This is a genomic window from Streptomyces sp. NPDC006529 (genome assembly GCF_040611795.1).
In the GTDB taxonomy this organism is placed as follows: domain Bacteria; phylum Actinomycetota; class Actinomycetes; order Streptomycetales; family Streptomycetaceae; genus Streptomyces.
In genome coordinates this window covers 115,344-173,014 of sequence record NZ_JBEXPB010000006.1, presented here as the reverse complement: position 1 = coordinate 173,014, position 57,671 = coordinate 115,344, and the positions used below count along the sequence as shown (strand labels likewise).

At 74.8% G+C, this 57,671-nt stretch carries 46 protein-coding genes and 3 pseudogenes (1 of these 49 only partly in view); 40 read left to right on the top strand and 9 right to left on the bottom strand.

The genetic code is table 11. The features are described from left to right. The first annotated feature begins 18 nt into the window (after nucleotides 1–18). The 3 genes and pseudogenes from ABZY31_RS07720 to ABZY31_RS07710 all read left to right on the top strand — a co-directional run bounded on the left by ABZY31_RS07720 (nucleotide 19) and on the right by ABZY31_RS07710 (nucleotide 1,725). Entirely contained in the window at nucleotides 19–486 is a 468-nt protein-coding gene (locus ABZY31_RS07720; RefSeq protein ID WP_356405893.1) for a DUF6098 family protein, read from the top strand. Further along, nucleotides 483–934: pseudogene (locus ABZY31_RS07715) on the top strand (nitrate reductase); the annotation flags it as partial. The gene ABZY31_RS07720 and the pseudogene ABZY31_RS07715, both read left to right, overlap by 4 nt. Nucleotides 935–1,047: 113 nt before the next feature. After that, the gene (locus ABZY31_RS07710) at nucleotides 1,048–1,725 is read left to right on the top strand and encodes a GAF and ANTAR domain-containing protein (RefSeq protein WP_356405891.1); all 678 of its coding nucleotides are present in this window, start codon (nucleotides 1,048–1,050) and stop codon (nucleotides 1,723–1,725) included. A 4-nt stretch (nucleotides 1,726–1,729) separates the two neighbouring features. On the opposite strand, the gene ABZY31_RS07705 is transcribed toward ABZY31_RS07710, so the two are convergent. Both ABZY31_RS07705 and ABZY31_RS07700 read right to left on the bottom strand, forming a co-directional pair. Beyond that, entirely contained in the window at nucleotides 1,730–3,076 is a 1,347-nt protein-coding gene (locus ABZY31_RS07705; protein ID WP_356405889.1) for an MFS transporter, read from the bottom strand. Between the two features lie 286 nt (nucleotides 3,077–3,362). Continuing rightward, entirely contained in the window at nucleotides 3,363–3,566 is a 204-nt protein-coding gene (locus ABZY31_RS07700; protein ID WP_356405887.1) for a cold-shock protein, read from the bottom strand. Nucleotides 3,567–3,855: 289 nt separating this feature from the next. Between ABZY31_RS07700 and ABZY31_RS07695 the strand changes: the two genes are divergently transcribed. The 32 genes from ABZY31_RS07695 to ABZY31_RS07540 all read left to right on the top strand — a co-directional run bounded on the left by ABZY31_RS07695 (nucleotide 3,856) and on the right by ABZY31_RS07540 (nucleotide 44,139). After that, nucleotides 3,856–4,599, top strand: a complete 744-nt coding sequence (locus ABZY31_RS07695; protein ID WP_356405885.1) for an SDR family NAD(P)-dependent oxidoreductase — start codon at nucleotides 3,856–3,858, stop codon at nucleotides 4,597–4,599. A gap of 190 nt (nucleotides 4,600–4,789) precedes the next feature. Then, a complete protein-coding gene (locus tag ABZY31_RS07690; RefSeq protein WP_356405884.1) occupies nucleotides 4,790–5,752 on the top strand; it encodes an NAD-dependent epimerase/dehydratase family protein in 963 nt (320 codons plus the stop codon). 90 nt (nucleotides 5,753–5,842) lie between these two features. Next, nucleotides 5,843–7,498 carry a carbamoyltransferase C-terminal domain-containing protein gene (locus tag ABZY31_RS07685; RefSeq protein ID WP_356405882.1) on the top strand — a complete coding sequence of 552 codons (1,656 nt, stop codon included), beginning with the start codon at nucleotides 5,843–5,845 and terminating at the stop codon, nucleotides 7,496–7,498. Beyond that, a complete protein-coding gene (locus ABZY31_RS07680; RefSeq protein ID WP_356405880.1) occupies nucleotides 7,495–8,595 on the top strand; it encodes a glycosyltransferase in 1,101 nt (366 codons plus the stop codon). The genes ABZY31_RS07685 and ABZY31_RS07680 overlap by 4 nt, the downstream gene beginning before the upstream one ends. Before the next feature lie 83 nt (nucleotides 8,596–8,678). Then, the gene (locus ABZY31_RS07675) at nucleotides 8,679–9,284 is read left to right on the top strand and encodes an HAD-IIIA family hydrolase (protein WP_356405995.1); all 606 of its coding nucleotides are present in this window, start codon (nucleotides 8,679–8,681) and stop codon (nucleotides 9,282–9,284) included. Continuing rightward, nucleotides 9,281–10,384 (top strand): glycosyltransferase family 9 protein, encoded by a 1,104-nt coding sequence (locus ABZY31_RS07670; RefSeq protein ID WP_356405878.1) that lies wholly within the window; start codon nucleotides 9,281–9,283, stop codon nucleotides 10,382–10,384. Before ABZY31_RS07675 ends, ABZY31_RS07670 begins: the two co-directional genes overlap by 4 nt. Beyond that, complete coding sequence (locus ABZY31_RS07665) at nucleotides 10,381–11,343, top strand: glycosyltransferase (protein ID WP_356405876.1); 963 nt, start codon at nucleotides 10,381–10,383, stop codon at nucleotides 11,341–11,343. The genes ABZY31_RS07670 and ABZY31_RS07665 overlap by 4 nt, the downstream gene beginning before the upstream one ends. Next, nucleotides 11,340–12,605, top strand: coding sequence for a glycosyltransferase (locus ABZY31_RS07660; protein ID WP_356405874.1), 1,266 nt, complete (start codon nucleotides 11,340–11,342; stop codon nucleotides 12,603–12,605). The genes ABZY31_RS07665 and ABZY31_RS07660 overlap by 4 nt, the downstream gene beginning before the upstream one ends. A 118-nt stretch (nucleotides 12,606–12,723) precedes the next feature. After that, nucleotides 12,724–13,377: an SIS domain-containing protein gene (locus ABZY31_RS07655; RefSeq protein ID WP_356405873.1), complete on the top strand. Its 654-nt coding sequence runs from the start codon at nucleotides 12,724–12,726 to the stop codon at nucleotides 13,375–13,377. Further along, complete coding sequence (locus ABZY31_RS07650) at nucleotides 13,374–14,822, top strand: PfkB family carbohydrate kinase (protein ID WP_356405871.1); 1,449 nt, start codon at nucleotides 13,374–13,376, stop codon at nucleotides 14,820–14,822. Before ABZY31_RS07655 ends, ABZY31_RS07650 begins: the two co-directional genes overlap by 4 nt. Next, the gene (locus ABZY31_RS07645) at nucleotides 14,822–15,850 is read left to right on the top strand and encodes a glycosyltransferase family 9 protein (protein ID WP_356405869.1); all 1,029 of its coding nucleotides are present in this window, start codon (nucleotides 14,822–14,824) and stop codon (nucleotides 15,848–15,850) included. Before ABZY31_RS07650 ends, ABZY31_RS07645 begins: the two co-directional genes overlap by 1 nt. 793 nt (nucleotides 15,851–16,643) lie before the next feature. Next, nucleotides 16,644–18,071: a sugar transferase gene (locus ABZY31_RS07640; RefSeq protein WP_356405867.1), complete on the top strand. Its 1,428-nt coding sequence runs from the start codon at nucleotides 16,644–16,646 to the stop codon at nucleotides 18,069–18,071. 73 nt (nucleotides 18,072–18,144) lie between these two features. Continuing rightward, a complete protein-coding gene (locus ABZY31_RS07635; protein ID WP_356405865.1) occupies nucleotides 18,145–19,461 on the top strand; it encodes a nucleotide sugar dehydrogenase in 1,317 nt (438 codons plus the stop codon). Next, nucleotides 19,451–20,731 carry a glycosyltransferase family 4 protein gene (locus ABZY31_RS07630; protein WP_356405863.1) on the top strand — a complete coding sequence of 427 codons (1,281 nt, stop codon included), beginning with the start codon at nucleotides 19,451–19,453 and terminating at the stop codon, nucleotides 20,729–20,731. The genes ABZY31_RS07635 and ABZY31_RS07630 overlap by 11 nt, the downstream gene beginning before the upstream one ends. Further along, nucleotides 20,728–22,098 carry a polysaccharide biosynthesis protein gene (locus tag ABZY31_RS07625; protein WP_356405861.1) on the top strand — a complete coding sequence of 457 codons (1,371 nt, stop codon included), beginning with the start codon at nucleotides 20,728–20,730 and terminating at the stop codon, nucleotides 22,096–22,098. Before ABZY31_RS07630 ends, ABZY31_RS07625 begins: the two co-directional genes overlap by 4 nt. Beyond that, entirely contained in the window at nucleotides 22,095–23,621 is a 1,527-nt protein-coding gene (locus ABZY31_RS07620; protein WP_356405859.1) for a Wzz/FepE/Etk N-terminal domain-containing protein, read from the top strand. The genes ABZY31_RS07625 and ABZY31_RS07620 overlap by 4 nt, the downstream gene beginning before the upstream one ends. A 3-nt stretch (nucleotides 23,622–23,624) precedes the next feature. Beyond that, on the top strand, nucleotides 23,625–25,559 hold the full coding sequence (asnB, locus tag ABZY31_RS07615; RefSeq protein ID WP_356405857.1) for an asparagine synthase (glutamine-hydrolyzing): 1,935 nt from the start codon (nucleotides 23,625–23,627) through the stop codon (nucleotides 25,557–25,559). A 16-nt stretch (nucleotides 25,560–25,575) separates the two neighbouring features. Next, a complete protein-coding gene (locus ABZY31_RS07610) occupies nucleotides 25,576–27,780 on the top strand; it encodes a bi-domain-containing oxidoreductase (protein WP_356405855.1) in 2,205 nt (734 codons plus the stop codon). Continuing rightward, nucleotides 27,777–29,762 carry an alginate lyase family protein gene (locus ABZY31_RS07605; RefSeq protein WP_356405853.1) on the top strand — a complete coding sequence of 662 codons (1,986 nt, stop codon included), beginning with the start codon at nucleotides 27,777–27,779 and terminating at the stop codon, nucleotides 29,760–29,762. Before ABZY31_RS07610 ends, ABZY31_RS07605 begins: the two co-directional genes overlap by 4 nt. Nucleotides 29,763–29,774: 12 nt before the next feature. Then, nucleotides 29,775–31,292 carry a right-handed parallel beta-helix repeat-containing protein gene (locus ABZY31_RS07600; RefSeq protein ID WP_356405994.1) on the top strand — a complete coding sequence of 506 codons (1,518 nt, stop codon included), beginning with the start codon at nucleotides 29,775–29,777 and terminating at the stop codon, nucleotides 31,290–31,292. 1 nt (nucleotide 31,293) lies between these two features. After that, entirely contained in the window at nucleotides 31,294–32,514 is a 1,221-nt protein-coding gene (locus tag ABZY31_RS07595; protein ID WP_356405851.1) for an O-antigen ligase domain-containing protein, read from the top strand. A gap of 2 nt (nucleotides 32,515–32,516) precedes the next feature. Then, on the top strand, nucleotides 32,517–33,788 hold the full coding sequence (locus tag ABZY31_RS07590; RefSeq protein ID WP_356405849.1) for a glycosyltransferase: 1,272 nt from the start codon (nucleotides 32,517–32,519) through the stop codon (nucleotides 33,786–33,788). Then, nucleotides 33,789–35,024: a class I SAM-dependent methyltransferase gene (locus tag ABZY31_RS07585; RefSeq protein ID WP_356405847.1), complete on the top strand. Its 1,236-nt coding sequence runs from the start codon at nucleotides 33,789–33,791 to the stop codon at nucleotides 35,022–35,024. It abuts the gene before it with no gap. Beyond that, a complete protein-coding gene (locus tag ABZY31_RS07580) occupies nucleotides 35,021–35,839 on the top strand; it encodes a glucose-1-phosphate cytidylyltransferase (protein WP_356405845.1) in 819 nt (272 codons plus the stop codon). The genes ABZY31_RS07585 and ABZY31_RS07580 overlap by 4 nt, the downstream gene beginning before the upstream one ends. Then, nucleotides 35,836–36,483 carry a PIG-L deacetylase family protein gene (locus ABZY31_RS07575; protein WP_356405844.1) on the top strand — a complete coding sequence of 216 codons (648 nt, stop codon included), beginning with the start codon at nucleotides 35,836–35,838 and terminating at the stop codon, nucleotides 36,481–36,483. Before ABZY31_RS07580 ends, ABZY31_RS07575 begins: the two co-directional genes overlap by 4 nt. 2 nt (nucleotides 36,484–36,485) lie before the next feature. Further along, the gene (locus ABZY31_RS07570) at nucleotides 36,486–37,511 is read left to right on the top strand and encodes an SDR family oxidoreductase (RefSeq protein ID WP_356405992.1); all 1,026 of its coding nucleotides are present in this window, start codon (nucleotides 36,486–36,488) and stop codon (nucleotides 37,509–37,511) included. Then, on the top strand, nucleotides 37,499–38,782 hold the full coding sequence (locus ABZY31_RS07565; protein WP_356405842.1) for a DUF4910 domain-containing protein: 1,284 nt from the start codon (nucleotides 37,499–37,501) through the stop codon (nucleotides 38,780–38,782). The genes ABZY31_RS07570 and ABZY31_RS07565 overlap by 13 nt, the downstream gene beginning before the upstream one ends. Continuing rightward, nucleotides 38,779–40,077: a hypothetical protein gene (locus ABZY31_RS07560; RefSeq protein ID WP_356405840.1), complete on the top strand. Its 1,299-nt coding sequence runs from the start codon at nucleotides 38,779–38,781 to the stop codon at nucleotides 40,075–40,077. The genes ABZY31_RS07565 and ABZY31_RS07560 overlap by 4 nt, the downstream gene beginning before the upstream one ends. Further along, nucleotides 40,074–41,021 (top strand): glycosyltransferase family 2 protein, encoded by a 948-nt coding sequence (locus tag ABZY31_RS07555; protein ID WP_356405839.1) that lies wholly within the window; start codon nucleotides 40,074–40,076, stop codon nucleotides 41,019–41,021. Before ABZY31_RS07560 ends, ABZY31_RS07555 begins: the two co-directional genes overlap by 4 nt. Continuing rightward, entirely contained in the window at nucleotides 41,018–42,262 is a 1,245-nt protein-coding gene (locus ABZY31_RS07550; RefSeq protein ID WP_356405837.1) for a polysaccharide pyruvyl transferase family protein, read from the top strand. The genes ABZY31_RS07555 and ABZY31_RS07550 overlap by 4 nt, the downstream gene beginning before the upstream one ends. Continuing rightward, complete coding sequence (rfbC, locus tag ABZY31_RS07545) at nucleotides 42,259–42,810, top strand: dTDP-4-dehydrorhamnose 3,5-epimerase (RefSeq protein WP_356405835.1); 552 nt, start codon at nucleotides 42,259–42,261, stop codon at nucleotides 42,808–42,810. The genes ABZY31_RS07550 and rfbC overlap by 4 nt, the downstream gene beginning before the upstream one ends. A gap of 6 nt (nucleotides 42,811–42,816) precedes the next feature. Next, a complete protein-coding gene (locus tag ABZY31_RS07540; RefSeq protein WP_356405833.1) occupies nucleotides 42,817–44,139 on the top strand; it encodes a glutamate-1-semialdehyde 2,1-aminomutase in 1,323 nt (440 codons plus the stop codon). Between the two features lie 12 nt (nucleotides 44,140–44,151). Here the strand turns inward: ABZY31_RS07540 and ABZY31_RS07535 are convergent, their stop codons facing one another. The 3 genes from ABZY31_RS07535 to ABZY31_RS07525 are packed head-to-tail and all read right to left on the bottom strand — an operon-like array spanning nucleotide 44,152 to nucleotide 47,752. Further along, nucleotides 44,152–44,799, bottom strand: coding sequence for a phosphatase PAP2 family protein (locus ABZY31_RS07535; protein WP_356405831.1), 648 nt, complete (start codon nucleotides 44,797–44,799; stop codon nucleotides 44,152–44,154). 39 nt (nucleotides 44,800–44,838) lie between these two features. Beyond that, on the bottom strand, nucleotides 44,839–45,636 hold the full coding sequence (locus ABZY31_RS07530) for an N-formylglutamate amidohydrolase (protein ID WP_356405829.1): 798 nt from the start codon (nucleotides 45,634–45,636) through the stop codon (nucleotides 44,839–44,841). A 49-nt stretch (nucleotides 45,637–45,685) separates the two neighbouring features. After that, entirely contained in the window at nucleotides 45,686–47,752 is a 2,067-nt protein-coding gene (locus tag ABZY31_RS07525) for a SpoIIE family protein phosphatase (RefSeq protein ID WP_356405827.1), read from the bottom strand. A gap of 211 nt (nucleotides 47,753–47,963) precedes the next feature. Between ABZY31_RS07525 and ABZY31_RS07520 the strand changes: the two genes are divergently transcribed. Next, nucleotides 47,964–48,902, top strand: coding sequence for a nucleoside hydrolase (locus tag ABZY31_RS07520; RefSeq protein ID WP_356405825.1), 939 nt, complete (start codon nucleotides 47,964–47,966; stop codon nucleotides 48,900–48,902). 60 nt (nucleotides 48,903–48,962) lie between these two features. Here ABZY31_RS07520 and recQ read toward each other — a convergent pair whose 3' ends face one another. Continuing rightward, nucleotides 48,963–51,008 carry a DNA helicase RecQ gene (recQ, locus tag ABZY31_RS07515; protein ID WP_356405823.1) on the bottom strand — a complete coding sequence of 682 codons (2,046 nt, stop codon included), beginning with the start codon at nucleotides 51,006–51,008 and terminating at the stop codon, nucleotides 48,963–48,965. Nucleotides 51,009–51,254: 246 nt separating this feature from the next. Between recQ and ABZY31_RS07510 the strand changes: the two genes are divergently transcribed. Both ABZY31_RS07510 and lysA read left to right on the top strand, forming a co-directional pair. After that, on the top strand, nucleotides 51,255–51,671 hold the full coding sequence (locus tag ABZY31_RS07510) for an SAV_915 family protein (RefSeq protein WP_356405821.1): 417 nt from the start codon (nucleotides 51,255–51,257) through the stop codon (nucleotides 51,669–51,671). Then, nucleotides 51,668–53,020, top strand: a complete 1,353-nt coding sequence (gene lysA / locus ABZY31_RS07505; protein ID WP_356405819.1) for a diaminopimelate decarboxylase — start codon at nucleotides 51,668–51,670, stop codon at nucleotides 53,018–53,020. The genes ABZY31_RS07510 and lysA overlap by 4 nt, the downstream gene beginning before the upstream one ends. Before the next feature lie 21 nt (nucleotides 53,021–53,041). Here lysA and ABZY31_RS07500 read toward each other — a convergent pair whose 3' ends face one another. The 3 genes from ABZY31_RS07500 to ABZY31_RS07490 form a co-directional block, all read right to left on the bottom strand. Further along, entirely contained in the window at nucleotides 53,042–53,647 is a 606-nt protein-coding gene (locus ABZY31_RS07500) for a 4'-phosphopantetheinyl transferase superfamily protein (protein ID WP_356405990.1), read from the bottom strand. Between the two features lie 121 nt (nucleotides 53,648–53,768). Next, nucleotides 53,769–54,026, bottom strand: a complete 258-nt coding sequence (locus ABZY31_RS07495) for an acyl carrier protein (protein WP_356405817.1) — start codon at nucleotides 54,024–54,026, stop codon at nucleotides 53,769–53,771. Nucleotides 54,027–54,094: 68 nt separating this feature from the next. Next, nucleotides 54,095–54,952: an aminoacyl--tRNA ligase-related protein gene (locus ABZY31_RS07490; RefSeq protein WP_356405815.1), complete on the bottom strand. Its 858-nt coding sequence runs from the start codon at nucleotides 54,950–54,952 to the stop codon at nucleotides 54,095–54,097. 333 nt (nucleotides 54,953–55,285) lie between these two features. Between ABZY31_RS07490 and ABZY31_RS07485 the strand changes: the two are divergent. Next, a pseudogene (locus tag ABZY31_RS07485) lies at nucleotides 55,286–56,320 on the top strand (phytanoyl-CoA dioxygenase family protein); the annotation flags it as partial. A gap of 173 nt (nucleotides 56,321–56,493) precedes the next feature. Next, a pseudogene (locus ABZY31_RS07480) lies at nucleotides 56,494–57,671 on the top strand (DUF6271 family protein) (its annotated part continues 115 nt past the right edge of the window); the annotation flags it as partial.

Genomic DNA, 57,671 nt, shown 5'->3' with positions numbered 1-57,671 from the left:
GGAAAGCGGAGTGCGCGCATGCCGGAGATCGGCTCGCTCGGCGAGCTGACCGATCTCCTGGACGGCCGCACGGGCGTCTACGTCCGGTGGTCGAGGGGGCCCGACATCGACCTCGGGACACCGGGGAGCCGGGACGACCTCACCGGGATCGCCCTGCCCGGCCTGTCGGCGAACGCCATGGACGTGGAGCCCTGGTGGCGGGACCGCCCGCTGCGGTTGTGGGCGGCCCGCCGCCTGTACGACTACGCGCACCTCCCCCGGGTCAAGGACCGCCGCGTCCGCCCCTGGGTGCTGCACGGCACGGTGGCGGGCCGCGGGCCCGACAACGAACCCCTGGTCACGGACGTGCAGCCGCTGGGCTGGGTCGGGGCGGGCGTCATCGAGGAGGCGGAGCAGGAGATCAAACGGCAACGGGGACGCTGGGGGCCGCTGAACCGCACGCCCGTGAGCGACCCCGGGCCGCAGTCGAGGAGGCAGTGGTCATGAACGCTTCGGTGGACCGGATCGCCGAACCCCGGGGCGGCCGGGTCCCGCACGGCCGTCACCTGCCGTGGCGGGCACGGGTGGACACCTACCTGGCCGACGGTTTCGACGTGGCGCGGGTGCAGAAGTGGGTACAGGCGGCGTCGATCCTGCACTCGGACGGCGACGCGATGGACATCGCCGTGTCCGACGGCCGCATCGTCGGGGTGCGCGGGCGCGCGGTGGACCGGGTCAACCGCGGCAGGCTCGGCCCCAAGGACCTGTTCGGCTGGCAGGCCAACGCCTCGTCCGACCGGACCGGCTGACCCGGCCGCTGATGCGGGAGGGCGGGCGGCTGGTGGAGAGCGACGGGGACACCGCCATGGAGCGGATCGTCTCGCGCTCGCGCGCGCTGCTGGAGGAGCGCGGCCCCGGCTCCATCGGCTTCTACACCTCCGGCCGGCTGTTCCTGTCGCGACCGACCTCGCCGCCTGGTCCCGCGACCACGTCCAGCGCCTGGCCGACGCGGGCACCGCGTACGCCCTGACCCTGGCGGGGCCGCCCGACGGGTCCTGCGACTCGCTCATGGCGATGCTGCGGCACAGCGTCGCCCTGACGGACGTGGACGCCGCCGGGGTCACGCTCGTCAACGCCCGCGGGCAGCTGCGGCACGCCGTCGCCACCGAGCACACGGTCGAGCTGACGGAGATGTGGCAGGCGCAGATCCGTCAGGGGCCCTGCATCGAGGCCTTCGCCTCCGGCGAGGTGGTCCACGCCCCCGATCTGGAGGAGCGGCCGGAGCGCTGGCCCGACTTCGTGCCGCTGGCCCGTGCGGCGGGCTACCGCGGCGCACACGCCTTCCCGCTGAGCGTCCGCGGGGAGGCCGTGGGCGCCCTCAACCTCCTCGCGCGCCGGCCGCTGACGCTCGACGAGGGCGAGACGACGATCCTGTGCGCCCTCGCCGACGTCGCCACCACCGCCCTCATGACCTGGGACCACGCCCGGCTGGGCACCGAGGACCTCACCACCCGCACCCAGGCGGTCCTCTCCGGCAAGGCCGTCTTCGACACCGCCGGCGGCATGCTCGCGGCGACCGCCCGCATCACTCCCGAGCGGGCGGCCAGAGGACTGCCCGCCTACGCCTCCCAGCACCACCAGCGGCCCACCGACATCGCCCGCGCCCTGGTCGAGCGCCGCACCGCGCCCGAGACCGTGCTCGACACCTTCTGCGATCCCCCCGCCTCCGCGGGGGACACCGGCTGACGCCTCAGGCGGGGACCTCGGCCAGGCGCAGGCCCACGAGCCGCGGCTGCGGGGGCCGGGACCGGCGGCCCCGGAGCAGGTAGCCGAAGGCGATGGAGGCCGCCACGACGAGGCCGCCCGCCACCAGGGTGGCCCGCACCCCCGCCAGTTCGATCATCAGGCCGAGAGCGGGCGGCGCCGCCAGGCTCCACACCGTGCGGATGCTGGACCAGGCGCCCAGGACCCGCCCGCGCATCCGGGCCGGCGGGTCGGTCTGCAGGACGGTGGACTGCGCCGTGTCGGCCACCGACTCCGCGACGGCCATGGGCAGCACGAGCACCATCAGCGCAACGACGGAGGGGGACACTCCCGCCAGCGCCTGGAGCAGTCCTCCGGCCGCCGTCAGGGCGCCCACCAGGCGCACTCCCGGGTGGCGCAGCCGGGCCCCGAGAACGGCGCCGAGCAGGCCGCCCACCGCCAGGACGCTGGAGACCTTCCCGTAGGACCCCGCGTCGCCCGCCAGCGGGCCGGCCACCAGGACGACCAGGGTCAGCGAGTAGTTGCGGCCGAAGGTGGCGCTGACCGCGTTCATCGCGGCGAGCGCCACCAGCCGGGGCCGGCCCATGAAGTAGGCCAGGCCCTGGCGGGCGCTGAACCCCTCGCCGGGATCCGGCGCGGGCGGTGCGACGGCCTGCGGCTGCGCGGAGCGCACCGGCTTGAGGAAGGGGACGACGCAGGCCACGAAGAAGAAGGACAGGCCGTTGGCGAGATAGGCCGAAGCCGTGCCCATGACCCCGACGGCGACGGCGGCGAGGGCGGCGCCCGCGAGCCGGCCGGCGCTGTGGACGAGCGAGCCGACCCCGATGGCCGAGGGCACGTCCTCGGACCGCACGAGGTCGTTGCCGAGGAGCGCGCACGCCGGACCGTCGACGGTGGCGATCAGGCCGGTGACGGCCGCCAGGGCCATCAGCACCGGAAGGCTGAGCAGGTCCAGCGCGACGAGCGCCGCGGTCACCAGGGCGACGGCGCCGAGCACGGCCTGACTGGCGGCGGCGGTCAGCTTGCGCGGCCAGCGGTCGACGGCGGCGCCTCCGACCAGGCCGAACAGCAGACCGGGAGCGGCCTGCACCGAGACGGACAGTCCGGTGGCGGCGGCCGATCCGGTGATCTGCAGGACGAGCAGGTTCTGGACGGTCAGCTGCATCCACGTGCCGGCGTTGGACACGAGGCCGGCCGCCGACCACCACCGCATGCTGCGGTAGCGCAGGCAGCGCCACGGCGAGCGGTCCATCGGGGCGGGGGGCGGGCCGGAGGGGGCGGACGGGGAGGCGGCGGCCGGAGCGGGGGCAGGGGCGCAGGGGGAGGCAGTCACAGGAGCGGCACTCGTGAAGGGCCGCGGGGGGCGGCGGGCGACGGGGGATGCGGGCACCGTCGCGCTCCGGCGGCGCACGGCCGGAAGGCGGGGTGCGGGCGGGCCGGGACGCACCGTGCCGCGACCATGGTGGCAGACGCCTCCCGCCGGGCACGGCCCGCGCCGGACCCGGCGGTCGGCCGCGGAACCGGTTTCCCCGCGCTCCGGGGCGAGTTGGGAACGGCGTGTGGTTGCTCACACGGCGCCGCGCGACCCGCGCACCGCGACCACCGTCAGGCGCCCCGCGTCAGAGCGGCGTGATGTTCTCCGCCTGCAACCCCTTCGGCACCCGCACGACGTCGAAGGTCACTTCCTGGCCCGCCCACAGCTCCCGGTAGCCGGCGCCGTTGATCGCGGTGTAGTGGGCGAAGACGTCGGGGCCTCCGTCCTTCTGGACGATGAATCCGAACCCCTTGACACCGTCGAACCACTTCACCACTCCGGACAACACGAAACGACCTCCTCGTACCCGGCTCGGACCGCACGGACCGGTCCCTGGACTCAGCGGAGCGGAAGCTACCGCACGCCTGTCCGCGGGTCGCCGGCATCGGACCGGCGCGCGCGCCCTCACCCGTCCGGACGCGGCACGACCGGTCACGGCTGTCCGCCGTCTCCGCGACACCCGGCGCGGCCCGCCCCGCCGGGCCCGGTCGCCGCTGCCACAGTGGGGCCGTGCCGCCGCCGCCGGGCCGTCGGGGCCCGGACACCGGACGCGCGCGGCGCGGAAGGAGCGTGGGAGCGTGAGCGCAGTCGAGGGCGTGCTGAGCGGCAGGCAGGCGCTGGTGACGGGAGGGGCGCGCGGACTGGGCGCGGCCATCTCGCGGCGGCTGGCCGCCGCGGGGGCCGCCGTGCTGGTGGCCGACGTGCGCAAGGACCTCGCGCAGGAGCTGTGCGCGGACCTGCTGGTGGCGGGCGGCCGGGCCCGGTTCGTGGAGCTGGACGTCTGTGACGCCGAGGCGGTCGCGGCCGTGTTCCGGGACCTGGAGGAGGACGGCCAGGCCGTCGACATCCTCGTCAACAACGCCGCGGTGGACGTCTCCAAGGCCGTCGAGCAGCTCTCGGCGCAGGAGGTGACGCGCGTGGTCACGACGAACCTGCTGGGACCGATGTACCTGTGCCTGGAGTCCTACCGGCGCATGGTCGCCCGGGGCGGCGGCCACATCGTGAACATCCTGTCCACGGCGGCGAACCGGACCTGGACGGAGGCGGGTCCCTACGCCGCCAGCAAGACGGGCCTGCGCGCCTTCACCCACACCCTGTTCAAGGAGGCGCAGCGGGACTGCGCGGGCATCGGGATCACGGGGATCATCGCGGGCGGCATGGAGACCGGCTTCATCCTGGAGCGCTTCCCCGATGCCGACGTGACGATGCTGCAGAGCCCGGAGATCGTGGCCGACACCGTCATGTACGCGCTCTCGGTGCCGGTGGGGAGCGTGGTGCCGGAGCTCGTGGTGGTGCCGCGGTGCGAGCCGTCCTGGCCGTGACACCCCGGGGGGACGGGGTCGGGCCGTAACGGTGCGCTACCACTCGAATGCGCGGTCGGGGTGCCGTCCGCGGCGCCTCCGGGCAGGCTGGGGATCTCTGGCGGCCTTCGAGGCCGGCCGACGCGTACGGAGCCGCAGCCGCTCCACCGAGTCTTCCGCGTCGCACTCCCCGTTCTCCCAGGAGCTGACCATGGGCCCTTCCCCCGCCCGCCGCTGGGCGCACGCCGTCGTCACGGGCGGTGCCGGATTCGTCGGATCGCACCTCTGTTCCGCCCTCGTGGCGGCGGGTACGGCGGTGACCTGTGTCGACGACTTCAGCACCGGCCGCCGTGCGAACGTGGAACACCTGATCGGCCAACCGGACTTCGTGCTGCGCGAGGCCAACGTGTCCGAGGGGCTCACGGTGGACCGCGAGCCCGACCTCGTCCTGCACCTGGCCTCCCCCGCGTCCCCTGCCGACTACCTCCGGCTGCCGCTGCACACCCTGGAGGCGGGCAGCCTCGGCGTGCGCAACGCGCTCGCGCTGGCCCACCGCAGCGGTGCCCGCTTCCTCCTGGCGTCGACGTCCGAGGTGTACGGCGACCCGCTGGAGCACCCGCAGAACGAGCGGTACTGGGGCAACGTCAATCCCGTCGGGCCGCGCAGCGTCTACGACGAGGCGAAGCGGTTCGGGGAGGCCCTGGCCACGGCGCACGCGTCGGCCCTGGGCACGGACGTCGCCATCGTCCGGCTGTTCAACACCTACGGGCCCCGCATGCGGGGCTACGACGGGCGCGCCGTCCCGACCTTCATCCGGCAGGCGCTGAGCGGAGTGCCCATGACCGTCACCGGTGACGGTCTGCAGACGCGCTCGATCTGCTACGTCGACGACACCGTCGCCGGCATCCTCGCGATGGCGGCCCACGGCATGCGCGGGCCGGTGAACATCGGCAACCCGGTCGAGGTGACCATGCTCGACCTCGCCCGGCACATCCGGCACCTCACCGGCTCCCACGCGCAGATCACCTTCATCGACCGGCCGACCGACGATCCCGCCGTGCGCTGCCCGGACATCACGCTGGCGCGCGACAAGCTCCAGTGGGAACCGGCGGTCGCGGCCGAGGACGGCTTGCGGCGCACGATCGAGTGGTTCCGCGCCCATCTCGACGACTGACCGGACGCCTCCCCCGACCAGGTCCGCCCCGCGGGGCCGCAACGGCGCCCCGCCGCTTTCCATCCCGCCGGCCGAAAGGCTCGTACCACCATGCGTGTTCTCGGAATCAACGCGCTCTTCCACGACCCCTCCGCGGCCCTCGTCATCGACGGCAGGACGGTGGCCGCCGCGGAAGAGGAACGTTTCTCGCGCCGCAAGCACGGCAAGCGGCCGGTGCCCTTCTCCGCCTGGGAACTCCCCGAGCGGGCGGCGGCCTGGTGCCTGCGGTACGCCGGGCTGCGGCCCCAGGACCTCGACGCGGTCGCGTACGCCTACGATCCCGAACTCGCGCTGCCCGCGCTGGACATGGGGCTGGACGACCCGTGGGACCACCTGCGGCAGACCTATGCGCGCGAGGCCGCCGGATTCCTGGCGGCGGCGCTGCCCGGCCTCGATCCGGCCCTCGTCCGCTTCGTGCCCCACCACATGTCCCACGCCGCGTCCAGCGCCTTCGCCGCCGACGGCGCGGAGCGCAGTTCCGTCCTGGTCCTGGACGGACGCGGCGAACGCGCCTCCCACCTGGCGGCGACCCGCCGGGGCAACCGGCTGGAGCCCCTGCGCGCCCAGGAACTGCCGCACTCCCTGGGCCTGGTGTACGAGGAACTCACCGACCACCTCGGCTTCCTGAGGTCGAGCGACGAGTTCAAGGTGATGGCCCTCGCCTCGCACGGGCGGCCCCGCATGCTCGACACCCTGCGCCGCCACGTCTTTCCCACCGGCGACGGCGGATTCCACGCCTCGGACGTCCCCTGGCACGAACTGTGCCCCCCGCGGCATCCGGACGAGCCGTGGACCCAGGAGCACGCCGACACGGCGGCCAGCGCGCAGGCGGTGCTGGAGGAGACCCTCCTCGACCTGGCGCGGTGGCTGCACGGCCGCACGCACGACGACGTGCTCACGCTGGCCGGCGGTGTCGCGCTGAACTGCGTGGCCAACGCGCGGATCGCGCGCGAGGGACCCTTCTCCCGGGTCTGGGTCCAGCCGGCCGCGGGCGACGCGGGCACGGCCCTGGGCGCGGCCCTGCTGGTGGCCGCGCAGGAGGGCGAGACCGTGGAGCCGATGACGGGCGCCGACCTGGGCCGCGACTGGTCCGACGCGGAGCTCGGTGCCTGGCTCAAGACGGCGGGCGTGCCCTTCGAGCGGCCCGCGGACATCGCCGCGACGGTCGCCGAGGCCCTCGCGGACAACGCCATCGTCGCCTGGTTCCAAGGGCGTTCGGAATTCGGTCCGCGGGCGCTCGGCCACCGGTCCCTGCTGGCGCACCCCGGCCACGCCGGGAACCTGGAGCGGCTCAACGACGTCAAGGGCCGCGAGCAGTTCCGCCCGGTGGCACCCATGGTGCTGGAGGACCGCGCCGCCGAGATCTTCGACGGGCCGCTGCCCAGCCCGTACATGCTGTTCGTCCACGACGTCGCCGCGCCGTGGCGCGAGCGCATCCCGGCCGTCGTTCACGTGGACGGCACGGCGCGGATCCAGACGGTCGACGCCGCCCGCGCACCGCTGGTGGCCCGGATGCTGACCGAGTTCGAGCGGCGCACGGGGCTGCCCGTGGTCGTCAACACCAGCCTCAACACAGCCGGGCGCCCCATGGTGGACGACCCCCGGGACGCCCTGGAGTGCTTCGGCTCCTCACCGGTCGACCTGCTCGCCATCGGGCCGTACGCCATCCGGCGCGGCGGCCTCTTCGCCACGGGAGAAGCCCTGTGAGCGCGACGACGCGGCTTCCCGCGGCGCCGTCCTACGCGGTGGTGATCCCGACGGTGGGGCGGCCGAGCCTCGCCGCCTGCCTGGAGGCCCTGGCCGCGGCGACGGCCGGCGGGCAGGGGCCCGAGCGGGTGGTGATCGTGCACGACCGGCCGCACGCCGACGGGACGGTGCCCGCCGCCGAGGTGCCCGAAGGCCTGCGCGCGGTCACCGTCGTGGTGCCCGGCGGGGCACGGGGACCGGCCGCCGCCCGCAACACCGGTGTCCGGGCGGCCGGCCCGGCGCCCTGGATCGTCTTCCTGGACGACGACGTCGTGCCCGGGCCGACGTGGGGCCGCGACCTGGCCCACGACCTGGCATCGGCCTCCCGCGACACCGCGGCCGTCACCGCCCGCATCGACGTGCCGCTGCCCGAGCGCCGGCGCCCCACCGACTGGGAGCGCAACACGGCGGGCCTGGCGACGGCGCGCTGGATCACCGCAGACATGGCGTTGCGGCGTACGGCCCTGGACGCCTCCGGCGGCTTCGACGAACGCTTCCGGCGGGCCTTCCGGGAGGACGCCGACCTGGCCCTGCGCCTGCTGGACGGCGGCTGGACCCTGGCGCCCGGCACGCGCCGCACCACACATCCGGTACGGCCCGCCGACCGGTGGGTCTCCGTACGCCTCCAGCGGGGCAACGCCGACGACGTCCTGATGGCCCGGCTGCACGGGCGCGACTGGTGGCAGCGCGCCGGTGCGCCGCGCGGCCGGCTCCCGCGGCACCTGGCGGTGAGCGCGGCGGCCGGCGCGGCGGTGGGCTGCGCCCTGTCCGGCAGGTGGCGCGGCGCCGCCGTGTGCGGGGCCGCCTGGCTGGCCGGGACCGCGGAGTTCGCGGCGGCACGCATCGCACCCGGTCCCCGGACCCGGCCCGAGGTGCTGGCCATGGCCGTGACGAGCCTGCTCATCCCGCCGGCCGCCTGCTGGCACTGGCTGCGCGGTCACGTCGCGCACCGGGCCGTGCCGCGCCGGGCGGCGGCCCGCGGGCCGGCCGCCGACGCCGCGGCGGTGACGGTGGCGACGGGCTCCGCAGGGGCCCCGCGCGCGGAGGCCGTGTCGTGAGCGGCGACGCCCGACGGGATCGCGCCGGTGGTCCGTGGGTGTGGGACGGCCCCCCGACGGCCGGCTGCGCCCGCCGCGCGAGGGTGCCCGCCGCAGGCCGGGCGGGGGACGCCGGGCGGCGGCTCCCGGACGCGGTCCTGTTCGACCGCGACGGGACGCTCGTCGTGGACGTGCCCTACAACGGGGATCCCGCGCGCGTGGTCCCCATGCCCTCCGCCCGCGCCGCCGTGTCGGCCCTGCGCCGGGCCGGTGTCCCGGTCGGCGTGGTCAGCAACCAGTCGGGCGTGGCCCGCGGGCTGCTGACCCGGAGCCAGGTCGAGGCGGTCCGGCGCCGCGTGGACGCGGTGTTCGGGCCGTTCGCCCTGTGGGCGGTGTGCCCGCACGGACCGGACGGCGGCTGCCGCTGCCGCAAGCCCGCTCCGGGCCTGGTCCTGGCCGCCTGCGAACGGCTGGGCGCGGCGCCCGGCCGGACCGTGGTGATCGGCGACATCGGGGCGGACGTGGAAGCGGCCCGCTCGGCCGGCGCGCACGGCGTCCTCGTTCCCACCGCGATCACCCGCCCGCAGGAAGTAGCGGCGGCCGACGCCCGCGCGGCCGACCTGCTGGGCGCGGTCCGCCTGGTGCTCGGCGGCGGACCGGGCGGCTGCGAGCCGGCCGGCCGCGACCGGCGCGCGGAACGGTCCCGATGACCGCGCCGCGCACCCTCGTGGTGCGGCTGGACAGCGCGGGCGACGTGCTGCTCAGCGGCCCGGCCGTGCGCGCCGTGGCCGCCGGGTCGTCCCGCACCACCCTGCTGTGCGGCTCCGCCGGCGTCGCGGCCGCCCGGCTGCTGCCGGGCGTGGACCGCATCCTGGTCCACGACGCCGCGTGGGTGGGGTTGCGCCCGGGCCGGACCTCCCGCGAGGAGTGCGGGATGCTGGTGGACGCGCTGGCGGCGGAGCGCTTCGACCGCGCCGTCGTCCTGGTCTCCTACCACCAGAGCCCGCTGCCCGCGGCGCTGCTGCTCGCCATGGCCGGGGTGCCGTCCGTCGCCGCCGACTGCGAGGACTACCCCGGTTCGCTGCTGGCCCTGCGCCACCGCAGGCTGCCCGGCCGCCACGAAACGGAGGCCGCCCTCGACCTGGTGCGGGACTTCGGCTTCCCGCTGCCGCCCGGCGACGACGGCGCCCTGCGGGTGAGCGCGCCGCCCGACACCAGCCGGCTGACCGGACCGGAACCGTACGTGGTGCTGCATCCCGGGGCCGCCGTGGCGGCGCGCTCCTGGAGCCCGGACCGCGCGGTGCGCGCCTGCGCCGCCCTGCACGACGCCGGCCACCGGGTGGTGGTGACGGGCAGCGCGCCCGAGAAGGAGCTGACGGCGCGGGTCGCGGGCCGGCACGCCCTGGACCTCGGCGGGGTCACGCAGGACCTGGGCGAACTGTCGGGGGTGCTGGCCGGCGCCCGCGCCCTGGTCGCGGGGAACACCGGCCCCGCCCACCTCGCGGCCGCCGTCGGGACGCCGGTGGCGTGCCTGTTCGCCCCGGTGGTGCCCGCCGAGCGGTGGCGCCCGTACCGCGTGCCGCACGTCCTGCTCGGCGACCAGCGGGCCGCCTGCGCCGGAAGCAGGGCCCGCGACTGCCCGGTCGCGGGCCATCCCTGCCTCGACTCGGTGGCGGACGCCGACGTGCTCGCGGCGGTGGAGTCGCTGCTCGCACCGGCGCCGCCGGCACGGTCCCGCCACCGGCCGCCGGGGACCGCGCGGACGCGGCCGTCCGAACCCCACCAGAGCGAGCGAGAGGCACACGCGTGAACATCCTGCTGTGGCACGTGCACGGTTCCTGGACCACGGCGTTCGTCCAGGGCCCGCATTCCTACCTGGTCCCCGTCACGCCCGACCGCGGCCCGGACGGTCTCGGCCGGGCCCGGACCTTCGACTGGCCGGACGCGGTGCGGGAGGTCGCCCCGGACGAGCTGCGCCGGACACCGGTGGACCTCGTCGTGCTGCAGCGCCCGCACGAGTGGGAGCTCGCCGAGCGCTGGCTCGGCCGACGACTGGGCCGCGACGTGCCGGTCGTGTACCTGGAGCACAACGCCCCCTCCGGCGCGGTGCCCGAGACCCGGCACCCCTGCGCGGACCGCGACGACCTGACCCTCGTCCACGTCACGCACTTCAACCGGCTGTTCTGGGACAGCGGCACGACCCGCGCCGAGGTGATCGAACACGGCATCGTCGATCCGGGCCACCTGTACACCGGGCACGTCCCCCGGGCGGCGGTCGTCGTCAACGATCCCGTCCGGCGGGGCCGGTTCACGGGCACCGACCTGCTGCCGGGGCTGGCCGAGGCCGCCCCGCTGGACGTCTTCGGCATGCGCACGGACGGGCTGGCCGCCCATCTGGGCCTGTCCGCCGACCGGTTGCGCGCCCGGGACCTCCCACAGCGCGAGCTGCACGCGGCGATGGCGCAACGGCGGCTCTACCTGCACCCCGTCCGGTGGACCTCGCTCGGCCTGTCCCTGCTGGAGGCGATGCACCTGGGCATGCCCGTCGTGTGCCTCGCCACCACGGAGTCGGTGGAAGCCGTCCCGGCGGGGGCGGGCGTGCTCTCCACCCGGCCCGAGGAGCTGGCCAGGGCCGCCCGCCACTACCTGAACGAGCCGGAAGCGGCCGCCCGGGACGGCGCGACGGCCCGGCAGGCGGCCCTCGACCGGTACGGACTCAAACGGTTCCTGGACGACTGGGAACGCCTGCTCACGGAGGTCAGGTCATGACGTCGCCCATCCGCCCGGTGAGATACCGCCCCGGGAGACCGCGCCCGCTCTCGATCGCCCTGGTCTCCGAACACGCGAGCCCCCTCGCGACCCTCGGGGGCGTGGACGCGGGCGGCCAGAACGTCCACGTCGCCGCCCTGGCCGGCGCCCTGGCCGACCGCGGGCACCGCGTCGTCGTGTACACCCGCCGGGACGACCCGGGCCTGCCCGAGCGGACCCGGATGCGGGCGCGCGTAGAGGTCCGCCACGTCCCGGCCGGGCCCGCGGAGCCCATACCGAAGGACGAACTCCTTCCCCACATGCGGGACTTCGCCTACCACCTGATCAACGAGTGGCAGGCGGGGGCGCCGGACCTGGTGCACGCGCACTACTGGATGTCGGGCGTGGCCTCGCTGATCGCCGCGCGCGAACACCACGTGCCCCTCCTGCACACCTACCACGCCCTGGGCAGCGTCAAGAAGCGCCACCAGGGAAGCTCCGACACCAGCCCGGCGGCCCGGATCACCCTGGAGAAGGACATCGGCCTCCGGTGCGACCGGGTCATCGCCACCTGCCGGGACGAGGTCCGCGAACTGGGCCTCATGGGCATCTACCCGGAGAAGTCCCCCATCGTTCCGTGCGGGGTGGACCCGAAGCGCTTCCGGCCGGTGGACTCCGCCGCGGAGCACCGCCCCGGGCGCCCGTACCGGCTGCTGCACCTGGGGCGGCTCGTTCCCCGCAAGGGGGCCGCCCTGTCGATCGCGGCCCTCGCGCGCCTCCCGGGGGCCGAGCTGCTCATCGCCGGCGGGCCGCCCGCCGACCGGCTCGACGGCGATCCGGAGGTACGCCGGCTGCGCGCCCTCGCCCTGGGCGCGGGGGTGCTGGACCGGGTGCGCTTCCTGGGCGCGGTGCCCGGCGAGCGGGTCCCCGCCCTGCTGGGCGACTGCGACGTGGTGCTGTGCCCGGCGGACTACGAACCGTTCGGGATCGTGCCCCTCGAAGCGATGGCGTGCGGGCGCCCCGTGGTCGCCAGCGCGGTCGGCGGCCAACTGGACACCGTGGCCCACGGCGAGACGGGCCTGCTGGTCCCGCCCGGTGACGCCGCCGCCCTGACGCGCGCCGTCGCCCTGCTGCTGGACGATCCCGCGCGGCGCCTGGCGTACGGCGAAGCCGGGCGCAGGCGGGTGCTCGGCCACTACGGCTGGGACCGCGTGGCGGCCGCCACCGAAGCCGTCTACCGGTCGGTCCTCACCTCCCGGTTCAGCGTCGCGGAGCCCGTGTGAACAGCCCCGGGGCGCGCCGGCCCGATGCCCCGCCGGCCGCCGCGCCGACCGACCGCCCGTCCCCCCGCCCGAAGGAGGTGAAGCCCGGCGCGCCCGCCGCGGTGGCCGGGCCGACGCCATGAACCACGGTTCCTCGCACGCACACACGGACGCGCACCGGCACTGCCAGTCACTGCAGGAAGCGCTCGACGCCCTGCGGCGCGACGGCCTCGACCGGATCGGCCTCTGGGGCACCCGCCTCGCGGCCGTCCTCGGATCCGGCGGCCGGCTCCTCGCGGCGGGCAACGGAGGCAGCGCCGCCCAGGCCCAGCACCTGACCGCGGAACTCGTCGGCCGCTACCGCCGCGAGCGCCCCGCGTACTCGGCGATCGCCCTGCACGCCGAGACCTCCAGCGTCACCGCGATCGGCAACGACTACGGGTTCGAGCACGTCTTCGCCCGCCAGGTCGCGGCGCACGGGCGCGAGGGCGACGTCCTGGTCCTGCTGTCCACCTCGGGCCGCAGCACGAACCTGCTGGCCGCCGCGATGACCGCCCGGGCGAGCGGCGTCCGGGTGTGGGCCCTGACCGGCGCCGCTCCGAACCCGCTCGCCGAGGCCGCCGACGACGCCCTGTGCATCGCCGCGGAGTCGTCGGCGACGGTCCAGGAAGCCCATCTGGTCGCCGTCCACCTGCTCTGCGAGTCCTTCGACGCGGCCATCGCCCCGCTGCCGCACCGCGGCCGGAGCGGCGCCGCGCGGCCCGCCGTCGTCGGCGCCGAGGGGGGATCATGACCGGGTCGCCGCGGCCCCTGGTCGTCGTGGGCGACGCCCTCCTCGACCGCGACATCGACGGGACCGCCTGCCGTCTCGCGCCGGACGCCCCGGCGCCGGTCGTCGACGTCACCTCCGACCGGTCCCGTCCGGGCGGGGCCGGGCTCGCCGCCCTGCTCGCGGCCCGCACGGGGCGGCAGGTCACCCTGATCACCGCCCTCGGCGACGACGGGGCGAGCAGGACCGTACGGGCCGCCCTGCGCGGCCGGCTGCGGCTCGTGGAGCTCCCGCTGGAGGGGACCCTGCCGGTCAAGGCACGGGTGATGGCGGGCGGCAGGCCGCTGGTCCGCGTCGACCGGGGCGGGGGGACGGTCGGGGCGCCGCCCGAAGCGGTGCGGGAAGCCCTCGCGTCGGCGCACGCGGTGCTGGTGGCGGACTACGGGCGCGGCACGGTGGAGGCGGTGCGCGCGCTGCTGGCCGACGCCGCGCGGCGCGTACCGGTGGTGTGGGACCCGCACCCGCGCGGCGGCCCGCCCGTCCCGGGCGCCCGGCTCGTCACGCCGAACGCGGCCGAGGCCGCGGCGTGGGAGGAGGCCGACGGGGACTCCCTCGGTGCCCACGCCCACCGCGGCGCGGCGCTCGCCCAGCGCTGGCGTGCGGCCGCCGTCGCGGTCACCCTCGGTGAGCGCGGGGCCCTGCTCACCCGGCCGCACGCGACGGCCCCCCTGCTGGTGCCGGCCCCCTACCGGGCCAAGGGCGACCCCTGCGGCGCCGGGGACTGCTTCGCCGCGCTGACCGCCTGCGCGCTGGCGGACGGAGCGCTGCCGGAAGAGGCCGTGGCGCAGGGCGTGGCCGCCGCGGCGGCCTTCATCACCGCGGGCGGCGTCTCGGCGCACGGGCTGTGGGAGGAACCGCGGGGCCGCCGCGCACCGGCGCCGGGCGGTGCCACCGCGGGCGGCACCGGAGCGACCGGTACCGGGGGCGGTGCCACGGAGGCCTTCGCCCTCGTGGAGGCCGTACGCGCGCGCGGCGGCACCGTCGTCGCCACCGGCGGCTGCTTCGACCTGCTGCACGCGGGCCACGTCGGCCTGCTGGACAGCGCCCGCGGCATCGGGGACTGCCTCGTCGTGTGCGTGAACTCGGACGCGTCGCTGTCCCGGCTGAAGGGCCCGGGCCGCCCTCTGACTCCGCTGGAGGACCGGCTGCGCGTCCTGCTCGCCCTGGGCAGCGTGGACGCGGTCGTCGCCTTCGAGGAGGACACCCCCGAGGCCGTCCTGCGCGCCCTGCGCCCCGACGTGTGGGTGAAGGGCGGCGACTACTCCTGCGAGGACCTGCCGGAAGCGCGGGTGCTCTCCGCCTGGGGTGGCCAGGCCGTCGTCCTGCCCTACCTGGACGGCCGGTCCACCACCCGCCTCGCGCACCGCGCCGCCGCGGCGTCCGCCACGGCCCGGCCGGCCGCCGGCTGATGGGCGGCTCCCCTGCCGGCGCCGCGCGGCCGGCCACCCTGGTCCTGCGCGCGCTGGGGCTGGGCGACCTGCTCGCCATCGTGCCGGCGCTGCGCGCCCTGCGCCGGGCCTGGCCCGCACACGAACTGGTGCTGGCCGCTCCCGCGCGGCTGCGGAGCGCCGCACTGGCGACCGGGCTGGTCGACCGCCTGCTGCCCGCCGACGCACCCGGCCGCGCCGTCCCGGCGGCGCTCTCCTGGACGGGGCCGCCCCCCGAGGTCGCCGTGGACCTGCACGGCAACGGCCCGCCCAGCCACCTGCTGCTGCGGGCGCTGCGGCCCGGGCGGCTCCTCGCCTACCGGCACCCCGACCTCGCGGACCTGCCGGGACCCCACTGGGACGCGCACGAGCACGAACGCTCGCGCTGGTGCCGGCTGCTCGCCTGGTACGGCATCGACGCCGACCCGGACGACCTGCGGATCGCGCCGCCCGCCGTCCCCTCCCCCGCGCTGGGAGCGGTCCTCCTGCACCCCGGGGCCGACGCGGGCGCCCGGCGCTGGCCCGCCCGCCGCTTCGCCGAGGTCGCCCGGGCGCTCCACCGGGCCGGCGCGGAGGTCCTGGTGACGGCGGGCCACGGCGAGGGACGGCTGGCGCACCACGTGGCCCGGCGGGCCGGGCTGCGGCCGGAGGCGGTGATCGGCGGGGACGACGACGTGCCCTTCGGCGACCTCGCGGCGCTCGTGGCGCACGCGCGCTGCCTCGTGGCCGGGGACACGGGCCCGGCGCACCTCGCCTCCGCGCTGGGCACCCCGTCCGTCGTGCTGTTCGGGCCGGTGTCGCCCGCGCTGTGGGGGCCGCCGCGGCACGGTCCGCACCGCGCCCTGTGGCGGCCCGGTCCGGGAGAGGACCCCTACCGCCCGGGTGATCCGCACGCGCTGGAACCGGACGACCGGCTGCTGCGGATCACGGTGGAGGAGGTGCTCGCCGCCGTGGCGGAGCTGCCGGAACGGCGCCCCGGCCCACGGCCGTTGCGGCGCGCGGGGACGTGACGGCGTGATCGTGGGCGGTTGTCACAACTGACGCCTTAAACCTGCTCGTTGGCCCGGAGTCTGTCACAAAGCCCGCCTACATGGCTGCACTTCGGGCCGCACGCTTCCGCTACGCACGTCCGGCCCGATCCGGCCGGCGGGAAGCGGAAGATCCGCACGGCCTCCCGCGCCGCCCCCGTGGCTGGAATTCGGCCAGGTCACGCGCTCCGGGCGGGCCTCGGCGCACCCGTGGGCCGTGATCGTTCGGTGGAGCAACCTTCAAAGCCCGAGCACAAGTTGCATACATTCCCCTCTCCATACGGGCACCCATGCTCTAGATTGACCCTGCTCCGCAAGGACGGACACGAGGCGACAAATCATGATCTACAGGCCTGTTCTCACGGACAGTCCGTAGTCGCCCCTGCGCCCACCGTGGGCGCGGAGGTGGTCCGTCGCGGTTTCTCAGGTACCCGGGAGGGGGCCCTGGGTGGAGGGGGAACGCCCGTGTGGCGGCTCCCCCGCATCTCGGGACCCGGGCGGAACGTGCGCATTCACATGTCGGTCGGGCGGGGTGTTCGCAGAGCCCCGCACCGATCCGGTACGCCATGGCCGGGAGAGGGGTCTCCCGGAGCGGGACAGCACGGCGCGGGGGGCGGTGCCTCCCGGGGGGAGCAACAGTGCGGGGGGCGTGCGCCTCCCGGGGGGAGGAACCGTGTGGAGCAAGCACGTCGAGTCCGCTGGTGACCTGGGGGGGAATGTGCAGCAGGGGGAGGGTGAGTTAGCCGTCCCGTTCCTGCCGCCCCTCGGGCGTCCGGTGAACGGGACGATCGGCCGGCCCGCGGCCGACTGGGAGCAGCGGTACCGACGTACCGTGCTGACCGGTGACAGCGTGGCCACCGCCCTCGTGGTGGCGGCCATCGGAGGCTTCTTCGGCGTCCGGGACGCGGCCAACTGGCACGAGAAGTGGACCATCCTGGCCTTCGGCACCGAGCTGCTGGTGCTGGGCGCGCTGGCGGTGAGCCGGGCATGGGAGCCGGCCGTCCTCGGCCAGGGCGCCGAGGAGTTCCGCCGGCTCGGGCGCTCGCTCGTCACGGCGGCCGTCGTCCTGGCGCTCGGCGGGATCGCGCTCAGCTCGCGCAACATCAAGCTCTGGATCTTCGTCGCGATACCGGCGATCGCGCTGGTCACCCTGGTCGAGCGGTATCTGCTGCGGCTGTGGCTGTACCGGCAGCGAGGGGCCGGGCGGTGCCTGCGGCCGGTGCTCGCCGCGGGCAGCCCGGACACCGTGCGCGACCTGATCGTCCGGACCCGCAAGTGCCCGCGCCTCGGGTGGCGGGTGGAGGCGGTGTGCACACCGGACGGCCTCGGGCCCAACGGTGACCGGCTGGAGGGAGTGCCGGTCGTCGGGCGGCTCACGGACGTCGCGGGCCACGTCCGCCGCGACGGCTACCGGGTCGTCGCGGTCACCCCGGACCCGCACTGGTCGCCGGAGCGGCTCCAGCGGCTGGCCTGGAACCTGGAGGGCGGCGACGCCGAGATGGTCGTGGCGCCCGTCCTGATGGAGGTGGCGGGCCCCCGGCTGCACGTCGACGGGGTGCTCGGGATCCCGCTCCTGCGGGTCAGCATGCCGATCTTCACCGGCGGACGCCGGGCGGTCAAAGAGGTCGTCGACCGGGCGGGCGCGGTGGTCCTGCTCCTGCTGTTCGCGCCGCTCATGGTGCTCGTGGGCCTGGTCGTGCTGGCCGACAGCCGGGGCGGGGTGTTCTACCGCCAGCGCAGGGTCGGCAAGGACGGGCGCGAGTTCACCACGGTCAAGTTCCGCACCATGGTGCCCGGAGCGCACGGGGCGCGGGCCGCGCTGGCCGGACTCAACGAGGGCGCGGGCCTGCTGTTCAAACTCCGCCGGGACCCGCGGGTGACCCGGGTCGGGGCGACGCTGCGCCGGTACTCGCTCGACGAGCTCCCGCAGCTCTTCAACGTGCTCACGGGATCCATGTCGCTCGTCGGCCCGCGGCCTCCGCTGCCCGAGGAGTCCGCCGCCTACAGCCCGGACATCCGGCGGCGGTTGCTGGTCAAGCCGGGGCTCACCGGCCTGTGGCAGATCAGCGGGCGCAGCGACCTGCCGTGGGACGAGGCGGTCCGGCTGGACCTGCGGTACGTGGAGGACTGGTCGCTGGCGCTGGACACGGTGATCTTGTGGAAGACGCTGCGTGCGGTGCTTCAGGGCCAGGGGGCCTACTGATGCGCGGGGGGCATCGTCCGGTGGGCTCGCGGACAGCAGGCCACAAGGGCCTGCCTGGGGGGAGGAACGCGTCATGAGAGTCAGCGTCTTAGGGCTCGGTTACGTGGGCTGCGTGTCGGCCGCGTGCCTGGCCAGCCTGGGCCACGAGGTCATCGGAGTGGACATCAGCCAGGTGAAGGTCGACCTGGTCAACGAGGGCAAGGCCCCGGTGGTCGAGGAGCGGATCGGCGAGCTCATCGCCGAGGTCGTGCGGACCGGTGCGCTGCGCGCCACCACCGACGTCCGCGAAGCGATCAGGGACAGCGACGTGTCGCTGGTCTGCGTGGGCACGCCGTCGGAGCCCAACGGCAGCCTGTGCACCACCTACTTGGAGCGGGTGACCGAGGAGATCGGCGCCGCCGTGGCGGAGCGGGGCGGTCGTCAGACCGTCGTGTTCCGCAGCACGATGCTCCCGGGCACCTGCCTGAACCTGCTGGTGCCGATCCTGGAGAAGTCCGTTGGCGGCACCGCCGGCGTCGACATCGGGGTCGCGGTCAACCCCGAGTTCCTGCGCGAGGGCACCAGCGTGCGGGACTTCTTCGACCCGCCGAAGACGGTCATCGGCGAACTCGACCCGGCGAGCGGCGACGTGGTGGAGGCGCTGTACGACGGACTGCCCGGCGAGGTGTTCCGCGTGCCGATCCCGACCGCCGAGGCGATCAAGTACGCGGACAACGCCTTCCACGGCCTCAAGATCGGCTTCGCCAACGAGCTGGGCGCGGTGTGCCAGGCGCTCGGGGTGGACTCCCACCAGGTGGTGGACGTGTTCCTGGCCGACCGCAAGCTCAACATCAGCTCCGCCTACCTGCGCCCCGGCTTCGCCTTCGGCGGCTCCTGCCTGCCCAAGGACCTGCGCAGCCTGCTCCACGCGGCGCGGCGGGCCGACGTGTCGGTGCCCATCCTGGCCCACGTCCTGCCCTCGAACTCCGAACACCTCCAGCGCGCGGTGGAGTTGGTCGAGCGCACCGGCAAGCGCCGGGTGGGACTCTTCGGGCTGTCCTTCAAACCCGGCACCGACGACCTGCGCGAGAGCCCGCTCGTGGAGCTGGCGGAGAGACTCTTCGGCAAGGGGTACGACCTGCGGATCTACGACCCCAACGTGAACCTGTCCCGGCTGCTCGGCGCGAACCGGGAGTACATCGAGAACCGGCTGCCGCACCTCGCGCAGCTGCTCGCGCAGTCCGTCGGCGAGGTGCTGGAGCACGCCGAGGTGTGCCTGGTCGGGACGAAGGACCCGGCCGTGCTCTCGGCGCTGCCCCACGGCGACGGCCCGCTGATCGTCGACCTCGTCCACCTTCCCGACGCCGCCGCGCGCCGGACCGAACCGGGGTACGTGGGCCTTGCCTGGTGACGCGTCGTACGAGGGCCGGGGCAGCGGCGACGGGTCCGCCCGTCGCGCGCTGGTCCTGGTGGAGAACCTGTCGGTGCCGTTCGACCGGCGGGTGTGGCAGGAATGCACCACGCTGCGCGACGCGGGCTGGACGGTGGACGTCATCTGCCCCCGCGGGACGAAGCGGGACACGGAGCCGGAAGCGGTGATCGACGGGGTGCGGATCCACCGCTACCCGTTGCGCGCGGCCACCGGAGGACCGGCCGGCTACCTCCAGGAGTACGGATCGGCGCTCTGGCACACCCTGCGGCTGGCCCGCAAGGTCGGCCCGGTCGACGTCGTCCACGCCTGCAACCCGCCGGACCTGCTCTTCCTGCCGGCCCTGTGGCTGAAGCGGCGGGGAGCGCGGTTCGTCTTCGACCAGCACGACCTGTGCCCCGAGCTGTACCTCTCCCGCTTCAACCGCGGCGAGGACCTGCTGTACCGCGCGGTGTGCGCGCTGGAACGGCGGACCTACCGGGCCGCGGACATCGTGCTCGCCACGAACGAGAGCTACCGGGACGTCGCGCTGCGCCGGGGCGGCCGGCGCGCCTGCGACGTCTTCGTGGTGCGCAGCGCGCCCGACACCGACCGGTTCCGGCCGGTGCCGCCCGAGCCGGAGCTCAAGCGCGGCAAGCCCCATCTGCTGTGCTACCTGGGGGTCATGGGCCCGCAGGACGGCGTCGACTACGCCTTGCGGGCCCTCGCGCAGCTGCGCGACGTCTTCGGGCGGACCGACTGGCACGCGGTGTTCGTCGGCGGCGGCGACACCTTCGACGCGATGGTGGAGCTCTCGCGGCGCCTCGGGCTTTCGGAGCAGGTGCAGTTCACCGGGCGGGTGCCGGACGCCGATCTGGTGCGCTACCTGTCCACGGCCGACGTGTGCCTCTCGCCCGACCCGCACAATCCGCTCAACGACGTGTCGACCATGAACAAGGTGCTCGAGTACATGGTGATGGGGCGGCCCATCGTCTCCTTCGACCTGCGGGAGGCCCGGGTCTCCGCCGGTGACGCCGCCGTCTACGCGCCCGCCAACGACGAGGCGGAGTTCGCCAAGCTCATCGCGATGCTGCTGGACGATCCGCAGAAGCGGGCCCGGATGGGCGAGAGCGGCCGGGAGCGGATCAACGGACCGCTGTCCTGGCGCAATTCGCAGGCGTCGCTGCTCGCCGCCTACGCCGCTGCCTGCCCCGACGGCGCTGCGGCGCCGGCGGGCGGACCGGCCCGGGCGCGCAGGAGGCCGCGCCGTTGAGCGATGACACGATACGCCTGGTGACGATCGGCCGGATCGTCAGGCGGCGCGGGCGGTTCCTCGCCGTCCTCGCGCTGGTGGGGGCGCTCGTCGGCTACGGCACCTCGCTGCTGTTTCCGCCGAGCTACACGACGACGGCGTCGGTGCTGCTGCCCGGGGCGTGGCAGGAGCGCGAGCTGCTGACCCAGGCGGAGATCGCGACCAGCTCGGTGGTGGTCGACCGCGCGGCGGCCGCTCTCGGCTGGAACGGCGTCGACGGCGCCGCGCTGCGGGAGCGGGTGAGCGCCCAGGCCTCGGACGGGAACATCATCAGGATCTCGGGTACGGCCGAGACCCCCGAGCGCGCCCAGCGGCTCGCCGACCAGCTGGCCCAGCAGTTCGTCACCTTCGCCGCGCGGATCGCGGGGGCCAACACCGACCCCGCGTCGGCGGCGCAGCCCGAGGCGCTGCGGCAGATGGTGGAGCAGACCAGCCGCCGCATCACCCAGCTCGCCGACGCGACCGATCCGGGGCAGAGCGTGGAGAGCGTGCAGACCCGCACCGAACTCGCGAAGCTGCGCACCGCGCTCCAGGAGGCGGTCAAGAAGCTGGACCAGACCGACCCGTCGGCGGCCAAGGCCAACATGGTCGTGATGGGCCCGGCGGCCCGGCCGGCCGGGGAGGCGCCTCCGACGAGGACGCAGCTCATCGGCGCCGGGGCGCTGCTGGCCTTCCTGCTCGGGATCATCGCTCACCTCACCGCCGCCCGCGTCAGCCGCCGGCCGCGCACCGAAGCGGAGATCGCCTCGGCGCTGGGCGCGGCGCCGCTGGGCAGCGTCGACGTTCCCGGTGAACGGCTCGCGGGCCGTGCGGGGGGCCGTGGCGCGCGGGCCCGGGTCCGGCGGCTGCTGGGCCTCGACGTCCGGTGGGACCTGCCGGTCCCGCAGGACAGCGGCGACGAGGCGGGGCGCCGGCTGCGCTACCAGCGCGTGTGCTCCCGCATCCGGGAGCGGCTGCCGCTCTCCCGGCGGCTGCTGGTCGTCGTCCTGGAGGGTGACGACACCGCCCGGGAGGCGGCCGGACGGCTGGCCGCCGAGGCGGGGGACGAGCCCCTGCTGGAGGTCGTCGAGGTGTCCGCGTCCCGGCCGCTCGTGCCGGACCGCGACGACGAGCCCGGCGTCCTCGTCGTGCTCGGCGCGGGCGGCTGGACCACGGGCGACCTCTCCGGCGTCGCCGAAGCCTGCGCGGACGCGGGGCGGGAGGTCGTGGGCTCGGTCCTCGCCGACCTGGTCCGGGCCCGTCCGGCGCGCGCCGCCGCCGACCGCCCCCGGGAGGGCGCCGCGGCGCCGGTCGCGGTGGGCGCCGACTCGGCGGGAGGCCCGGGGTGACGACGAGCACGATGGCGGAGCCGTCAGCCGCCGCTCCGCTGGTGGACCTCCAGGGGCTGGTCGTCGCCGTGCGCAGGCGCCGCCGCCTGTGGTCCGCGATGGCGCTGCTGGGGCTGCTCCTGGGCGCGGCGGTGGCGGCCCTGATGCCGGCGCCGCCGACCGCGGTGACCAAGGTGCTGGTCGCCCACCAGGCGGACCAGCCGAACGATCCCGGAACGCTGGTCAAGACCGACGCCGCGCTGCTGCACACCACGCGCATCGCGAGCCAGGCCCTGCGGTCCCTCGGATCACCGGAGGAACCGGAGGCCTTCATGCGGGACTACGCGGGCATCGGCCTGACCAACAACCTGCTGCAGATCGAGGTGACCGGTGACAGCGACGCCCAAGCGGTGGCGCGCGCCAAGGCGCTGGCCGAGGCGTTCGTCGCGGACCACGTGAAGCGCATCCAGGAGGCCGCGGACGCCGAGGCCAAGACCCTGCTCGACCAGCGCGACCGCATGCGGGACGAACTCGCCCAGGTCAACAAGTCGATCGGGAACACTTCGCCGGGAGGCGGCGCCAAGGCATCGGCGAGCATGGAGTCGCTCTTCGCCCAGCGGGCCGAACTCACCGCGCGCATCACCGACTTCGGCCAGCGCGCCGCGGATGCGCGCACCGGCACGCCCCGGCTGATCGCCGGGACGCAGATCGTGGACGCACCGCGCGCGGTGCGCCACTCCCTGCCCCGGACCGCCGCCACCAACGCCGCGGTCGGAGCCGTCCTCGGGCTCGTCCTCGGGCTCGCGGTGGCCGCGGTCGGCGCGGTGGTGGCGGACCGCCCCGTCCTGCGCCGGGAGATCGCGGCGAACCTGGGCGCCTCGGTGATCGCGGAGCTGCGGGCCACGCCCCGCCGCGCCGCCGGGCCGTGGCGCCGCCGCCGGAGCCGGGCGCGGCGGACCCGCCTCGCGGCGACCCTGGCCCGTACCGTGCGCGGCTCGGCGGAGCCGGTGTCGCTGCTGGAACTGGGCTGTGCGCGCACCGCGGGCGTGATCGCCCTGGACCTCGCGGGCGCGCTGGAACAGGACGGGCCGGTGGTGATCGTCGACGCGCTGCCCGGGCAGCGGCTCGCCGACCGGCGCGCGAAGCGCGGGGAGCCCGCCGTGACCGGCGCCGTGGCCGCCTCGGACCCCGAGGCTCCGGAGCGCCGGATCGGCGTGGGATCGGTGGCGCCCGGGACGGCGTGGAGCGACCTGCCGGACCTCGGCGCGCGGACCGTGCTCGTCGTGCGCGCCGGGCACGGCAGCGTCGCCTGGCTGCACACCGTGGCCCGGCAGCTGGCCGAGCTGCGCATCACGCCGCTGGGCGTGGTGCTGATCGACCCCGATCCGCGCGACCGGACCGACGGCACGCTGTGGGACGGGCCGTACGGAGCTCCGCGCGGCCGCGCCGAGCGCAGCGCCGTACGGCGGAGCGGGACGGAGCGGCCGCGCACGGAGCGGCCGTCATGGGCACGGGTCCCGGACATCGACCAGGAAGCGCGGTAGGACATGTGTGGCATCGCAGGCACGTACCGGTGGCCGGACGGGAAGGCCGTGACCGACCGCCTCACCGATGTCCTCGCCCACCGGGGTCCGGACGGAGCGGGCCGCTACGGCCACGCCGCCGGTGACGGCGAGGTGCACCTCGGGCACCGCCGCCTGGCCATCATCGACCTGTCCGGCACCGGGGCCCAGCCGATGGTCTCGGACGGCCTGGTCCTGACGTACAACGGCGAGCTGTACAACGCGCCCGCGCTGCGCGCCGAACTGGCGGCGGCCGGCGTGCGCTTCCGCGGAACCTCCGACACCGAGGTGCTGCTGGAGGCGTGGCGGCGCTGGGGCACGGACTGCCTGCCCCGGCTGCGCGGCATGTTCGCCTTCGGGATCTTCGACGAGCGCACCGGCGAGCTGGTGCTCGCCCGCGACCAGCTCGGCGTCAAGCCGCTGTTCCTGCTCCGGCGGGGCGGGGGCCTGGTGTTCGCCTCCGAACTCAAGGCGCTCGCCGCCGCCACGGGCGGTTCGCTGGAGGTGGACCACGCGGCGCTCGTGGCGTCCCTGCTCTACTACTGGGTGCCGGATTCGCGCTGCGCGCTGCGCGGCGCGGAGAAGCTGCCGCCCGGCAGCTGGCTGCGGTGCCGGCCCGACGGCCGGGTGGACCGCGGCCGGTTCTGGAACCTGAAGGACGTCGCCGCCGAGGGCCAGGAGCGGGCCAGGAGTGGCGAGCGGCCGGACCTCGCCGCGATCGTCGAGGAGTCGACCCGCCTGCACCTGCTCTCCGACGTGCCCGTGGCGACCTTCCTCTCCGGCGGTCTCGACTCCAGTTACCTGACCGCGCTGGCGGCCCGCGACCGGCCCGGGATCTCCGCCTACACGATCGGGTTCCGCGCCGAGGACGCCCGGTTCGAGGCGATGCCGGACGACCTGCACTACGCGCGGCGGGTGGCCGCGCGGTTCGGCGTCGACCTGCACGAGATCGAGATCGCGCCGGACGTGCTCGACCTGCTGCCGCGGATGACCCACCACCTGGACGAGCCGATCGGTGACCCGGCCGCGATCAACACCTTCCTGATCTGCTCGGCCGCCCGGGAGGCGGGGGTCAAGGTGATGCTGTCGGGGATGGGCGCCGACGAGCTGTTCGCCGGCTACCGCAAGCACCTGGCCAACCTGCTCGCGGTGCGCTACCAGCGCGTTCCGCGGCCCCTGCGGCGCGGTCTGTCCCGGGCCGTGGACCGGCTGCCGGTCGCCACCGCCCGCCGGGGGTACCGCTCGGTGCGGTTCGCCAAGCGGTTCCTGTCCTTCGCCGACCTGCCGGAGGAGACGGCGTTCCGGCGCAGCTACACCATGTACGACCAGGACGCCCTGCTCGCCCTGGTCAACCCCGACCTGGCCGGGACGGTCGACGACGTGCTGACCGAGCACGCGGACGTCTACGCGGACAACGACCTCGACGACTTCGTCAACCGCATGTGCCTGGGCGACGCCCGGATGTTCCTGCCGGGCCTGAACCTCGCCTACACGGACCGCGCCAGCATGGCCGCGTCGACCGAGGTGCGGGTGCCGTACGTGGACGTCGAGGTGGTCAAGGCGGCGTTCGCCGTGCCCGGTGACGAGAAGATCGTCGGACGGCAGGGCAAGGCCGTCCTCAAGCAGGCGGCCACCTCCATCCTGCCCCGGGAGATCGTGTACCGGCCGAAGGGCCTGTTCAGCGCTCCGCTGCGGGCCTGGATGAGCCGGGACCTGGCGCCGCTGGTGCGCGAGGTGGTGCACGACGGCGTCCTCGTCAACTCCGGCTTCCTGCGGCGCGACGCGCTCGCGCGCATGGTCGCCGAGGACGCCTCCGGGCAGCGGGACTTCTCCAAGCACCTCTGGCACGTACTGACCCTCGAGTACTGGTACCGCGGCGCGACCTCTGGCTCCGGCCAGAGCACTGACGTGACGGCGTAGAACAACAGGAGTTCTGGTGAAACAGGTTGTGCAGAACTACAAGAGTGGCGAGCTGGCCCTGCTCGACGTCCCGGTGCCGGGGTGCAAACCGGGCGGCGTGCTGGTCAGGACCGTCTATTCGCTGATCTCCACCGGGACCGAGCTGATGAAGGTGTCCGAGGCGGGCCTGTCGATGGTGGGCAAGGCCCGCTCCCGCCCGGACCAGGTGGCCAAGGTCGTGCAGAGCGCGGCGACCAACGGGATCCCGGCCACCTACCGCAAGGTGATGGGCAAGCTGGACTCGTACACGCCGCTGGGCTACTCGCTGTGCGGGGTGGTCGAGCAGGTGGGCACCGGCATCGACGACGTGGTGGTCGGCGACCTCGTCGCCTGCGCGGGCAACGAGCACGCGCTGCACGCCGAGCTGAACTGGGTCCCGAAGAACCTCTACTCCCGGTTGCCCGAGGGCCTCGCGCCGCGGCACGCGGCCTTCGGCACCGTCGGATCGATCGCGTTGCAGGGCGTGCGACGCGGTGAGTCCCAGCTCGGCGACGTGGCGCTGGTCATCGGCCTCGGCCTGATCGGGCAGCTGGTGGCGCAGCTGCTGATCGCCTCGGGGGTCCGCGTCGTCGGAGCCGACCCCGACCCGGCGCGCTGCGCGCTGGCCGAGCGCCTGGGCGCGGCGGCCTGCGGCGATCCCTCGTCCCCGGCCCTGGAGAGCGCCGTCGCCGAGCTCACCGGCGGCCACGGCGTGGACCAGGTGTACCTGGCCGCGGGCGGCGGCAGCAACCAGCCCGTGGAGCTGGCCGCCCGGCTCTGCCGGGACCGGGGGCGGGTCGTCGACATCGGCAAGTGCCGCCTGGACCTGCCGTGGAACGCGTACTACGAGAAGGAGCTCGACGTCCGGTTCTCCCGCTCCTACGGCCCCGGGCGCTACGACCCGGAGTACGAGCTGGAGGGGCGGGACTACCCGATCGGCTACGTGCGCTGGACCGAGCGCCGCAACCTGGCGTGCTTCCTGGACCTCGTCGCCCGCGGCCGGGTCGACGTGGAGCCGCTCGTCTCGCACGTCGCCGACTTCGACGACGCCGTGCAGACGTACAAGCGCCTGAAGGAGGGCGACTTGAAGGCGGTGGCCGTGCTGTTCCGCTACCCCGGCGCCGCCGACGGCGCGCCGCGGGCCGCCGCCCCGTCCGTGGCCGTGCCCGCGGTCCGCCGCGGCGGCGCGGCGTCCGCCCCGGCCGGGTCCGGCGGGGCGCCGGTGCGGATCGCCTTCGTCGGCGCGGGCAACTACGCGACGTCGATGCTGCTGCCGCACCTGGCGGGCCGCGAGGGGGTCCACCTGTCCACGGTGGTCACCACGACGGCGCTGTCCGCGGCGAACGCGCAGCGGAAGTTCGGCTTCGCCGAGGCGACCACCGATCTGGACGCGGTGCTCGGCGACACCGGCGTCGACGCGGTGTTCGTCGCCACCCGGCACAGCTCGCACGCCGAGCTGACCCGCAAGGCGCTGCTGGCCGGGAAGGCGGTCTTCGTGGAGAAGCCGCTGGCCCTGACCGAGGACGAGCTGTCGGGGGTGCTCGCCGCGGTGGAGGAGTCCGGCAACGACCGGCTCCAAGTGGGCTTCAACCGGCGGTTCGCACCGCTGCTGCGGGAGGCCGGGAAGCGCTTCGGCGCCCACACCGGTCCGGCGAGCCTGCGCTACCTGGTCAACGCGGGCCGGCTCCAGCACGGCAGCTGGTACCTGCAACAGGGCACCGAGGGCTCGCGGTTCGCCGGTGAGGGCGGGCACTTCATCGACACGGCGAGCTGGCTGCTCGGGGCCGACCCGGTCTCGGTGTACGCGGTCGCCCCGGCCGGGAACGAGGACCTCCAGGTCGTGCTGCGCTACCCGGACGGCTCCACCGCCGCCATCAGCTACGTCACGAACGGCTCGGCCGGCTTCCCCAAGGAGACGCTGGACCTGGTCGCGGACGGCAAGGTGCTGCGGCTCGACGACTTCGTGCGGGCCTCGGTGTACGCGGACGGCGCGGCGCGCCGCGGACGGTGGGTCAGTTCCCGGCTGCCCCAGGCCCGGGACAAGGGCCAGTCCGCCGAACTGGCCGCCTTCGTACGGGCCGTGCGGACCGGCGGCCCGATGCCCGTACCGCTGGAGTCGCTGGCCGCCACCACGGCCGCCACCCTCGCCGTGCAGGCGTCCCTGGCCGGCGGCGTGCCGGTGGCCCTGACGAGGACGCGATGACCACGAGCGCGGGCTGGTACCTGCGGCGGCTCTCCCGGATGGGGCCGCGCGAGGTCGGCGGCCGGGTGGGCGACACCGTGCGCAGGCGGCGCTGGCGGTCCGCGCTGCCGCAGCGGCCGGTCGTCACCGGCGCCCGGTTCACCGCGGTACTGCCGGCCGGGACGCTCGACGCTACGGCGCCGGACGCCGTCAAACGCCTCCTCGCCGAGGCGGACCGGCTGATGGCCGGGCACGCCGAGTACTTCGGGGTGGAGCGCGACGACCTGGTCGATCCGGACTGGTGCCGCGACCCGAGGACCGGGCGCCGGGCGCCGTGGGCCTACGCCTTCGACGTGCCCTACCGCGACGAGGACGCGGTCGGGGACATCAAGCAGATCTGGGAGCCGTCCCGGCACCAGTGCCTCACGGTGCTCGCCGCGGCCTACGCGGTCACCGGGGACGAGCGGTACGCCGAGCGGGTGGCGGCGCACCTGCGGAGCTGGTGGGCGGCCAACGCGCCGCTGCGCGGGGTGCACTGGATCAGCGGCATCGAGCTGGGGATCCGGCTCCTGTCCTGGGTGTGGATCCGCCGGCTGCTGGACGGCTGGCCGGGTGCGGCGGGCCTGTTCGAGGGCAATCCGGTGGCGCTGGACCAGATCTGGCACCACCAGCGCTGGCTGGCCGCCTTCCCCAGCCGGGGTTCCTCGGCCAACAACCACGTCATCGCCGAGGCGGCCGGGCAGCTCGCCGCGGCCTGCGCCTTCGGGTGGTTCCCCTCCTCGGAGCGCTGGCGGGGCGAGGCGCTGCGCTCGCTGGAGCGGCACCTGCGGAGCAACACCTTCGTCTCCGGGCTCAACCGCGAGCTGGCCACCGAGTACCACGGACTGGTCCTGGAACTGGGCCTGGCCGCGGTGGCCGAGGCGGACGCCGCCGGGGTGGCGGTCCCCGCCACCGTGCGGCTGGTGCTGCTGCGGATGACCGACGCGCTGGCGGCCGTCGTGGACGGGCGGCTGCGGCCCCCGCGCCAGGGCGACGCGGACGACGGGCACGGTCTGGTCGTCGACGGCGCCGGCACCGACCGCTGGGGTTCGCTGCTGGCCACCGGGGAGGCCGTCTTCGGCCGGCTGGACTGGTGGCCGGAGGTGACCGGGAGCGATGTGCGCACGCCGCTGCTGGCCGCGCTCGTCCGGCGCGGCGCACCGGCCGCGGCCCGCCCCGCGAGCCGGCCGGCGCACTTCGCCGACGCGGGGATGACCATCCTGCGCGGTCCGGCGGAGATCTGGTGCCGCTGCGACGGCGGCCCGCACGGGTTCCTGTCCATCGCCGCGCACGCCCACGCGGACGCCCTGTCCGTGGAGGTCCGGCACGACGGGGTGGACGTGCTCGCCGACCCGGGGACGTTCTGCTACCACGGGCAGCCCGCCTGGCGGCGCTACTTCCGCTCCACGCTGGGCCACAACACCCTGGAGTGGGACGGCGCCGACCAGTCCGTCTCCGGCGGCCCGTTCCTGTGGACCCGGCACGCCCGCAGCCGCGTCCTGGTCGCGGACGCGTCCGGCTCCGGGGGCGTGGCCCGCTGGTCCGCCGAGCACGACGGCTACGGGCCCGCGGTGCACCGCCGCCGGGTGGAGCTGAGCGCCGAGCGCCGGGAACTGCGGGTGATCGACGAGGTGCGCGGCGCGCGCGGCGCGGTCCGCCTGGCCTTCCACCTCGGCCCGGCGGTCACCGCGGAGCTGCGGGGGAACCGCGCCGAGCTCACCTGGACCCGGGACGGCGAGGACCGCTCCGCGGTGCTCGACCTGCCCGGCGCGCTGGAGTGGCGGGCGCACCGCGGCGAGAGCGACCCGCCCCTGGGCTGGTACTCCGCAGGGTTCGGCCGCAAGGAACCCAGCACCACGCTCGTCGGCACCGGCACCGGAACAGTGCCCGGAACCGGCACCGGGTCCACCGAAGGCGGCGCGCTGCCGGGCGCGTTCACCACCGTCCTCACCTTCCGCGGCTAGGGGGGACGCGTGGTGATCACGAGGCCGCGCGGGGCGCGGGCGGCGGCGCCGCTGGCCCTGCTCCTGCTGGCGGCGACGGGCTGCGACGGCGGGGCGGACGCCCCGGCGAAGCCGTCCGCCCCGCCGGCCGCGTCCGTGGCCCGGGTGTGCGCCGGGCCCGCGGCCGGCCCGGCGCAAGCGCCGGCGGGGGCGGTGACGGTCGACCCCGCGGTGGTCAACGACCTGGCGGCGAAGACCAGGACCAGTCCCCCGCACACCACGTTCTGGCTCCGGCCCGGGACGCACCGGCTCGAAGCGGACCGGTACGCCCAGGTCATCCCGAAGGAGGGGAACAGCTACATCGGCGCGCCGGGTGCGGTGCTCGACGGCGCGAAGACCAACCAGTACGCCTTCGGCGGCGGCGCCCGCGACGTCACCCTGCGCTCCCTGACCGTCCAGGGGTTCGTCGCGCCGCAGAACGAGGGCGTGGTCAACCACGACTCGGCGGACGGGTGGGTGATCGAGCACGCGACGATCCAGAACAACTCCGGCGCCGGGCTGATGGCCGGTGCCCGCCAGCGGGTCAGCGCGAGCTGCCTGCGCGGCAACGGGCAGTACGGCCTGAACGCGTACAAGGGCGGCGGCGCCCTCGGCGGCCTGGTGATCGAGGGCAACGAGATCGTGGCCAACAACGCCGACGACTGGGAGCGGCGCCAGCCGGGCTGCGGCTGCACCGGGGGCGTCAAGTTCTGGGCGGTCAACGGCGCCGACGTACGCGGCAACTGGGTGCACGACAACCGCGGACCCGGGCTGTGGGCGGACACCAACAACAACGACTTCCGCATCGAGAACAACCTGCTGGAGGGCAACGACGGTGCGGCGCTCATCTACGAGACCAGCTACAACGCGGTCATCCGGAGGAACACCATCCGGCGCAACAACTGGGTCGAGGGCCGCGGGAAGGCCGACGAGGGCGACACCTTCCCCTACGCGACCGTCTACCTCTCCGAGTCCGGCGGCGAGCCGCGGATCCCGGCCCGCACGGACAAGATCGAGGTCGACCAGAACGTGCTGGAGGACAACTGGTCCGGGATCACCCTGTGGGAGAACGCCGACCGGTTCTGCAACAGCCCGGCCAACACCTCGTCCGGCGACTGCACCCTGCTGGTGAAGGACCACGAGCGCTGCGCGCAGCCGATGATCGCCGCCGCACCGCTCTACGCCGACTGCCGGTGGAAGACCCAGCGGGTGGACATCCACGGCAACCGCTTCGTGCTGGACCCCTCCGTCGTGGGGTGCACGGCGAAGTGCGGCCGCATGGCGGTGCTGGCCAACTACGGCACCTTCCCGGACTGGTCGCCGTACAAGGGCGAACCGGTGGCCGAGGCGATCACCGGGAAGCAGGAGAACCGCTGGCACGACAACGTCTACCTCGGGCCGTGGAGCTTCGTCGCGCACGACCCGAGCCGCGAACTCGACGCCGGGCAGTGGCAGGCCGCGCCCTACCAGCAGGACGCGGGCAGCACCTTCCGGCCCCGGGCGGGTGGTTGAGATGCGCACGCCGAAGACCGTCGGGATCGTCTGGGGACTGCTGATCCTCAACACGCTGGGCTCCGCCGGGGCGAAGACCATCGTCCCGCTGCCGCGCTCCCTCATCCAGATGGTCACCATGGGCTCGCTGGTCGCCGCGTTCGCGCTGGCGCTCGTCATCAACCTCCGGCTGCGCGTGCGGGCCAGCGCCTTCCTCTTCCTGCTGACCCTGCTGCTGGTGCCGAGCGTGATCTCCAGCGCGCACCTGGAGTCGGGGTTCGGCGCCCTGTTCCGCTGCACCCGGCTGGCCCTCTTCGTGGGCACGCTGTGGCTGCTCAGCCGCTGGTGGGACGGCGGCCCGTCCTTCGTCCGGCACCACATCCGGATGTACTTCGCGGTGCTCGCCTCGGTCGCCGCGGGTCTGCTCGTCTCCCCCGGCGCGGCCCTGCCCGACCTCTACGGCGGCCGGCTGGTCGGCGCGCTGTGGCCGCTGACCCCGCCGCAGATCGGGCAGTACGCCGCGGTGATCATCGGGCTGACCGTGCTGCTCGTCCTCGACGGGCGGGCCGGGGGGCGGGACGCTGCGCTGGTCATCGTGCCCTCGCTCGTGCTGCTCGCGCTGACCCACACCCGCACGGCCACGCTCGGCCTCCTCGTCGGGCTGGTGCTGGCGATCGGCTCGCTGGTCCTGACCAGCGCCGCCGCCCGGCGGTTCTTCACCTGGGCGCTGCTGTGCTCCGCCGTGGTCGGGGTGGGGTTCAACTCCGCGCTCCAGGCGTGGTTCCTGCGCGGGCAGAGCCAGGAGAACTTCTCCAACCTCACCGGCCGGGCCAAGGTCTGGGACGCCCTCCTGGCGGCCCCCCGGACGATGTCGGAGCAGTTGTTCGGCACGGGCCTGGGCGACAAGTCGTTCGGCGGGCTGCCCATCGACAACAGCTGGCTGGCCGTCTACAACGAGCAGGGCGTGACCGGCGTCGCCGTCGTGGCGTGCGTCTTCATCGTGCTGGGCGGCGTCGCGCTGCTGCGCCCGCCGTCCCTGCAACGGGCCTGTGCGCTCTTCCTGGTCAGCTACTGCGCGATCGCCTCCTACACCGAGGCCGGGCTGGGCGACGCCTCGCCGTACCTGCTGCACCTGACCGTGGCCGCCTCGCTGCTGGCGGTGCCCGACGCCGCTTCCTCCGAGGCGCCCGGCACGCCCCGCCGCCGCGTCCCGCACGGCGCCCGCACACCGGAGGTGACCTGAGCATGCACGTCCTCGTGGTGCACAACCGCTACGCCTCGGCGCAGCCGAGCGGCGAGAACAAGGTCGTCGACCAGGAGGTGGAGCTGTTGCGCGCGGCGGGCCACCGGGTCGGCGTGTTCGAGCGGCGCAGCGACGACATCGCGGCCCTCCCCCTGCGCGCCAAGGCCGCCCTGCCGGTCCTCGTGCCGTGGAACCCGGCGGTCCGCGCGGAGCTGGCCGCCCGGCTGCGCGCCGAGCGGCCGGACGTGGTGCACGTCCACAACGTCTTCCCGCTGCTGTCACCGGCGGTGCTGGCCGCCTGCGCCGACACGGGGGTGCCCGTCGTCGCCACGCTGCACAACTACACGCAGGTCTGCCCGCCCGGCACGCTCCAGCGGGCCGGCCGGCCGTGCGCCGAGTGCGTCGGGGGCTCCCCGCTGCCCGCCGTGCGGCACGGCTGCTACCGCGGCTCGCGGCTCGCGACGGTACCGCTGGCGGTCAGCCTGTCGGTCAACCGCCGCCGGTGGTGGTCGGGCGTGGACCGGTTCTTCTGCATCTCGGCGGCGCAGCGCGACGTGCTGAGCGGGGCCGGCATGCCGACCGAGCGGCTGGCCGTGAAGCACAACTTCGTTCCCGACCCGGGCGTTCGCCGGGCGGGGGCGGGCGAGCACCTCCTCTACCTCGGCCGCCTCGCGGAGGCCAAGGGCGTGCGGCTGCTGATGGCCGCGTGGGACGAACTCGCCGCCGGTGGCGGTGTGGGCGTCCCGCTCGTGATCGCCGGTACGGGGCCGCTGGAGGGAGAGGTGGGCGCCTGGGCGGCGGGCCGGGACGACGTGCGCTGCGTCGGTCTGTACGACCCGGACCAGTGCCGGGAGGCCGTCGCGCGGGCGGTCGCCGTGGTGGCGCCGTCCACCTGGCTGGAGGCATTCGGCCTGGTGGTCGTGGAGGCGATGGCGGCGGGGGTCCCGGCCGTCGCCGCCGGTCACGGCGCCTTCGTGGAACTCGTCGAGGACGGGGTGAGCGGTCTGCTGCACCGGCCGGGCGACTCCGCCTCGCTCGCGGCCTGCGTGCGCCGGATCACGGCGGAGCGGGCCGTCAACCGGGAGATGGGCAGGGCGGCCCGGCGCCGGTACGAGCAGGGCTTCAGCCCGGCGGTCGGTCTGGAGCGCCTGGTGGAGGGGTACCGCACCGCGATCGCGGTGCGGTCCGGCGGTGCGGACGCCGCGCCGCCGGTGGGACACGACGAAAGCTGGCTCGCGCGGGTCACCCGCGCGGGCAGGAATGGGGGCAGTTAGATGACACGATGCCGACTCTGCGGCTCGGCCGCGCTGGAGAGCGTCGTCGATCTGGGGGCGACACCGCCGTGCGAGAGCTTCCTCGCCGCGGACGAACTGGACCGGCCCGAGCCGACGTACCCGCTGCACCTGCGGGTCTGCACCGACTGCTGGCTCGCGCAGATCCCGCCGCTGATCACGCCGGAGGAGACGTTCACGCAGTACGCGTACTTCTCCTCCTACTCCACCTCCTGGGTGGAGCACGCGCGCACGTTCGTCACCGGCGCCGTCGAGCGCCTCTCGCTGGGCGCCGACGCCTTCGTGGTCGAGGTGGCGAGCAACGACGGGTACCTGCTGCGGCACCTGGTGGACCGGGGGATCCGCTGCCTCGGCGTCGAGCCGTCGGTGAACGTCGGCGCGGCGGCGCGGGAGGCGGGCGTGCCCACGCTCACCGCCTTCCTGGACCCGGACACCGGCGCGGCCGTCCGGGCCGAACACGGCCCGGCGGACCTGGTCGTGGCGAACAACGTGTACGCGCACATCCCCGACGTGATCGGCTTCACCCGCGGGCTGCGCTCCCTGGTCGCCGACGACGGCTGGGTCTCCATCGAGGTGCAGCACCTGCTGACCCTGATCGAGGAGAACCAGTACGACACGATCTACCACGAGCACTTCCAGTACTACACGGTCGCCTCAGCGATCCGGGCGCTGGCGAGCGGCGGACTCGCCCTCGTGGACGTCGAGCTGCTGCCCACGCACGGCGGTTCCATCCGGCTGTGGGCGCGGCCGGCCGAGGCGGCCGGGGAGCCGAGCCGCCGGGTCGCCGAGGTGCTGGACCGCGAGAAGGCGGCCGGGCTGCGGGAGCTGTCCGGGTACACGCAGTTCTCCGCCCGGGTGGCCACGGTGCGCCGCAACCTGCTGCGGTTCCTGATCGAGGCGGCCGAGCGCGGTGAGACGGTCGTCGGCTACGGCGCCCCGGGCAAGGGGAACACCCTGCTCAACCACTGCGGCATCCGGCCCGACCTGCTCCCCTACACGGTCGACCGCAACCCGTACAAGCACGGCAGGTTCACCCCGGGCACCCGCATCCCGATCCTGGCGCCCGAGCGGATCGCCGCCGACCGGCCCGACTACGTGCTCGTCCTCCCCTGGAACCTGCGGGACGAGCTGGTCGAGCAGTTGTCCTTCGTGCACGACTGGGGCGGCCGCCTGGTCTTCCCGGTACCGGAACTGAGCATCGTGGAGGTCACGCCGTGAAGGTCGTCCTGTTCTGCGGCGGTTACGGGCTGCGCATGCGCAGCGGCACCTCCGACGACGTGCCCAAGCCGATGGCGATGGTCGGCCCCCGGCCGCTGATCTGGCACGTCATGCGCTACTACGCGTACTTCGGGCACACGGAGTTCATCCTGTGCCTCGGGTACGGGGCTCACCACATCAAGGACTTCTTCCTCAACTACGAGGAGACCACGTCCAACGACTTCGTCCTGCGCGGCGGGCGCACCGAGCTGCTGTCCACCGACATCTCCTCCTGGACGATCACCTTCGTGCAGACCGGCATCGAGTCGCCGATCGGCGAGCGGCTGCGCCGGGTGCGCCAGCACCTGGAGGGGGACGAGATGTTCCTCGCCAACTACGCGGACGTGCTGACCGACGCCCCACTGCCGCAGATGATCGACTCCTTCTCCCGGCGCGACGCCGGCGCGTCGATGATGGTGGTGCCGCCGCAGTCCTCGTTCCACTGCGTGGAGCTCGGCGAGGACGGCCTGGTGGGGGGCATCACCGCGGTGAGCGACATGCCGCTGTGGGAGAACGGCGGCTACTTCGTGCTCCGCCAGGAGGTCTTCGACCACATACCCGAGAACGGGGACCTGGTCGCGGACGGGTGCGCCCAACTGGCCAAACAAGGGCGGCTGGTGGCGCACCAGCACCGCGGCTTCTGGAAACCGACCGACACCGTGAAGGAGCGGGCGGCGCTGGACGCCGCCTACGCCCAGGGCGACCGGCCGTGGGCCGTGTGGGAGCGGGACGCCGCGCGGGCGGGCGCGGCCGGCGCCGGGACGGGGACCGCGTGATACGGCTCGGGGCCGGGCCCCTGGACCGGATCGTCGCGGTGGGGGCGCACTGCGACGACATCGCCATCGGCGCCGGCGGCACGCTGCTGACCCTGTGCCTCGCGCGGCCGGGCGTCCGCGTCGACGCGCTGGTGCTCTCCGGTGGCGGCGGCGACCGGGAGGACGAGGAGCGGGCCGCGCTCGCCGCCTTCTGCCCGGGCGCCGACCTGCGCCTGACCGTGCTCAAGCTGCCGGACGGACGGCTGCCCGCGCACTGGGAGGAGGCCAAGGCCGCCGTCGAGGAGCTGCGCGGGCGGACGGAGCCGGACCTGGTCCTCGCCCCGCGCACCGAGGACGCGCACCAGGACCACCGCGGTGTGGCGGAGCTGATGACCACCGCGTTCCGCGATCACCTCGTGCTCGGCTACGAGATCGTCAAGTGGGACGGCGACCTCGGCCGCCCGACGGCCTACCAGCCGCTGTCGCCGGAGGTCGCCGAACGCAAGGTCGGGCTGCTCCAGGAGCACTACCCCTCGCAACGGCACCGGCCCTGGTACGACCGGGAGGCCTTCCTCGGCCTCGCCCGCATCCGCGGCATCGAATGCCACGCGCGCTACGCCGAGGCGTACGCCGTCGCCAAACTCACTCTCGATCTGGGGGCATGACCTTGCGCGTACTACTGACCGGACACCAGGGCTACCTGGGCACCGTGATGGCCCCGGTGCTCGCGGACGCCGGGCACGAGGTCGTCGGTCTCGACGCCGGCCTGTTCGCGGACTGCGTCCTCGGGCCGCCGCCCGCGGACCCGCGCGGGCACCGGGTTGACCTGCGCGACGTCACGGCCGAGCACGTGGCGGGGGTGGACGCGGTGATCCACCTGGCCGCGCTGTCCAACGACCCGCTGGGATCCCTCGCGCCCGACCTCACCTACGACATCAACCACCACGCCTCCGTACGGCTGGCCCGCCTCGCCCGCGAGGCCGGGGTGCGGCGCTTCCTGTACGCCTCGACCTGCTCGGTGTACGGCGCCGCCGGGGGCGACGACCTGGTCGCCGAGGACGCCCCGCTGCGCCCGGTCACTCCGTACGCGGTGTCCAAGGTGCGGGTGGAGGACGACCTGCACGAGCTGGCCGACGGGGACTTCACCCCCGTGTACATGCGCAACGCCACCGCCTTCGGCTACTCGCCCCGGCTGCGCGCCGACATCGTGCTGAACAACCTGGTGGGCCACGCGCTCCTGTCCGGCGAGGTGCTGGTGCTCTCCGACGGCACCCCCTGGCGCCCGCTGGTGCACGCCGGCGACATCGCACGGGCCTTCGCGGCCGCGCTCGTCGCGCCGCGGGAGGCGGTGCACGACCGGGCGTTCAACATCGGCAGCGAGGGCAACAACGTGACGGTCGCCGAGATCGCCGACCAGGTCGCGGAGGCGGTGCCCGGCGCCGGGGTGCGGATCACCGGGGAGAACGGCGCCGATCCGCGGTCCTACCGGGTGGACTTCGCCCGGTTCCGCGCCGCGGTGCCCGGCTTCGAGTGCGCGTGGTCGGTGCGCGAGGGCGCGCTCGAACTGGCCGAGGCGTACCGGAAGTTCGGTCTGACACGGGAGGACTTCGAGCGGCGCTTCACGCGGCTGGCCGTGCTGCGCGCCGCGTCGGACGCCGGAGCCGTGGACGACAGCCTGCGGTGGCGCCGGTGACCGCGGTCGGGGCGCGGATGCACGCGCTGGTGGAGCGGCTGTACCCGCTGTGCCGCAGCATCACCGGGGACGGGGTGCGCGCCACCCTGGACATCGTGGGCGAGTACCTGCCGCTGGAAGTGCACGAGGTACCGACCGGGACGCCCGTCCTGGACTGGACGGTGCCGCAGGAATGGAACGTCAGGGACGCCTACATCGCCGACGCCACGGGTCACCGGGTCGTCGACTTCGCCGCGTCCAGCCTGCACGTGCTGGGCTACAGCGTGCCGGTGTCGGCGACTATGCCGCTGGCCGAGCTGCGCGAGCACCTGTACACCCTGCCCGAGCACCCGTCCTGGGTGCCCTACCGGACCAGCTACTACACGCCGCGGTGGGGGTTCTGCCTGGCGCAGGAGACCCTGGACGCGCTGCCGGAGGGCCCGTACGAGGTGCGCGTCGACTCCACGCTCGCGGACGGCCACCTCACCTACGCCGAGCACGTGGTCCCCGGGCAGGTGGCCGACGAGGTGATCGTCTCCTGCCACGTGTGCCACCCGTCGCTGGCCAACGACAACCTGGCCGGCATCGCGGTGGCCGTCTTCCTGGCCCGCGCGCTCGCGGAGCAACGGCCCTACTACACCTACCGGTTCATCTTCGCGCCCGGCACCATCGGGGCGATCACCTGGCTGGCCCGCAACGCGGAGTCGATCGACCGGGTCAAGCACGGCCTGGTGCTGGCCTGCGCCGGCGACCGGGGCGATCTCACCTACAAGCAGAGCAGGCGCGGCGACGCGGAGATCGACCGGGTGCTGCGGCACGTACTGAGCACCTCCGAACGCCCCCACCGCATCGCCGAGTTCACACCGTACGGCTATGACGAGCGGCAGTACTGCTCCCCCGGCTTCGACCTCGGCGTGGGCTCCCTCAGCCGGACGCCCTACGCGGGCTACCCCGAGTACCACACCTCGGCGGACAACCCGGACTTCGTCTCCCCCGAGGCGATGGCGGACACCCTCGCCGTCTGCCGCGAGGCGTTCACCGTGCTCGACCGCAACCGGCGCTACGTCAACCTCAGCCCCTACGGCGAACCGCAGCTGGGCCGGCGCGGGCTGTACGAATCGCTCGGCGGGCGCAGCGACGCCCAGCAGGCCCAGATGGCCATGCTGTGGGTGCTCAGCCTCTCCGACGGCGAGCACGGCCTGCTGGAGGTCGCCGAACGGTCCGGGCTGGCGTTCGGCACCGTCGCCGCCGCGGCCGACGCCCTGTGCGCCGCCGGGTTGATCAAGGCATGACGCCGATGACCGCCGGGGGCGAGCGGGCGACGACACGGGCCGGGTCCGCCAAGCGGGCCCTGCTCGGCCGGCTGTCCTGGGGACTGGCCGACCAGGCGGCCTCCAGCATCAGCAACTTCGCGGTGGGCATCTACGTCGCCCGCTCGCTGGGGGTGACCGCCTTCGGCGTGTTCGGCCTGGCCTGGGTGACCTACGGCGTGGTGCTCAACGTCTCCCGCGGCCTGGCCACCGATCCGCTCGTGGTGCGCTTCAGCGGCGTGCCGCACGCGTCCTGGCGGGCGGCGGTGGCCCGGTCGTCGGGCACCGCGCTCGGCGTCGGCACGGCCGTCGGCGCGGCGTGCGCGGTGGCCGGGCTGGCTCTCGGCGGCCGGCTGGGCCCGGCCTTCGTCTGCCTCGGCGTGATGCTGCCGGGGCTGCTGCTCCAGGACGCCTGGCGGTTCTCGTTCTTCGCCGCCGGGGCCGGGCGCAAGGCGTTCGTCAACGACGTCGTGTGGGCCGTCGCGCTCGTCCCGGCCATGGTCCTGGCGGACCGTGCGGGCAGCGTGGGGGCCTTCGTGCTCGCCTGGGGCGCCTCCGCCACGGTGGCGGCGGCGTACGGCCTCCTCCAGTCGGGCATCCGGCCCCGGCCGGGCGGGGCCCGCGGATGGCTCCGCGAGCAGCGCGACCTGGGCTCCCGGTACCTGGTCGAGAACGTCAGCCTCAGCGGCGCGAGCCAGCTGCGGGCGTACGGCCTCGGCGCGATCGCCGGGCTCGGCGCGGTGGGTGCGGTGCGGGGCGCCGAGCTGCTGCTCGGCCCCTTCCTCGCGGTCCTGATGGGCCTCTCGCTGGTCACCGTGCCCGAGGCGGCGCGGGTGCTGCGGCGGGCCCCGCACCGGCTGGGCCGGTTCTGCCTGCTGCTGGGCGGCGGGCAGGCCGCCGCCGCGCTGCTGTGGGGCGCGGCGCTGCTGCTGGTGCCGGACCGGCTCGGCGCGTTCGTGCTGGGCGACGTCTGGCCCTCCGCCGCGCGGCTCGTCGTACCGGTCACCCTCGCCGTCGCGGGCGCCGGTCTGGGCACCGGCGCGGCGGCCGGACTGCGCGCGCTCGGCGCGGCCCGGCGCAGTCTGCGCTCCCAGCTCTTCGCCTCCGCCTGCTACGTCGGCGGCGGGCTCGGCGGGGCGGCCGTCGCCGGCACGGCCGGCTCCGCCTGGGGCGTCGCCGCCGCGACGCTCAGCGGCTCGGTCGTGTGGTGGCTCCAGTTGCGGGCCGCCCTGCGCGAGCGCCACCACCACTCCATTCCCGAAGTGAGGACCTCATGAGCGCCCATCCCAGGCTGAGCATCGGCCTGCCCGTCTACAACGGCGAGGAGTACCTGGCCGAGTCGCTCGACGCGCTCCTCGGCCAGACCTACGCGGACTTCGAGCTGGTGATCTGCGACAACGCTTCGACCGACGGCACCCGGGACATCTGCCTGAGCTACGCCGGGCGGGACCCGCGCATCCGCTACCTGCGGCTGCCCCGCAACATCGGCGCCTCACCCAACCACAACCGCGTCTTCGCCGAGTGCCGCGGCGAGCTGTTCAAGTGGGCCTCGCACGACGACCTGTACGGCCGGGACCTGCTGCGGCGCTGCGTGGAGGCGCTGGACGAACGGCCGGACGTGATCCTCGCGCACACCGACCAGGCCGTCATCGACGGCGCGGGCCGGGTGAAGGTCCCGTACGACTACACGCTGGACACCGGCTCCGCGCACGCGCCGGAGCGCTTCCGCAGCCTGCTGTTCGAGCCCGGCGGCGACGACTTCTACGGGGTGATCCGGACCGAGGTGCTGCGCCGGGTGAAACCGCTCGACAGCTACCACCACGCGGACCGCACCTTCGTTGCCGAGATCGCCCTGCACGGGCGCTTCCACCAGGTCCCGGAGCTGCTGTACTTCCGCCGCGACCACCCCACCCGCGCCGAGCGGGCGAACCCCGGCAAGCGCGCCCGCTGCGCCAACCTCGATCCGCGCCGGGCGGGCCCGCTGCACCCGACGCCGCGGCTGCTCGCCGAGTACGTCTGGGGCTTCGTCTCCGCGGTGCGGCGGGCGCCGCTGTCCGCCGCGGACCGGCGCGCGTGCCACCGGCACCTGGCCGCCTGGATGGCCAGCCGGGTGCGGCCGGGCGCGGGTGAGCGGGTGGAGGACCGTACACCGGTCGACCCGGACCGGTTCGCCGTCTCCCTCGACGCCCTCGTCGCCGGACGCTCGGGGAGGAAGGCATGAGCGCGGCGGGCGCGCCGCCGGTGCGCGTCGGGCTGTTCGGCCTGCTCGGATCCGGCAACCTCGGGAACGACGGGTCCCTGGAAGCGGTGCTCGGCTACCTCCGCGCCGACCATCCGGAGGCGGTCGTGGACGCCCTGTGCGGCGGACCGGAGAGCGTCGCGGCGCGGTACGGGATCCCCGCGACGCGGCTGCACTGGTACCGCGGGGAGTACCGGACCGCGTCGCGGGCGGGCGCGGTCGCGGGGAAGGCGGTGGGCAAGCTGGTCGACGCCGTGCGCACGGCCGCCTGGGTCCGCCGGCACGACGTGGTGATCGTGCCCGGCATGGGCGTCCTGGAGGCCACGCTGCCGCTGCGGCCGTGGGGCTTCCCGTACGCGCTGTTCCTGCTCTGCGCGTCCGGGCGGCTGTTCGGCACCCGGGTCGCGCTGGTCAGCGTCGGCGCCGCCGAGATCGGCAGCCGGCCGACCCGGGCGCTGGTCCGCTGGTCGGCGCGGCTCGCCGCCTACCGGTCGTACCGCGACGAGCCCTCCCGCGACGCGATGCGCGCGATGGGCGTGGACACCGCGCGCGACGAGGTCTACCCCGACCTCGCCTTCTCCCTGCCCTCCGGGCCGGCGAGGGAGCCCGCGGGCCCGGGGGGCCCGGTCTGCGTCGGCGTCATGGCCTTCCGCGGCGGCGACGACGACCGCGCGCGGGCCGAGGAGATCCACCGGCGCTACCTGGAGGGGACGATCCGGTTCGTCCGCGCGCTGGTCGCGGACGGCAGGCCGGTCCGGCTGCTGACCGGCGACGGGGTGGACGCGCCGGTGGTCGCCGCGATCCTCGACGCGGTGGACTCACCGCTGGTCACCGCCGCCGAGACGGCCTCGCTGGCCGACCTGATGAAGGAACTGGCGGCCGTCGACTCGGCGGTGGCCATCCGCTACCACAACCTGATCTGTGCGCTGAAGGCCGGCACGCCGACGCTCGCCGTCACCTACGCGGCGAAGAGCGGCGCGCTCATGGACCGGATGGGTCTCGGCGCGTACTGCCACCCGGCCCGCGAGGTCGACGCCGACCGGCTGCTCGAACAGTTCCGTTCGCTGGAGGAGCGGTCGGCGCAGCTGCGGCGGACCCTCGGCGAGCGCAACCTGGCCGCCGCCCGCGGCGTCCGGCAGCAGTTCACCGCCCTGAGCGCGGCCCTCTTCCCGGCCGCCGCACCCGCCCGCGCCCACGCCCACGTCATGGAGGAGGCCGAATGAAGGCGACCGAAGTCCCGGAGATCGCCGGAGCGTACCTGTTCGAACCGACGCCGTACGCCGACGAACGCGGCTTCTTCTGCCGCACCTTCGACGCCGCAGTGCTGCGCTCGGTGGGCCTCGATCCGGACGCCTTCGTCCAGGACAGCGTGTCCCGCTCGGTCCGGGGCGTACTGCGCGGCCTGCACCTGCGCGCGGGCGCCGGGGAGGCCAAGCTCGTGCGGTGCTCGTACGGCAGGGTGTTCGACGTGGTCGTGGACCTGCGGCCCGGCTCGCCGACCTACCGCAACCAGGCCCACTTCGACCTGTCCGGCGACACGCAGGCGAGCGTGTACGTCCCGGCGGGCTGCGCGCACGGCTTCCAGGCCCTGACCGACGCGGCGGACGTCTCGTACCGGATCGACCGCCCGCACGATCCGGCCGAGGACGTGACGATCGCCTTCGACGACCCCGAACTGGCCGTCCCCTGGCCGCTGGCGGCCGCGTCGGTGTCCGAGCGGGACCGCAAGGCGCCGAGCCTCGCCGAGGTCCTGCGGCGACGGGAGGGGTGACGCCGCATGGCCACTGAAGCAGAGTCCCCCCTGCCCCGGTCGCGGTCGCTGGAGGCCAACGCGCGGCTGCACGCCATGGTCCCCGGCGGCGCGCACACCTACGCCAAGGGCGACGACCAGTATCCGCAGGACATGGCGCCCGTCATCAGCCACGGCAGCGGCGCCCACGTGTGGGACGTCGACGGCAACCGCTACGTCGAGTACGGCTCCGGCCTGCGGTCGGTCAGCCTCGGCCACGCCCACCCCCGCGTGCTCGACGCGGTGCGGCGGGAACTGGAGCGCGGCGGCAGCTTCGTCCGGCCGTCCATCGTGGAGGTCGACGCCGCGGAACGCTTCCTGGCCACGGTGCCGACCGCGGAGATGGTCAAGTTCGCGAAGAACGGCTCCGACGTCACCAGCGCCGCGGTGCGCCTGGCCCGCGCCGTCACCGGGCGCCCGCGGGTGGCCGTCTGCCGCGACCAGCCGTTCTTCTCCGTCGACGACTGGTTCATCGGCACCACGCCGATGTCCGCCGGCATTCCGGCGGCGGTCACGGAACTGACCGTGACGTTCCCCTACGGGGACCTGGCCGCCGCTGAGGAGCTGCTGACCCGCTACCGGGACGAGGTCGCCTGCCTGATCGTCGAACCCGTCGGCCCGCCCGGGTACCTCGTGGGACTGCGCGAGCTGGCCGACCGGTACGGCTGCGTCCTCGTCTTCGACGAGATGATCACCGGTTTCCGCTGGTCCGAGGCGGGCGCCCAGGGCCTGTACGGCGTCGTCCCGGACCTCTCCACCTTCGGCAAGGCGCTGGGCAACGGGTTCGCCGTCGCCGCGCTGGCCGGGCGACGGGACCTGATGGAGTGGGGCGGGCTGCGCCACCGCGGCGACCGGGTGTTCCTGCTGTCCACCACGCACGGGGCGGAAACGCACGCGCTGGCCGCCGCGATGGCCGTGCAGACCCTCTACGCCGAGGAGGGCGTCACGGCGCACCTGCACGCCCTCGGCGAGCGGTTGGCCGCCGGTGTCCGGGAGGCCGCGGCCGCCATGGGCGTCGGCGACCACCTCGTCGTCCGGGGCCGGGCCAGCAACCTGGTCTTCGCCACCCTCGACGGGGACCTGCAGCCGTCACAGCCCTACCGCACCCTGTTCCTGCGCCGGCTCCTGGAGGAGGGAGTGCTGGCCCCGTCGTTCGTGGTGAGCAGCGCGCTCGACGAGGCCGACATCGACCACACGGTCGAGGTGGTGGCCCGCGCGTGCGCCGTGTACCGCAAGGCACTGGAGGCCGGCGATCCCGCGCCCTGGCTGGGCGGGCGGCCGGTGAAGCCCGTGTTCCGCCACCGGGTGTGAGGTGACGGCAGGTCAGATGTGCTTGCTGGTGGGAGCGTTGGTCCATCGGTCGAGCGCCCACGCGGTCGCCGGGACCAGCGCCAGGGCCGTGCACCAGCCGCCGAGGGCGTCGGTCGGGTAGTGCGCGCCCAGGGCGACCTGGGCCCAGCCCATGGCGGCGCCCGCGGCCAGGGCCGCGGCGAGCACGAGGAGGGTGGCGGCCGTCCTGCCCGGTGCGGCCCGCCGGGTCGCCGCCAGCGCCGCCACGAGGGCGAGCGCGGTGAGGAAGGCGGTGTGCCCGCTCGGGTAGCTCAGGTACCCGCCGTGGATGGTGCGGCCCACCAGGTGCTTGAGCAGCGTCGCCGCCCCCACGGCCGCGCCGGGTCCGGCGACGGCGAGCAGCGCCGTGCGCGGACGCCGCAGCAGCAGGCAGGCCGCGACGGCGGCCGCGACCAGCAGCGCCGCCCCCACGGGCTCCCCCAGGAAGTCCAGGAAGAGCGCGACGCGCCGCCAGGGCGGCCGCAGGTCGTCCACCGGCCGGAGCCACCCGTCGACCGTCCCCGGCCGGCCGTGCCCGGCGTACCGGACCCCGAGGACGACCACCACCAGCGCGGCGAGGACCGCGACCGGCCCGAGCCCCGCGCCCCGCGCCGTCGGCGATCCCCATTCGGTTCCCACCACTGCCCCGCCCCTCCTCGTACCCCGGCCGATGACGCGTTGTTACGCGGTCTGGCTGTCCACCAGTTCCGCCAGGGCCGCCGCCAGCGGTTCGAGGCCCGGCCCGGCGGGGCCGCCCGGCTCGGTCATGTACCCGTCCCGGCGGACCTCGATCATCAGCGCGCCGACCCGGGCGTCCTCGCCGTAGTGGGCGAGCGGCACGTACGTACCGGCGAAGGGGCTGTCGAGCCCCGTGCCGCCGAAGCCCGCGAACGCCTTCTGCGCCGCGGCGAGGAGCGGAGCCGGGGTGTGGAAGGGGTCGGTGCCGAGGCAGACCGGCGGGCGGGGGCCCGCGCCGTGCAGTTCGTACGGGAGGGGCCGGGTCGGGTAGGAGTGCACGTCGATGATCACGGCCCGCCCGACGGCCGCCAGCCGGTCCCCCACGGCCCGGGTCATCGCTTCGGCGTACGGGCGGAAGTAGCGGTCGAGCAGCGGCCCGGCGTCGAAGCCGGCCGGACGCAGCGGCTCCCGGTGGGTGGTGCGCGTGTACACCGCCCCCATGCCCGCGGCCAGCATCTCCTCGCGCTCGTCGGGGAACCGCTCGGGGTCGACGACCAGCCGGGACAGCCCGTTGACGAACCGCCACGGCGTGACGGCGCACATCGCGGCGGCCGCCGCCGCGATGTCGGCGGTGTGGGCATCGGTGATGTGGTCCAACTCCCGGGCCAGCGCGGGATCGTCCAGCACGATGTCCGCGCGGACGGCCGGGGGCACGACGCGCGAGGAGTGCGGGACGTGCAGGATCACCGGCGAGGCGGCGGATCCGGGCAACAGCGAGAAGGGCGCGGTCACTTGGGTCATGCCGGGAGCCTAGACGGCCGGGAGGGCCCGCACCGCACGGAACCCGCCCCTAGAAGCCGATGCGGGCGACCAGGAGGGCGACGTCGTCGTCGGCCGCCGCCGGGACGAGGTGGGTGATCAGTGAGTCGCAGACGTGGTCCAGCTGGCGCTGCGGGTCCGCGAGCAGCCGGGTGAGTTCGGCCAGGCGGTCGTCGAGGTCGCAGCCGCGGGCCTCGATCAGGCCGTCCGTGTAGAGCACGAGGAGGCTGCCGGGGGGCACGGTGACCTCGGTGGGCGTGAAGTCGATGCCGCCCACCCCCAGGGGCACCCCGGGCGGCGTGTCCAGGAGCCGGACCGTGCCGTCGGGCAGGGCCAGCGCGGGCGGCGGGTGCCCGGCGCGGGTGACGGTGCAGTGCCCGGTGGCCGGGTCGCAGACGACGTACAGGAAGGTGGCCAGCATCGGTTCGGCGAGGTCGTCGAGGGTCGCCTCCAGCTGGCGCAGCAGCCGGACCGGGGACAGGTCGAGGCGCGCGAGGGCCCGTACGGAGGCGGCCAGGCGGCCCATGACCGCGGCCGCGGCGATGCCGTGCCCCATCACGTCGCCGATGAGCAGGCCCGCCTTGCCGTCGGGCAGGGTCAGGACGTCGTACCAGTCCCCGCCGACCTCGTTGACGTCGCTGGCGGGGAGGTAGCGGTGGCTGACCTCGATGCCGCGCGGCGGGGTGATGTGCTGCGGGAGCATGCTGCGCTGGAGGATGACCGCGGTCTCGTGCTCACGGTGGTAGAGCCGCGCGTTGTCGATGCTGAGCGCGGCGCGGGCGGTCAGTTCGCCCGCGAGGGTCACGTCCTCCGCGCCGAAGGGTCCGACCGGGCGGGTGCGGTAGAAGGTGGCCACGCCGAGCACGGTCTCCCGGGCCACCAGGGGCGCCATGACGAAGGAGTGCACGCCCACCTCGACCAGCTGCCCGGGCTTGGCCGAGTACCGGGCGGCGGGAGCGGCCGCCTCCTGGTCGAGCCGGGCGATCAGGAAGGGCTGCCGGGCCGCGAGGGCCTGGGTGTAGGGGGCGTTCGCGGGAAAGACGAGCGTCCTGCCGAGGGGGGCCAGCAGGTCGGTCACCGGGGATCCGGACAGCGGGGCCTTGCCCAGGCGCCGCAGGGCGGCCCCGCCCGTCAGCCCCCTGCCGGGTTCGTCGCCCTGGGCCAGCGCCTCCAGGACGTCGACCGTGACCGCGTCGGCGAGGCGCGGCACGGCGAGTTCGGCGAGTTCCTGCGCGGTGCGCTCCAGGTCCAGGCTGGAGCCGACGCGGATGCTGGCCTCGCTGAGCAGCGCGAGCCTGCGCCGTCCCGCTTCGGCCTCCAGGTGGTCGCGCTGCTGGGCGGTGATGTCGACGAGCGAGGCGATCACCCCGATCGGCATCCGTGCGGGGTCCTCCACGCGGACGTACGAGCAGGACCACACCCGGTCCTGGTCCGGTTCGGCGGGGGTACGGCCGACCCGGCGGCGGTCCAGGACGGGCTCCCCCGTTTCCAGGACCTGCCGCATGGCGTCCTCCATCTCGCGGGCGTTCACCTCCGGGAGGATCTGGGCCAGGCCGCGGCCCACGTGCGCCGACTCGGGCAGGCCGTTCATCTCTTCGAGCGCGGCGTTGACCTGGAGGAACCGCAGCTGCGTGTCGAGGATCGCGATCCCGACGGGAGAGCGGGAGAAGAGGCCGTCCCAGACGGCCGACGCCCCCCGGATCCGGCGCGCCGCGTGGGCGTCGGCGGCGAAGACCAGCACGGTGGCGGAGCTGTTCTGGCGGTCCGAGACCGGCGAGGCCCAGATCTCCACCTCCAGCGGGTGCCCGTCCCGGTGCCAGGCGGTCACCGTGCCCATCACCCCCCGCCCGCTGGCCGCGGCTTCCCAGAGGGAGCGGCCCAGGCTCCGGTCGGCGCCCGGGTGCAGCAGGTCGGCGATGTGCCGCCCCACCATCTGCGGCGGGCTGTAGCCCAGCAGTCCTTGCGCGGCCTGGTTCCAGCGCACGATCGTCCCGTCGGCGCCGATGGCGACCAGCGCGACGGGGAGCGCGCCCAGCCAGCCCCCCGCGGCCTGCGCGGCACTGTTGAGCAGCTCGTCGACCGGGATGTGCTCGTTCATCTGGCACCTGCACCCACGCCGCGGTGTCCTCGTAGCGCCGTCCGCAGTCGCAGTCGGCTCCGGGACGCCCGGGCGGGCGGCCCGGGAACCACGTCCGCACGGATCCATCGTCTGCCCGTCGGCGCGACCCCGCCTCCCGGGCGCCCCCTGGCCGGCTGCCCGCCGCGGCGGCACACTGGCGGGGACCACGGTCCCCGTCGGCAGGAGTGACGTGCCCGTACCGATCATCATCGACTGCGACCCCGGCCACGACGACGCCCTCGCGATCATGCTGGCGGCGGGCGACCCGGCGGTCGACCTGCTGGCCGTCACCACGGTCGCGGGCAACCAGACGCTGGAGAAGACCACCCTGAACGCGCGGCGCGTCTGCACGGTCGCGGGCATCACGGGCGTACCCGTCGCAGCGGGCTGCGACCGGCCGCTGGTCCAGGCGCTCGGCGTCGCGGACGACGTGCACGGCGCGTCCGGCCTCGACGGGCCGATGTTCCCCGAGCCGACGGTGGACGTCGTGCCGGAGCACGCGGTGGACCTGATCCACCGGCTGCTGTGGGAGCATCCCGAGCCGGTCACCCTCGTGCCCACCGCGCCGCTGACCAACATCGCCCTGCTGCTGACCCGCCATCCCGAGGACGTCTCCCGGATCCGCGAGATCGTGCTGATGGGCGGCTCGACGGAACGGGGCAACCGGACCCCGGCGGCCGAGTTCAACGTCTTCACGGATCCGGAGGCCGCCGACATCGTCTTCCGCAGCGGTGTGCCCGTCACGATGTGCGGGCTCAACGTGACCCACCAGGCGCTGGCCACGCCCGAGGTGGTGGCCCGCTTCGAGGGGCTCGGTACGCCCCTGGGCCGCACCTGCGCCGAGCTGCTGACCTTCTTCGGGTCGACGTACCGCACCCTGTGGGGCTTCCCGCACCCGCCGCTGCACGACCCGGTCGCGGTGGCCCGCGTCATCGACCCCGGGATCGTGCACTGCATCGACGCGAACGTCGTCGTGGAGCTGCACGGGCGGTACACCCGCGGCGCCACCGTGGTGGATCCGCACCGCTACGTGGACCGCCCGGTCAACGCCCGGGTCGCGGTGCGCCTGGAGACGGACCTGTTCTGGGACCGCCTGGTCGCGGCCGTCGCTGCCCTCGGGAGCGGATGAGGGGCCCCGGCGCGGCCGCCGGCTCGTGAGTCCGTCCCTGCTCCTACTCCCCGGTGCCGGTCACTCCCAGTCGTCCCACGGCGGGTCCATCTCCTCCAGGTCGAAGGGCGGCTCGTCGGCGTCGGACGCCGCGGGGCGGCGCGGGGCCGCCGCGCGGGCGGCGGGGGCCGGGCGCGCGGGGGCCGGGCGCGCGGGGGCGGCGGCGGGCGGCTCGGGGTCGGGTCCGCCCGCGGGGGCGGCCGTCGGCGCGCCGGCGCGGCACTCCGCCACGGTGTCCAGGACACCCTCCGCGTACTTGGTGAGCTTGGCCTCGCCGATGCCGCCGATGGTGCCCAGTTCCTCCGCCGTGGTGGGCAGCCGGGTCGCGATCTCCCGCAGCGTCGCGTCGTGGAAAACGACGTACGCCGGTACGCCCTGCTCGCGGGCGGTCGCGGCCCGCCAGGTGCGCAGGGCGAGGAAGACCGGCTCGGCCGCGGCCGGCAGGTCGACCGGGACGCGCGCGCCCTTGCCGGAGCGCGGTCCGGAATCCTTGCGAGCCGCGGCGGCGACCGCCTTCTCCTTGCGCAGCGGGACGGTGCGGCGCCCGCCCAGCACCTCGCCGCTGTCCCCCGACAGGACGAGCGTGCCGTACTCGCCCTCCACCGACAGCATCCGCTGCGCCAGCAGTTGGCGCACGACGCTGCGCCACTCCGCGGTGCTCAGATCCGCCCCGACGCCGAAGACCGACAGGGCGTCGTGGTCGAACTGGATGACCTTGGCCGTCTTCTTGCCCTGCAGGATGTCGATGATCTGCCCGGCGCCGAACTTCTGGCGCCGCTCCTTGGCGAGGCGCCACACCGTGGAGAGCAGTTTCTGCGCCGCGACCGTCCCGTCCCAGGACTCCGCGGGCGTCAGGCAGGTGTCGCAGTTGCCGCACGGCTCGCCCGACTGCCCGAAGTACTCCAGCAGCCGTACCCGGCGGCAGTCGACCGTCTCGCACAGCGCGAGCATCGCGTCGAGGTGCATGCCCAGGGAGCGGCGGCGCGCCTCGTCCCCCTCGGAGCCCTCGATGAGCTTGCGCTGCTGGACCACGTCCTGGAGGCCGTACGCCAGCCACGCCGTGGCGGGCTCGCCGTCGCGGCCGGCGCGGCCGGTCTCCTGGTAGTAGCCCTCGACGGACTTCGGGAGGTCGAGGTGGGCCACGAAGCGCACGTCCGGCTTGTCGATGCCCATGCCGAAGGCGATCGTGGCGACCACCACGATGCCGTCCTCCCGCAGGAAGCGCGCCTGGTTCGCCGCCCGCGTCCGGGCGTCCATCCCCGCGTGGTAGGCCACGGCCTCGATGCCCTGCTCCACGAGGAAGGCCGCCGTCTTCTCCACCGAGGCCCGCGAGAGGCAGTAGACGACTCCGGCGTCCCCGTCGTGCTCCGCCCGGATCAGCTCCAGCAGCTGCTTGAGCGGGTTGTTCTTGGGGGCGATCCGGTACTGGATGTTCGGCCGGTCGAAGCTGGCGACGAAGTGCCGGGCGTCCTCCAGGCCGAGGCGTGCCACGATCTCGGCGTGGGTCGCCTCGGTGGCCGTCGCGGTCAGGGCGATCCGCGGCACCTTCGGCCAGCGCTCGTGGAGCATGGAGAGCGCGAGGTAGTCGGGCCGGAAGTCGTGACCCCACTGGGCGACGCAGTGGGCCTCGTCAATGGCGAAGAGCGACACCTTGCCGCGGTCGAGCAGCCGCTGCGCGCTCTCGGTGCGCAGCCGCTCGGGGGCCAGGTAGAGCAGGTCCAGCTCGTCGTCCAGGAAGGCCCGCTCGACGGCCTGACGCTCCTCGAAGTCCTGCGTGGAGTTGAGGAATCCGGCCCGCACCCCGAGCGCGGTGAGCGCGTTCACCTGGTCCTGCATCAGGGCGATGAGCGGCGAGATCACGATGCCCGTGCCCTCTCTGACCAGCGCCGGGATCTGGTAGCAGAGCGACTTGCCGCCACCGGTCGGCATCAGGACGAGGGCGTCGCCGCCGCCGACGACCTGCTCGATGATCTCCTGCTGCTCACCGCGGAAAGAGCTGTAGCCGAAGACGCGGTGCAGTACCTGCAGCGCGTCGGAGATCTCGGGGGATGCGTCCGGAAGGGCCATCCTCGAAGCCTAACGGCACGCGCGGACACCCGGCTCCGCCCGCCGGAACCTGTGGATAACCTCCCGGGTCGGCCGTGGCCGTCAGTGACGCGTCAGGACTCGGGCGGGCCCCGTATGGGACGCGTTACGGGGCGGTCCGGGGCGCCCCGCCCCGGGGATAGCTTCGCCGTCGGAGCCCCGGCCACCTCCCCGCGGCCGGGGCCCCCACCACCCCTCGCGTCACGCGTGGTTCCCCTGGGAGGCCCCATGTGTCTGATCCGGTACGCCGACGAGCCCGATCCCGAACCCGAGGATCCGGCCCCGGCCCGGCCCCTGTGCGTACCCGCCCGGCCGGGCGGGGCCCACCGGGTGCTGCGGCTGTTCCGCACCCCGCTGGGGGCGCGCACCGCCGTCGGTTTCACCGGCCCGGACCGGCTGGCCGCCACGCTCGGCGCGGCCCAGCCCTGGATCCGGCTCTCGGAAGCAGCGCTGCGGTCGATGACCGCACCGCTCGGCGCCTCCCTGATCACGGTCGACCCCACGCTGACCGCTCCCCCGGCCGCACCGGCACCGGACGCCCGACCACCGGCGCCGGCGCCGGCACCACGGCCACCGGTCCGGCAGGCCGCCGGGGCCACCGCCCGGTCCGCCTCCGAGGGATCACAGACGAGGGATCGCACATGACCGTCACCGGCCTCCCCGAACCACCGGCCCTTGCCCCCGGCCCCGCCGCGGCCGACGAGCCGTCCGTGTGGCCCGCGTCCGCGGCCCCGCTCCCGCACGGCGGCCTCGGCGTCGCCGGGGTGCCGCTCGGCGAGATCGCCGAGCGCTTCGGCACACCGGTGTACGTGCTCGACGAGGGCGAGGTGCGCGGGCGCTGCCGGAGCTACCGGGAGGCGTTCCCGGACGCGGACGTGCTGTATGCCGCCAAAGCCTTCCTGTCCCGCGCCGTGGTCCGCTGGGTGCGCGAGGAGGGGCTCGGCCTGGACGTCTGCTCGGCCGGGGAGCTGGAGCTCGCGGTCACCGCCGGGTTCCCGCCCGAGCGGATCGTGCTGCACGGCAACGCGAAGTCGCCCCGCGACCTGGAGACGGCGCTGCGGCTCGGCGTGGGGCGGATCGTCATCGACGGTCCCTCCGAGATCGCCAGGATCGCCGCCGCCGTCGGTCCCGGCGGCCACCAGAAGGTCATGGTGCGGGTGGTGCCCGGCGTCTCGGCGGGCGGCCACGGCAAGATCCGTACCGGTACGGACGACCAGAAGTTCGGCCTGTCCCTCACCGACGGGGGCGCGCAGCACGCGATCAGCCGGGTCCTCGGCCAGCCGCAGCTCGAACTCACCGGGCTGCACTGCCACATCGGCTCGCAGATCGCCTCCGTGAAGCCCTACCTCGTGGCCCTGCGCAGGATGGTGGGACTGATGGCCCGGGTCCGGGACGCGCACGGGGTCGCCCTGCCCGAGCTGGACATGGGCGGCGGCCACGCGGTCGCCTACCGGCCGGGCGAGGCGGCCCTCGACCTCGCCGCCCTGGCCCGCGGGTTGCGCGCCGAGCTGGCCGCGGGTTGCGCGGCCGCCGGGCTGCCCGTGCCGCGCCTGGCCGTCGAGCCGGGGCGGGCCGTCGTCGGACCGGCCGGGGTCGCCCTCTACCGGGTGCTCGCCGTCAAGCGCACGGCCGGGACGGTCTTCGTCGCGGTCGACGGCGGCATGAGCGACAACCCGCGGCCCGCCCTGTACGGGGTGCGCTACGCGCCGCGACTGGTCGGCCGGCACTCGACGGCCCCGCCGGGCCCGGCGACCGTCGTCGGCCGCCACTGCGAGGCGGGCGACGTGCTCGCGGCCGGCGTGCCCCTGCCGGGGGACGTGCGTCCCGGCGACCTGCTCGCGGTGCCGGTGGCCGGCGCGTACCAGCTGTCGATGGCGTCCGGGTACGACCTCGTCGGCCGTCCCGCGGTCGTCGCCGTCCACGGGGGCGCGGCACGGCTGCTCGTGCGGCGCGAGACGCTGGAGGATTTCCGCGCCCGGGACGTCGGAGCCTGAACGGCCGGCGCCCCGCCGGGGTCAGTCGGCGGAGAAGACCGTGACCGGGGCGGCACCGGCCACCGCCACCACGGCCCCGCGCCGGTGGTCCGTCCACTCCAGCAGCCGTACCTCCTCCCCGCCGGCCTTGAACAGCGCCTCGCGGCGCACCCACAGCCGCAGCAGCGCAGCACCGGGGTCCGGCTGCGCGGTGGCCTCGCGCAGGGCGGCGTCGGGGACCATCCGCCGCAGCACTCCCAGGGAGCCGGGGCGGCGCGCCGACGGTTCCACGTCGACGCCGACCGCGCCGGGCCCCACGGCGGCCGCGGCCAGCCCGTCGGCATGGCTCAGGCTGACGCCCACCCCGGGGTGGCCGGGCAGGTACGGGCGCCCGTGCCCGGAGCGTCCGCACCCGGCGCAGTACTGGGCCGGGGCCGACGCGCCCGGCGCGAGACCGGTGAACCGGGCGGCGCACAGCCGTACCAGCAGCCGGGCCGCCAGCACGTCGTCGCGGCGGCCCGGCACCCGGATCCGGGCGAGGCGCCGCCGTTCCCACGGCGCGAGCAGCCCCTCGTGCAGCTCCGGGTGGGCCAGCACCTCCCCGGTGGTCGCCACCACCGCCACCACCGCCACCTCCGCGGCTCCCACCTCCGCGCCCGTGCGGCCGGTGAGGGCCTCCCCGCCGTGCAGGCCCTCACCGGCGTACGGGCGCTCCCCCCGGTACGGGTCCGCGCGGCCCGGCACCGGGGGGCCGGTCACGGGCGGGCGGTCACCCGGCCGACGCGGAGGCGTCGGCCAGTGCGGAGGTGGGGAAGAAGCGCTCCCGGACGCGGGCGAGCGTGCGGAAGTCGTCGATGGTGACGTCCTGGAGGTCGATGGTGGAGCCGGAGATCTCCTCCAGGAGGTCGATGAACTCGAGGAAGTCCATCGAGTCGATCAGGCGGGCCTCGATGAGGTCCTCGTCGGCCCCGATCGCGCCCTCCAGCCCGGGGTTCTTCTCGTGGAGCCACGCGGCGATGCGTTCCATGGGGCGGGTGCCCTCCTTGCTCGTGATCGTGCTGGTGCTGGTGCTGGTGCGGTGGTGTCGGGCAGGGCTCAGGCCGCGGCGTCGCGCAGGCGCTCCAGCGCCCGCTCCGGGGTGCCGTGGGCGAGGATCATCGCGTGGACCCAGCGCTCGACGCCGAAGGCGACGCAGGCGCTGTAGACCGGTCCGTGCGAACCCGCGCGGATGCCGAGGCGCTCGCCGAAGAAGTTGCGGTGCCGGTTCACGGAGGCGATCGCGGTGCCGTCGGGGGCGTTGAACTCGTGCTTGACCGGATCCAGGGCCATCAGCCGGGCCCGGGATCCGCCCTTGTCGTAGAAGGGGTCGTCGGCCACGGCGCGGGTCAGGTCCAGCCCGAGGCGCCCGGCCAGCTCCTGGACGAACTCGGCGCCCTGCGCCAGGTGTTCCACCGCGCCCTGCTGCGTGCCGAGGTACAGCACTTCGCGCATGTGGAAGCCCCACAGGCGGCGCAGCCCGTCGTAGTGGGTCTCGTTTCGGAAGCAGCGGCCGGTGGCGGAGAGCCGCAGGCCGTCCTCGCCGACGTCCCGGCCCTCCAGGGAGAGCAGCAGTCCGTAGCAGGTGGCGGACGGCAGCAGGTGGCCGGTCGGCCGCAGGGAGAGCTCGCCGGGCGCGTCACCGGCCGCCAGCGCGTCGAACGCCTCCGGTGCGAACCGCCCGGCGGAGACTCCCAGATGGGGGAAGTTGCGGAAGTAGTCCAGTCGCGCGAGCCCTTCGGCGGCGAGCAGCGGCGGCCCCATCACCTCGGGGGCGGCGAGCCGCGCGGCGAGCCCGGTGAGCAGGTCGTCGAGACCGCGTAGCAGGGCGGTGTGGACCGGGTCCAGCGTGATCAGGCCCGGACCGGGGTTCTTCAGACCGCCGTCCGGCAAGGCGGTGATGCTGGGTGTGCTCATGGAGATCCGCTCCCTGTGGGCGTGGATGAACAGTCGTCGAGGGCGTCGGCCGGATGGGCGCAACGTGCGTGCCGCGACCTGGGCGCGACGGTGCGAACGGCCGTGGACGGGGCCGCCGTTGACCTCGGCACAGCGAGGAAGGCGGCTGACGCTCCGCCGGGGACAGGAGCTGCGTCACCAGGACACTAAGCCAGCATCTCGGGGATTGTCTAGACCAAAGTTGTCATACCGGCGATCATCGGCGCGAGGGGTGTTTCGGGATCGAATGCAACCCAATCAGCATATTGAGACGGCACTTGACAGCAGCTATGGTCTAAACCAATCCTGCTGAACATGACGACTTCCGCTCCAGACGGTCGCCCCCGCCGTCCCCGCCCCAGGCTGCACCGGGCGCCGTCCGACCGTCCCTACTTCAGCGCCGACGGCGAGTCCTACCTGGCCCAGACGACCTTGCGGGAACTGAAGAAGTCACGGCCGCTGCGGGTGCTCTCCGAAGCGGACTTCGCCCACTGGCAGACCTACGGATACGTCATCGTGCGGGAGGCGATACCGGCCCACGAGGCGCGCCGCCTGCTGGACTTCACGTGGGACTTCCAGGGCCTGGACCCGGACCGGCCCGACACCTGGCACGAGGACCGGCCGTTCCGCTCGGAGCTGGACCAGCAGCTGCACGTCTACGGCTTCGTCGAGGCCTACCACCACCAACTGCTCTGGGACAGCCGCCAGTCGCAGCGGGTGTACGACTCCTTCGTGGACGTCTGGGACTGCGAGGAGCTGTGGGTGACGCTGGACCGGCTGAACCTCAACCCGCCCAACGTCAAGAACCGCGACCGCGCCCTGATCGACCCCACGGACCGGGGTTTCGACATCGAGCTGCACTGGGACATCGACACCACCCTCGGCGTCCCCCCGCAGCGCGTGCAGGGCATCATCGCGCTCAACGACACCAGCCCCGAACTGGGCGGATTCCAGTGCAACCCGGAGCTGTTCCGGCGGTTCGAGGAGTGGAAGACCGCCCAGCCGGCCGACCGGGACCCGCTGCGGCCCGATGTGGACCGTACCGAATTCCCCGTCGTGCGGCCCGAGCTGCGCCCCGGCGACCTGCTGATCTGGAACGGCCTCCTCGCCCACGGCGTCGCGCGCAACACCTCGACGGACGGGGCGCGCGCGGTCCAGTACCTCTCGATGATGCCGGCGCTGGAGGAGCACGAGCGGCTGCGGCGCTCCCGCGTCGAGTCCTGGCGGCACCTGCGCACCCCCCGCTGGAACCGCACCCTGGTCGGCGATCCGGTGCGTCCCGAAGCCGAGCGCTACCCCACGGCCACCCTCAATCCCCTCGGGCGCCGCCTCCTCGGGCTCACCTCCTGGACGGAGACGGAGACGGAGACGGAGACGGACGCGGACGCGGTCGCGGACGCGGTCGCGGACGCGGTCGCGGACGCGGACACGGACGCGGTCGCGGACGCGGACACGGGCATGGCCGCGGCTGCCCCGGGGGACGCGGACATGGACACGGCTCCCGGTCAGAGCGGGGAGACCTCGTGCGCCGTGTCTGCCTGACCCTCCCCACCAACCGCGCCTGCACCGATACGATCGCCGCCATCGGAGCGGAAGCCGCCTACGGCGCACGCCACTTCGGCGTCGAGATGCACCTGCTGATCCTGGACTCCGCCGCGGCCCCGGTGCTCGCCGAGCACCGGGAGGCGGTGCGCGCGCTGCCTCCGGCGCCCGGCGTGATCGTCCACCACCTCGACGAGGACGAGCAGCGTTCCTTCCTGCGCCGGGTGATCGCCCGCTCCGGCGTCGCCGGGCCGGACCGGCTGCTCGACCTGATGCTGCCGTCCGGAGTGTCCTACGGCGCCTGCACCAACCGCGCCTTCCTCATCGCGGAGGCACTGGGCTGCGCCTCGGTGCACCGCCGCGACTCCGACAGCCGCTACCAACTGCTGGACGGCGAGCCGGTCTTCCCCCTGCACCACGAACTGGCCGCGCTGGGCCGCCCCGCCGCCGAGGTGGCCGGGCTGGTGTCCCGCAGCAGGCTGGCCCCCGCCTCCGCCCATCGGCCGGTGGCCCTGGTCGGCGCCTCCTTCGTCGGCGCGATGTCCGTGGACGTGGAGGAGATCCACCGGCTCGACCCCGGCGTCTACGACGAGGTCATCGGCCTGTCGGTGCCCGCCGGTCTCGCGGAGATCTGGCGGCGGAACCTGATCGACCAGGCCTTCCGCGGCGCCGGGACCACCCCGTACACCGCCGACCACACCACGCTCACCCGGGTCGGCCCGACGCGGGTGGACATGTGCAACATCGGCCTGGACCGCGCGGTCTACGGCCGCGTGCCCCTGCCGCCCGCCACCGACACCATCGGCAGCGACTACTTCCTGATCCACCTGGTGGACGACGCCCGTCTCCCCGGCGTCCTGCACAACCGCCACATCGTCAACTACCACACCGCCGAACGACGTTCGGACAGCGGTTTCCTGGCCTACCAGGAGCGGTTCGCGAAGTACCTGCTGTCGAGCGGTTACTTCAACGCCGCCCACGCCCGGATGGCGGCCGCGGGCGAGGAACTGCTGGACGCCGGGGGCCGGGTACGCGCCGAAGCCGTCGCCGGGTTCGTCCGGGAGACCACGCCGACGGGCCGCGAGGAGAACGCCGATCGGCTCGACGTCCTGGACCGCTGCTACCGCAAGCTCGGCGGGCGCTACGAGACGGCCGCGGA

What these genes read in the sequence shown, in the direction of transcription:
- ABZY31_RS07635 (WP_356405865.1), top strand. Translation starts at nt 18,145, where the DNA reads ATGAGAGTCAGCGTCTTAGGGCTCGGTTACGTGGGCTGCGTGTCGGCC.
- rfbC (WP_356405835.1), top strand. Translation starts at nt 42,259, where the DNA reads ATGAAGGCGACCGAAGTCCCGGAGATCGCCGGAGCGTACCTGTTCGAA.
- asnB (WP_356405857.1), top strand. Translation starts at nt 23,625, where the DNA reads ATGTGTGGCATCGCAGGCACGTACCGGTGGCCGGACGGGAAGGCCGTG.
- ABZY31_RS07540 (WP_356405833.1), top strand. Translation starts at nt 42,817, where the DNA reads ATGGCCACTGAAGCAGAGTCCCCCCTGCCCCGGTCGCGGTCGCTGGAG.
- ABZY31_RS07560 (WP_356405840.1), top strand. Translation starts at nt 38,779, where the DNA reads ATGACGCCGATGACCGCCGGGGGCGAGCGGGCGACGACACGGGCCGGG.
- lysA (WP_356405819.1), top strand. Translation starts at nt 51,668, where the DNA reads ATGACCGTCACCGGCCTCCCCGAACCACCGGCCCTTGCCCCCGGCCCC.
- ABZY31_RS07645 (WP_356405869.1), top strand. Translation starts at nt 14,822, where the DNA reads ATGGGCGGCTCCCCTGCCGGCGCCGCGCGGCCGGCCACCCTGGTCCTG.
- ABZY31_RS07550 (WP_356405837.1), top strand. Translation starts at nt 41,018, where the DNA reads ATGAGCGCGGCGGGCGCGCCGCCGGTGCGCGTCGGGCTGTTCGGCCTG.
- ABZY31_RS07530 (WP_356405829.1), bottom strand. Translation starts at nt 45,636, where the DNA reads ATGACCCAAGTGACCGCGCCCTTCTCGCTGTTGCCCGGATCCGCCGCC.
- ABZY31_RS07490 (WP_356405815.1), bottom strand. Translation starts at nt 54,952, where the DNA reads ATGAGCACACCCAGCATCACCGCCTTGCCGGACGGCGGTCTGAAGAAC.
- ABZY31_RS07670 (WP_356405878.1), top strand. Translation starts at nt 9,281, where the DNA reads ATGACCGCGCCGCGCACCCTCGTGGTGCGGCTGGACAGCGCGGGCGAC.
- ABZY31_RS07710 (WP_356405891.1), top strand. Translation starts at nt 1,048, where the DNA reads ATGGCGATGCTGCGGCACAGCGTCGCCCTGACGGACGTGGACGCCGCC.
- ABZY31_RS07650 (WP_356405871.1), top strand. Translation starts at nt 13,374, where the DNA reads ATGACCGGGTCGCCGCGGCCCCTGGTCGTCGTGGGCGACGCCCTCCTC.
- ABZY31_RS07525 (WP_356405827.1), bottom strand. Translation starts at nt 47,752, where the DNA reads ATGAACGAGCACATCCCGGTCGACGAGCTGCTCAACAGTGCCGCGCAG.
- ABZY31_RS07585 (WP_356405847.1), top strand. Translation starts at nt 33,789, where the DNA reads ATGACACGATGCCGACTCTGCGGCTCGGCCGCGCTGGAGAGCGTCGTC.
- ABZY31_RS07720 (WP_356405893.1), top strand. Translation starts at nt 19, where the DNA reads ATGCCGGAGATCGGCTCGCTCGGCGAGCTGACCGATCTCCTGGACGGC.
- ABZY31_RS07590 (WP_356405849.1), top strand. Translation starts at nt 32,517, where the DNA reads ATGCACGTCCTCGTGGTGCACAACCGCTACGCCTCGGCGCAGCCGAGC.
- ABZY31_RS07495 (WP_356405817.1), bottom strand. Translation starts at nt 54,026, where the DNA reads ATGGAACGCATCGCCGCGTGGCTCCACGAGAAGAACCCCGGGCTGGAG.
- recQ (WP_356405823.1), bottom strand. Translation starts at nt 51,008, where the DNA reads ATGGCCCTTCCGGACGCATCCCCCGAGATCTCCGACGCGCTGCAGGTA.
- ABZY31_RS07690 (WP_356405884.1), top strand. Translation starts at nt 4,790, where the DNA reads ATGGGCCCTTCCCCCGCCCGCCGCTGGGCGCACGCCGTCGTCACGGGC.
- ABZY31_RS07555 (WP_356405839.1), top strand. Translation starts at nt 40,074, where the DNA reads ATGAGCGCCCATCCCAGGCTGAGCATCGGCCTGCCCGTCTACAACGGC.
- ABZY31_RS07660 (WP_356405874.1), top strand. Translation starts at nt 11,340, where the DNA reads ATGACGTCGCCCATCCGCCCGGTGAGATACCGCCCCGGGAGACCGCGC.
- ABZY31_RS07655 (WP_356405873.1), top strand. Translation starts at nt 12,724, where the DNA reads ATGAACCACGGTTCCTCGCACGCACACACGGACGCGCACCGGCACTGC.
- ABZY31_RS07685 (WP_356405882.1), top strand. Translation starts at nt 5,843, where the DNA reads ATGCGTGTTCTCGGAATCAACGCGCTCTTCCACGACCCCTCCGCGGCC.
- ABZY31_RS07595 (WP_356405851.1), top strand. Translation starts at nt 31,294, where the DNA reads ATGCGCACGCCGAAGACCGTCGGGATCGTCTGGGGACTGCTGATCCTC.
- ABZY31_RS07605 (WP_356405853.1), top strand. Translation starts at nt 27,777, where the DNA reads ATGACCACGAGCGCGGGCTGGTACCTGCGGCGGCTCTCCCGGATGGGG.
- ABZY31_RS07510 (WP_356405821.1), top strand. Translation starts at nt 51,255, where the DNA reads ATGTGTCTGATCCGGTACGCCGACGAGCCCGATCCCGAACCCGAGGAT.